This is a genomic window from Chitinivorax sp. PXF-14 (genome assembly GCF_040812015.1).
Classification (GTDB): Bacteria; Pseudomonadota; Gammaproteobacteria; order Burkholderiales; family SCOH01; genus JBFNXJ01.
This window is the reverse complement of the sequence record NZ_JBFNXJ010000001.1, coordinates 170,784-228,454: the sequence shown is the minus strand read 5'-3', so window position 1 is coordinate 228,454 and position 57,671 is coordinate 170,784. Positions and strand designations below refer to the sequence as shown.

At 63.4% G+C, this 57,671-nt stretch carries 43 protein-coding genes (2 of these 43 cut by a window edge); 13 read left to right on the top strand and 30 right to left on the bottom strand.

Features of this window, described 5'->3' with window-relative positions; translation table 11 throughout:
• Positions 1-243 carry the start of a YigZ family protein gene (locus ABWL39_RS00990; RefSeq protein WP_367786338.1) on the bottom strand. The gene continues 366 nt to the left of window position 1, outside the view, so only the first 243 of its 609 coding nucleotides appear in the window; it begins with the start codon at positions 241-243; its stop codon lies off the left edge, out of view.
• Positions 244-531: 288 nt separating this feature from the next.
• On the opposite strand from ABWL39_RS00990, the gene ABWL39_RS00985 reads away from it, so the two are divergent.
• Both ABWL39_RS00985 and ABWL39_RS00980 read left to right on the top strand, forming a co-directional pair.
• Positions 532-2,319 carry a diguanylate cyclase gene (locus ABWL39_RS00985; RefSeq protein WP_367786336.1) on the top strand — a complete coding sequence of 596 codons (1,788 nt, stop codon included), beginning with the start codon at positions 532-534 and terminating at the stop codon, positions 2,317-2,319.
• Between the two features lie 12 nt (positions 2,320-2,331).
• The gene (locus ABWL39_RS00980; RefSeq protein ID WP_367786334.1) at positions 2,332-2,937 is read left to right on the top strand and encodes an ACP phosphodiesterase; all 606 of its coding nucleotides are present in this window, start codon (positions 2,332-2,334) and stop codon (positions 2,935-2,937) included.
• Positions 2,938-2,939: 2 nt separating this feature from the next.
• Here ABWL39_RS00980 and rnk read toward each other — a convergent pair whose 3' ends face one another.
• The 4 genes from rnk to ABWL39_RS00960 form a co-directional block, all read right to left on the bottom strand.
• Positions 2,940-3,353 carry a nucleoside diphosphate kinase regulator gene (gene rnk, locus ABWL39_RS00975; RefSeq protein WP_367786332.1) on the bottom strand — a complete coding sequence of 138 codons (414 nt, stop codon included), beginning with the start codon at positions 3,351-3,353 and terminating at the stop codon, positions 2,940-2,942.
• 126 nt (positions 3,354-3,479) lie between these two features.
• A complete protein-coding gene (locus tag ABWL39_RS00970) occupies positions 3,480-4,430 on the bottom strand; it encodes a TerC family protein (protein ID WP_367786330.1) in 951 nt (316 codons plus the stop codon).
• Positions 4,431-4,790: 360 nt separating this feature from the next.
• The gene (locus tag ABWL39_RS00965; RefSeq protein WP_367786328.1) at positions 4,791-5,228 is read right to left on the bottom strand and encodes a PaaI family thioesterase; all 438 of its coding nucleotides are present in this window, start codon (positions 5,226-5,228) and stop codon (positions 4,791-4,793) included.
• 172 nt (positions 5,229-5,400) lie between these two features.
• Complete coding sequence (locus tag ABWL39_RS00960) at positions 5,401-7,269, bottom strand: M3 family metallopeptidase (RefSeq protein WP_367786327.1); 1,869 nt, start codon at positions 7,267-7,269, stop codon at positions 5,401-5,403.
• A 187-nt stretch (positions 7,270-7,456) separates the two neighbouring features.
• Between ABWL39_RS00960 and ABWL39_RS00955 the strand changes: the two genes are divergently transcribed.
• Entirely contained in the window at positions 7,457-8,626 is a 1,170-nt protein-coding gene (locus ABWL39_RS00955) for an HPP family protein (RefSeq protein WP_367786325.1), read from the top strand.
• On the opposite strand, the gene ABWL39_RS00950 is transcribed toward ABWL39_RS00955, so the two are convergent.
• Positions 8,614-9,372 carry a glutathione S-transferase N-terminal domain-containing protein gene (locus tag ABWL39_RS00950; RefSeq protein ID WP_367786324.1) on the bottom strand — a complete coding sequence of 253 codons (759 nt, stop codon included), beginning with the start codon at positions 9,370-9,372 and terminating at the stop codon, positions 8,614-8,616. The two genes, ABWL39_RS00955 and ABWL39_RS00950, sit on opposite strands and share 13 nt — an antisense overlap.
• A gap of 8 nt (positions 9,373-9,380) precedes the next feature.
• Complete coding sequence (locus ABWL39_RS00945) at positions 9,381-9,830, bottom strand: hypothetical protein (RefSeq protein ID WP_367786322.1); 450 nt, start codon at positions 9,828-9,830, stop codon at positions 9,381-9,383.
• Between the two features lie 546 nt (positions 9,831-10,376).
• Here ABWL39_RS00945 and ABWL39_RS00940 point away from each other — a divergent pair.
• Complete coding sequence (locus tag ABWL39_RS00940; RefSeq protein WP_367786321.1) at positions 10,377-10,715, top strand: hypothetical protein; 339 nt, start codon at positions 10,377-10,379, stop codon at positions 10,713-10,715.
• A 92-nt stretch (positions 10,716-10,807) separates the two neighbouring features.
• Here the strand turns inward: ABWL39_RS00940 and ABWL39_RS00935 are convergent, their stop codons facing one another.
• Positions 10,808-13,552, bottom strand: a complete 2,745-nt coding sequence (locus tag ABWL39_RS00935) for a valine--tRNA ligase (RefSeq protein WP_367786319.1) — start codon at positions 13,550-13,552, stop codon at positions 10,808-10,810.
• A gap of 292 nt (positions 13,553-13,844) precedes the next feature.
• Here ABWL39_RS00935 and ABWL39_RS00930 point away from each other — a divergent pair, with 292 nt between their 5' ends.
• Positions 13,845-16,361 carry a penicillin acylase family protein gene (locus ABWL39_RS00930; RefSeq protein ID WP_367786317.1) on the top strand — a complete coding sequence of 839 codons (2,517 nt, stop codon included), beginning with the start codon at positions 13,845-13,847 and terminating at the stop codon, positions 16,359-16,361.
• A gap of 34 nt (positions 16,362-16,395) precedes the next feature.
• On the opposite strand, the gene ABWL39_RS00925 is transcribed toward ABWL39_RS00930, so the two are convergent.
• The 11 genes from ABWL39_RS00925 to ABWL39_RS00875 form a co-directional block, all read right to left on the bottom strand.
• On the bottom strand, positions 16,396-17,319 hold the full coding sequence (locus tag ABWL39_RS00925; RefSeq protein ID WP_367786315.1) for a cation diffusion facilitator family transporter: 924 nt from the start codon (positions 17,317-17,319) through the stop codon (positions 16,396-16,398).
• Positions 17,320-17,659: 340 nt separating this feature from the next.
• Positions 17,660-19,300, bottom strand: a complete 1,641-nt coding sequence (gene groL / locus ABWL39_RS00920; protein WP_367786313.1) for a chaperonin GroEL — start codon at positions 19,298-19,300, stop codon at positions 17,660-17,662.
• A gap of 40 nt (positions 19,301-19,340) precedes the next feature.
• A complete protein-coding gene (groES, locus tag ABWL39_RS00915; protein WP_367786311.1) occupies positions 19,341-19,631 on the bottom strand; it encodes a co-chaperone GroES in 291 nt (96 codons plus the stop codon).
• A 742-nt stretch (positions 19,632-20,373) separates the two neighbouring features.
• A complete protein-coding gene (locus tag ABWL39_RS00910; protein WP_367786309.1) occupies positions 20,374-21,405 on the bottom strand; it encodes an AraC family transcriptional regulator ligand-binding domain-containing protein in 1,032 nt (343 codons plus the stop codon).
• Positions 21,405-22,187, bottom strand: a complete 783-nt coding sequence (locus ABWL39_RS00905; protein WP_367786307.1) for an SDR family NAD(P)-dependent oxidoreductase — start codon at positions 22,185-22,187, stop codon at positions 21,405-21,407. The genes ABWL39_RS00910 and ABWL39_RS00905 overlap by 1 nt, the downstream gene beginning before the upstream one ends.
• Positions 22,188-22,429: 242 nt before the next feature.
• Positions 22,430-24,538, bottom strand: a complete 2,109-nt coding sequence (locus ABWL39_RS00900; RefSeq protein WP_367786305.1) for an HlyD family efflux transporter periplasmic adaptor subunit — start codon at positions 24,536-24,538, stop codon at positions 22,430-22,432.
• A gap of 2 nt (positions 24,539-24,540) precedes the next feature.
• A complete protein-coding gene (locus ABWL39_RS00895; RefSeq protein WP_367786303.1) occupies positions 24,541-25,863 on the bottom strand; it encodes an efflux RND transporter periplasmic adaptor subunit in 1,323 nt (440 codons plus the stop codon).
• 7 nt (positions 25,864-25,870) lie between these two features.
• Positions 25,871-26,614: an efflux RND transporter periplasmic adaptor subunit gene (locus ABWL39_RS00890; protein ID WP_367786301.1), complete on the bottom strand. Its 744-nt coding sequence runs from the start codon at positions 26,612-26,614 to the stop codon at positions 25,871-25,873.
• Positions 26,611-28,128 carry a TolC family protein gene (locus tag ABWL39_RS00885; RefSeq protein ID WP_367786300.1) on the bottom strand — a complete coding sequence of 506 codons (1,518 nt, stop codon included), beginning with the start codon at positions 28,126-28,128 and terminating at the stop codon, positions 26,611-26,613. Before ABWL39_RS00885 ends, ABWL39_RS00890 begins: the two co-directional genes overlap by 4 nt.
• A 65-nt stretch (positions 28,129-28,193) precedes the next feature.
• The gene (locus ABWL39_RS00880; protein WP_367786298.1) at positions 28,194-35,027 is read right to left on the bottom strand and encodes an Ig-like domain-containing protein; all 6,834 of its coding nucleotides are present in this window, start codon (positions 35,025-35,027) and stop codon (positions 28,194-28,196) included.
• A gap of 555 nt (positions 35,028-35,582) precedes the next feature.
• Positions 35,583-36,134, bottom strand: coding sequence for a TetR/AcrR family transcriptional regulator (locus ABWL39_RS00875; protein ID WP_367786296.1), 552 nt, complete (start codon positions 36,132-36,134; stop codon positions 35,583-35,585).
• Between the two features lie 137 nt (positions 36,135-36,271).
• Between ABWL39_RS00875 and ABWL39_RS00870 the strand changes: the two genes are divergently transcribed.
• From ABWL39_RS00870 to fdxA, 3 genes are read left to right on the top strand one after another with little or no spacing between them, the layout of a single operon-like run.
• The gene (locus ABWL39_RS00870; RefSeq protein WP_367786294.1) at positions 36,272-38,551 is read left to right on the top strand and encodes a molybdopterin-dependent oxidoreductase; all 2,280 of its coding nucleotides are present in this window, start codon (positions 36,272-36,274) and stop codon (positions 38,549-38,551) included.
• A gap of 50 nt (positions 38,552-38,601) precedes the next feature.
• Positions 38,602-39,378, top strand: coding sequence for a ferredoxin--NADP reductase (locus tag ABWL39_RS00865; protein ID WP_367786292.1), 777 nt, complete (start codon positions 38,602-38,604; stop codon positions 39,376-39,378).
• 11 nt (positions 39,379-39,389) lie between these two features.
• Entirely contained in the window at positions 39,390-39,728 is a 339-nt protein-coding gene (fdxA, locus tag ABWL39_RS00860; RefSeq protein ID WP_367786290.1) for a ferredoxin FdxA, read from the top strand.
• Between the two features lie 72 nt (positions 39,729-39,800).
• Here fdxA and ABWL39_RS00855 read toward each other — a convergent pair whose 3' ends face one another.
• Complete coding sequence (locus tag ABWL39_RS00855; RefSeq protein ID WP_367786289.1) at positions 39,801-40,772, bottom strand: GlxA family transcriptional regulator; 972 nt, start codon at positions 40,770-40,772, stop codon at positions 39,801-39,803.
• Positions 40,773-40,868: 96 nt separating this feature from the next.
• Here ABWL39_RS00855 and ABWL39_RS00850 point away from each other — a divergent pair, with 96 nt between their 5' ends.
• Complete coding sequence (locus ABWL39_RS00850) at positions 40,869-41,258, top strand: PaaI family thioesterase (RefSeq protein WP_367786288.1); 390 nt, start codon at positions 40,869-40,871, stop codon at positions 41,256-41,258.
• Positions 41,259-41,321: 63 nt separating this feature from the next.
• Positions 41,322-42,155, top strand: a complete 834-nt coding sequence (locus ABWL39_RS00845) for an alpha/beta fold hydrolase (protein WP_367786286.1) — start codon at positions 41,322-41,324, stop codon at positions 42,153-42,155.
• A 298-nt stretch (positions 42,156-42,453) separates the two neighbouring features.
• On the opposite strand, the gene ABWL39_RS00840 is transcribed toward ABWL39_RS00845, so the two are convergent.
• From ABWL39_RS00840 to ABWL39_RS00830, 3 genes are all read right to left on the bottom strand, one after another.
• The gene (locus ABWL39_RS00840; protein WP_367786285.1) at positions 42,454-42,867 is read right to left on the bottom strand and encodes a VOC family protein; all 414 of its coding nucleotides are present in this window, start codon (positions 42,865-42,867) and stop codon (positions 42,454-42,456) included.
• A gap of 242 nt (positions 42,868-43,109) precedes the next feature.
• The gene (locus ABWL39_RS00835) at positions 43,110-44,843 is read right to left on the bottom strand and encodes a thiamine pyrophosphate-binding protein (RefSeq protein ID WP_367786283.1); all 1,734 of its coding nucleotides are present in this window, start codon (positions 44,841-44,843) and stop codon (positions 43,110-43,112) included.
• Between the two features lie 180 nt (positions 44,844-45,023).
• Positions 45,024-46,664: an FAD-binding dehydrogenase gene (locus ABWL39_RS00830; protein ID WP_367786281.1), complete on the bottom strand. Its 1,641-nt coding sequence runs from the start codon at positions 46,662-46,664 to the stop codon at positions 45,024-45,026.
• Positions 46,665-46,739: 75 nt separating this feature from the next.
• Between ABWL39_RS00830 and ABWL39_RS00825 the strand changes: the two genes are divergently transcribed.
• A complete protein-coding gene (locus tag ABWL39_RS00825; protein WP_367786279.1) occupies positions 46,740-47,768 on the top strand; it encodes an AraC family transcriptional regulator in 1,029 nt (342 codons plus the stop codon).
• 88 nt (positions 47,769-47,856) lie between these two features.
• Here the strand turns inward: ABWL39_RS00825 and aroB are convergent, their stop codons facing one another.
• The 7 genes from aroB to ABWL39_RS00790 are packed head-to-tail and all read right to left on the bottom strand — an operon-like array spanning position 47,857 to position 54,502.
• A complete protein-coding gene (aroB, locus tag ABWL39_RS00820; RefSeq protein WP_367786278.1) occupies positions 47,857-48,942 on the bottom strand; it encodes a 3-dehydroquinate synthase in 1,086 nt (361 codons plus the stop codon).
• Positions 48,923-49,492, bottom strand: a complete 570-nt coding sequence (aroK, locus tag ABWL39_RS00815) for a shikimate kinase AroK (RefSeq protein ID WP_367786276.1) — start codon at positions 49,490-49,492, stop codon at positions 48,923-48,925. Before aroK ends, aroB begins: the two co-directional genes overlap by 20 nt.
• 19 nt (positions 49,493-49,511) lie before the next feature.
• On the bottom strand, positions 49,512-51,635 hold the full coding sequence (gene pilQ / locus ABWL39_RS00810) for a type IV pilus secretin PilQ (protein ID WP_367786275.1): 2,124 nt from the start codon (positions 51,633-51,635) through the stop codon (positions 49,512-49,514).
• Positions 51,635-52,171 (bottom strand): pilus assembly protein PilP, encoded by a 537-nt coding sequence (locus ABWL39_RS00805; RefSeq protein ID WP_367786273.1) that lies wholly within the window; start codon positions 52,169-52,171, stop codon positions 51,635-51,637. The genes pilQ and ABWL39_RS00805 overlap by 1 nt, the downstream gene beginning before the upstream one ends.
• 17 nt (positions 52,172-52,188) lie before the next feature.
• On the bottom strand, positions 52,189-52,839 hold the full coding sequence (locus tag ABWL39_RS00800) for a type 4a pilus biogenesis protein PilO (protein ID WP_367786271.1): 651 nt from the start codon (positions 52,837-52,839) through the stop codon (positions 52,189-52,191).
• On the bottom strand, positions 52,836-53,432 hold the full coding sequence (locus ABWL39_RS00795) for a PilN domain-containing protein (RefSeq protein WP_367786270.1): 597 nt from the start codon (positions 53,430-53,432) through the stop codon (positions 52,836-52,838). Before ABWL39_RS00795 ends, ABWL39_RS00800 begins: the two co-directional genes overlap by 4 nt.
• Positions 53,429-54,502, bottom strand: a complete 1,074-nt coding sequence (locus tag ABWL39_RS00790; RefSeq protein WP_367786268.1) for a pilus assembly protein PilM — start codon at positions 54,500-54,502, stop codon at positions 53,429-53,431. The genes ABWL39_RS00795 and ABWL39_RS00790 overlap by 4 nt, the downstream gene beginning before the upstream one ends.
• Positions 54,503-54,681: 179 nt before the next feature.
• Between ABWL39_RS00790 and ABWL39_RS00785 the strand changes: the two genes are divergently transcribed.
• On the top strand, positions 54,682-56,982 hold the full coding sequence (locus ABWL39_RS00785; protein ID WP_367786266.1) for a penicillin-binding protein 1A: 2,301 nt from the start codon (positions 54,682-54,684) through the stop codon (positions 56,980-56,982).
• 119 nt (positions 56,983-57,101) lie between these two features.
• Positions 57,102-57,671, top strand: partial view of a hypothetical protein gene (locus tag ABWL39_RS00780; protein ID WP_367786264.1) — the 5' portion only. The gene runs 78 nt beyond the window's last position; only the first 570 of its 648 coding nucleotides appear in the window; the start codon lies at positions 57,102-57,104; its stop codon lies off the right edge, out of view.

Sequence of the window (57,671 nt, the reverse complement as noted above, 5' to 3'; positions counted from 1 at the left end):
CTGCAGCACGTTGAGCATCGGCTTGCCGGCCGTGCCCGATGGCTCGCCGTCGTCGTTCGCCCCGGCCTCGTTGCCCGCCAGCATCGCCCAGCAATGGTGTCCCGCGTCGGGGTAACGGTCGCGCAACTGCGACAGCAAGACCATGGCGGCCTGCCGTGACGCCACCGGCGCGACATGGGCAATGAAGCGGCTTTTCTTGATTTCTAGTTCGGCCTCGACGGCCTCGGCAAGGGTAAAGGTCATGGTGGCGTCAATTTTGTCGCAGCCGGCCTGCCAGGTGTTGCAAATTCACCCATTCCGCTTCGCCGCACGGCCGGCGGCCAAGCCGGAACAGGGCCCGACCGCCAATACGGCAAATCACTTATCCACAATACAAGATAATCAATATTTTCTAATTTAAACATGAAGATAAGGCGCAAATTCAAAATCAAAAAACACGCCATTTTATGCCAATAGCAAGCAAACGATGACCCAGAGGAGTTGCCAATGGTGTAATATCAGCGAAACGAAAATTGTCTGGAGACACATGCGGTGAACGGCACGTCGGATCTTCATTTCGCCATCGACGAGCTCAATCAGCAGGCTTGGGAATGGCTGCAGAGCGAGCCTGATCGTGCCCTCCGCGCGGCAGAAGAAGCATTGCGCAAGTCGATCGAGCAGAACTATCTGCACGGCCAATCGCATGCCCGCTTGGCCTTGGCTTTGCACGAAACACGGCAGGGCGATGTGCGTGCCGGCATCGCCAGGCTGGGTCAGATTGCTGACGACTGCGCACGCCACGGCGACCATGTCGGCTATCTGCGTGCCAACCTGGGTGTGGCGCAAGCCGAGCTCGGCCACGGCGAGGCGGAGCGGGCGCGCACCCGGCTGCACACGCTGCTGCAACAAGCCGAAGCCAATCTGCAGGTGCCGGACTACGCCGCCCTGCTCAACACGCTCAGCATCGCCGAGCACAATGTCGGCAACGCGACCGAAGGCCTGCGCCTGGCCTACCAGGCGCTCGCGGCGCTGGGCCCCTATCCGTACAACGCGATCACCGCCTTTCTGAGCCACAATATCGGCGTCTACCAGCTCAACGTCGGCAACGACGACCTTGCCCACAAGCTGCTCAGCGACGCGCTGATCGCCATTCACGCGGCCGGCAGCCGCACGCAGATCGCGCTGTTCACCGCCAACCTGGCCCTGTGCCAGCTCAACCGCAACGAGTCGGCACAGGCACTCGATCTGGTCGTGGCCCGCATCCACCTCGGCAGCGATGACGTGACCCCGCGCGATTACGGCTTCCTGCTTGCCGTCGCGGCCCATGCCTGCACCCGCCTGCAGCGCTGGGACGAGGCCGTCGAATACCACAGCCAGGCCAGGCATTACCTGAAGGATGAAGACGACCCCTTCTTTGCCGGCTATCTCGCCTATCTGGCCGCTCTGCTGGCCCAGCACGCCGGGGTACTGCCGGAGGCACTGCGCCAGACCAGCGTGGCGCACGAGGCCGCCCGGTTGTCGCACGACGACCAGCTACTGCTCAACACGCTGTCGCTGCAAGCCGAATTGCAGGCGCAGGCCGGCGAGCACCAGCGCGCCTACGAGCTGCACCGCGAGTTCCACACGCACTATCACCGCCTGACCGATACCGCCAACGAAACGCGCTACCTGACGCTGCAGGTGCAGTACGAGCTGCAGGAGGCGAAAGCCGCGCGCGACATCGCCCAGCACGACCACGCCGAGACCGAGGCTGCGCGCCAAGCGCTGGCGGCGCTGAACCAGGAGCTGGCCGACCGCCTGGCCGACATCGAGGCGCTGCAGGCCGCGCTGCGCGAACAGGCCATCCGCGACCCGCTGACCGGGCTCTACAACCGCCGCCACCTGAGTGAGGCACTGCCGCAGGTGCTACAGCTGGCCATCCGCGAAAACTGGTCGGTATGCGTGGCGCTGATCGACCTCGACAACTTCAAACGCCTCAACGACTCCCACGGCCACGGCATGGGTGACGCGGCGCTCGTCCACCTGGCGCAGGTGTTGCGCGACGGCATTCGTGGCTCTGATTTCTGCTGCCGTTACGGCGGCGAGGAGTTCTGCATCGTCTTCGCGCCGATCTCGATCGACGCCGCCCACACGCGCCTGCACCAGCTGCTGCAGGCCTTCGCGGGCGCCACCATCGTCGACGGCGAACAGAACGTGAGCGGCCTGACCTTCTCCGCCGGCATCGCCAGCAGCCTGCACCACGGGCTCGACTCGCAAAGCCTGCTGCGCGCCGCCGATATCGCGCTCTACCGCGCCAAGGACAGCGGCCGCAACCAGGTGCTGGTGGCCGTGCAGGAGTAGCAGGCCCGCGCCTTGAACTATCTGGCCCACCTGCTACTCTCGGCCGACACGCCACAGTCGCGTGTCGGCAACCTGCTCGGCGACTTCATCAAACCGCACCAGGCCCAGCATCTGCCCGCTACCCTGCGCGCCGGCATGGCACTGCATCACGCGATCGACCGCTACACCGACAGCCACCCGATCGTGCGCCAGAGCAAGGCCCGCGTGGCCGCCGAGCGGCGCCGCTTCGCCGGCATTCTCGTCGACATCTTCTACGATCATTACCTGGCGCGGCACTGGGCGCGGTTTCACCCGCTGCCGCTGGAAGCCTTCACCGCGCGCTGCTATCACGAGCTGCATCAGCAGCACCAGTGGCTGCCGCCACGGCTGCAGGCGATCCTGCCGATCATGGAAAGGGAAGACTGGCTGCTGCGCTACCGCGACATCGACGGCATCGCCGAGGTGCTGCGGGCCTTCTCGCAACACCGGCTGAGCCGCCCCAACCCGATCGGCGAGGGCATCCGCGACCTGCGTGAGCGCCACGCCGAGTTCGAGCAAGATTTTCTGGCCTTCTTCCCCGAGCTGGCCGCCCATATGGCGGGGGCGATCCGCCTCGCGGCAGCGACACCCCCTGGCTGAACCTACAGATGCAGGTCGCCCGCCGCTTCTGGCTGATAGAGCACCGCGTCCACCCGCAGGCGGCGCACGCCGGCAGGCACCAGCCAGTCGAAGCGGTCTCCCACCGCATAGCCGAGCATGGCGGTACCGATTGGCGCCAGGATCGACACCTTGCCGCGTGACAGGTCCGCATCCTGCGGGTAAACCAGTTGGTAGGTGCTGGCTTCGCCGGTATCGAGGTCGCGCAGGCTCACGGTCGAATTCATCGTGATGATGTCGCCGGGGAGGTTTTCCGGCGTCACCACCGACGCCCGATCCAGCTCTGTTTCGAGATCCTCCAGATACGCCTCTTCGGCGCCTTGTTGGCGCGCGTGCGACAGCAGCCCCTGCAAACGCTGCATGTCCTGACTGGTAATGACGATGGAACGTGGGTTCATGGATTCACTCCGTTTAACACTTGCCTGGTTCTGATCAAAAGAGAAACGGGAGCGGCCAAGCCGCCCCCGTTTCACCTGCTCATCTTAGCCTGTGCCCCGAGAAAGGGCCACCCTGCCGCAGTACGGTCAGGCTTCCTGCGCGCCGCGGCGCAGGCTCAACCATATCGACCCGGCCAGAATCGCGGCCACGACGCCGAGCGACCAGCCCACCGGGATGTGGAAGAAATCGACGATCAGCATCTTCACCCCGACGAACATCAGGATCGCCGCAAGGCCATACTTCAGCATCGAGAAGCGGTCGGCAAAGTCGGCCAGCAGGAAATACATCGCGCGCAGGCCGAGAATCGCGAAGATGTTGGAAGTCAGCACGATGAACGGGTCGGTGGTGACGGCGAACACGGCCGGGATGCTGTCCACGGCGAAGATCACGTCGGTGATCTCGACCAGCACCAACACCAGGAGCAGCGGCGTGATGTAGCGCACGCCGTCGCGCATCGTGAAGAAGCGCTCACCTTCGAGCTTCTCCGTCACCGGGTAGTGGTTGCGTATCCAGCGCACGATCGGGTTCTTGCTCAGATCACCCTCATGCTCGGCAAACCACATCATCTTGGCGCCGGTGACGACGAGGAACAGGCCAAACAGGTACAGAATCCAGCTGAATTCGGCAATCAGCCAGCTGCCGGCCAGAATCATCAAGGTACGCAGCACCAGTGCGCCGAGCACGCCGAACAGCAGCACGCGGCGCTGCAGCTCGGCCGGCACCGCGAAGTAGCCGAAGATCATCAGCCAGACGAAGACGTTATCGACCGCGAGCGACTTCTCCAGCAGATAGCCGGTGAAGAACTCCACCGCCTTCGCGTTCGCCACCTCGGCGCCCAGCGTGCCCTTCAGGTACCACCACAGCGCGCCGTTGAACAGCATCGCGATCGACACCCACACCAGCGACCAGATGCCCGCCTCCTTCAGCGACACCTTGTGGCCCTTGCCACCCTTGAGCGCGAACAGATCGACCGCGATCATCCCCAGCACCAGGGCGAAAAAGCCCGCCCACATCCACCATGTTCCGATTGTTTGCATTGTGTACCCCATCGTTCCGGGCACTGCCAGCAACCCCATTTCCGCCGCGATACGTCGTTGCGCTCGAACATGCTTTCCGACAGATCAGCCCCATGCTGTGTCGGAATTTTTCGCTCGCACCTAGCCTCGCGTGGAAACAGGGGCGCTGGAAGCCCCTTCAGGCAATAAAAAAACGGCCAGTCCGAAAGACATTGGCCGTTGTTTTGGACGCACGCACCTTGCCTTTCGGCAAGGTCTTGCTTGCAACGTGCGTTGCCCGGACACCGGGTGAATTCCGTTCAATTCAACCGTATTGACGATGTGCCGGCGAGAAGCTACTCCCCTTGAGCCTTCTACGATACCGAATCCCGAGCGTTTTCGTCAACCATCGGACGGCTCGGGCACCACCGGCGCCACCACCGCAAACGTCGCGCTGGCGCGCAGGATCAGCCGTTCACCGACCTTGAGCCGGCACTCGGCAAAGCCAAGCCGCCGCCCCTGCTTGAGTATCTCGACATGGGCCTCGACCCAGTCCCCCTCTTTCGCCGGCGCGAGGAACTCAGCGTTCAGGTTGGCGGTGACCATCGGGATCGGCGGCTCCTGCACGCCCGACAGATTGATGCCGAGCGCAGTGTCGGCCAGCGTCAGCAACATGCCGCCGTGGGCATTGTGATGGAGGTTGAGGTGCTGCGGCCGGACATGCAGGCCGAGCACCTTAAGCCGGCCCTCGGCGCGATAATGGAGCGGTCCGAGCTCCTTGACATAGTTGCTGATGGTGACGAGCGGCTCGAAGCCGGCGGGGATGGCAAGGTCGGTCATGGGTGGCGGTCAGGCTGGGACAAGCCGCAAGCCTAACCAAACTGGCCGCACCAGGCCAGCGCGGCTGGCGGCAGAAACGCACGCCGCTCGCCATGCGGGACAGCGCCGCCGCACCCAGATGCGGATACGGCGACCAGCCTCAATGCGACCACCTGGCGCGGCCTGCCTGGCCTCAATGTACGCTGGCCGGGTAGTGCTGCCCCACCCAGTGCTCGAACTGCTCGCACATCGCGGCTTCCGACACGCCGTTGTCGGCGATCAGCTCGGCGCCGTGGATGATGCGGATGCGCGCATCGAGCGTGATGGGGTAAGCCTCGGGATACTGGCGCCCGGCCGCCGCCGCGATGCTGCGCTGCGCCTGTTGCCAGGCCTCGTCCACCGACTGGTTGCAATAGTCGGCCAGATAGCGTGCCGAGAAGCCTTCGCCGGTCAGGCTCAACAGCGTGTCGTTGTGGCTCGCGCCGTTGCCGCCGGCCCAGTAGTGCTTGGCCAGCAGCGGGCCGATGGCCGGGTTGTCGGTCAGGTAGCCGTATTCGCGCAGGAAATAGGCGCGCGTCTGGTAGACCGCCATATTGGCGAGCACGTAACCATGGTAGGACGCCGCCGACTCCTGATTGAGCAGGTGCGGCACCGACAGCAAGGGCCGTGGGCCGACATCGACGCCGAGTATGCGTTGCTCGCAACGGCGTGCCAGCGCCAGCACCGCCTCCGGCGTGCGCTCGGCATCGCTCATCTGGTACAGCGCCCACTCGAAATAGGGCATGACCAGAATGGAGCGCTCGGCATAGGCCGCGAACGGCTGCGCGGTCTCGATGCGGGCGCGGATCAGCGCATCGGGCACCGGCTCGCCGGCGCCATTGGTGGCGTAGCGCTTGAGCCAGTCGGCGTCGCCGAGCAAGCTGTCGCAGAACATCGACTGGGTCTCGGCATAGGCCATCGAGGTCGGCGGGAACTCCTGCGAGAAGCACGGCGAGTTCTGCGTGACATTGGCGAAATGCGCGGCGTGGCCGCCCTCGTGGAACAGCGTGTGGATCGCGCGCGCGCCGCTGCCGATCTGGTCCGGCTTGGCCTCGGCGGTGAAATTGATCTGCCCCGCCACCCACTGTCCCTGGCCGTCGAAGAAGCTCGGGATCGGGCCGTGGCAGAAGCCGTTCTGGTACTTGCCCTTGCGTTCGAGCAGATCGAGCTGCATCAGCGCATCGCGGTAGGTGATGCCGAGCCGGCGGAAGCTCCTGATCCAGCGCTCCAGCCCTTTGGCGAACGGCAGATAGGGGTCGAGCTGGCGCGTGACGTCGCCGCTCATGTGATAGCGCAGGTTGTAGGGCTTCAGCGCATCGCCCCCCTTGTCGGCACGCAGCCTGTCGAGCGTGCGCCGGTTGGCGTCGCGCGTGCGCGCCTCGAAGTCATCGAGAATGCCGAACAGCTGCTCGGGACTCATCTGCTCGTTCTTGTGCACCTTGTAGTCGAAGTAGTTGCGGTAGCCGAGCGCCTGCGCCAGCGCGTTGCGCTTCTTCACGATGTCGAGAAAGCCATTGTCGAGCACCCAGCGCTCCAGCCCCAGCAGCGCGTCGTGCGAGCTCTTGCGCGCCGCCTCGTGCGGGTTGGTGCCCATATTGGTGGACAGCATGCTCAGCGAGGCCTCTTCCCGCTCGCCCTGCTCGTTGAGGTGGTGCATCAGGTAGTCGCGGCGTTTGGCGAACAGCGCGGCCTCCATCTCGATCAGCGCGCGCATGTGCTGGCGTGCCGCATCGTTGTCGATGATGTTGCACTCGAACAGCGCCAACCAGCCCTGCAGGCCGTGCTGCAAGGCGCGCCGGTCTTCGCTGTCCGGCTCGCCTTCGAGGCGGGCCAGGTGCTCGCGCACGGCGGCGAGCCTGGCCGGGTCGGCGATGAAATCCTTGTAGGCCTGCTCGGCCCGGGCAAAGCCGTCGTGGTCGTCGCTGGTGGCCATGTAGGTGGCCCAGAACAGGTCTTCCTTGGCCTTGTGGACCTTGAGGTAATCCTGGTTGAGCTGGTCGAAGAAGGCGCGCGCTTGTTCCATGGTGAGGAAGTCTCCATTGCGGGGGTCTGTCTTGCCCGGATAGGGCCGAGGGACGGGTTTGATTGTCACCGCCGAGTCTCTGCCCGGCGGCCAGGAGCGTCAAGTGACAGCACGGCGGCGAGCCGATAGATACAGGCCGCAGCCGTCCGTCCCCTGACTTGGTGCAAATCGGGGATAATCCTGCGCCATGCAAACCGTCACCGAATTCATCCAGCGCTTCGTCCCCGAGGCGCCCACCATCAGCGCCGGCGAGAAGCTTCGCTCCGGCCTCGTTGCCATCGTCGCCATCGCGCTGACCGCGCTGGTCAGCCATCACTACATCAGCGGGCCCGGCGTGCCGATCCTGATCGCCTCGATGGGCGCCTCGGCCGTGCTGCTGTTCGCCGTGCCACACAGCCCGCTGGCCCAGCCTTGGTCCTTCGTCGGCGGGCACCTGGTCTCGGCGCTGATCGGCGTGAGCTGCGCCAAATTCCTGCCGGCCGGCTATGCCGCGCAAGGCATCGCCGTCGGCACCGCCATCCTGGCCATGCTGTGGCTGCGCTGCACCCACCCGCCGGGCGGCGCCACCGCGCTGACGGCCGCCATGGGCGGGGCCAGCATCGATGCACTGGGCTACGGCTACCTGGTGTGGCCGATCGGTATCAATCTGGTGGTCATGCTTGCGTTTGCGCTGCTCGTCAACAACCTGTTGCCGGGGCGGCACTATCCGCAGCGCCGCCACGCGGTCAACCCGCACAAGGTGAACGACCCATCACCGCTCGAACGCGTGGGCTTCCGTCACGAGGACATCGACCACGCGGTGCGGCAGTACAACCAGCTGCTCGACATCAGCAGCGATGATCTCGAACAGGTACTGCAACTGGCCGAGATGCACGCCTACCGGCGCCGCTTCGGCGAGATCACCTGCGCCGACATCATGTCGCGCGACCTGATCATGGCGGAGTTCGGCACCGAGCTGGAGGAAATCTGGGCGCAACTCAGGCTGCACAAGATCGCCGCGATCCCGGTCGTCGACCGTGCCCAGCGCGTCATCGGCATCATCACGCTGATCGACATCCTCAAGCGCGCCGACCTGCGCACCTACCACAGCTTCGAGGACAAGCTGCGGATGTTCATCCGCCGCACCGTCGGCACCCATTCGAACAAACCCGAAGTCGTGGGCCAGGTGATGACGAGCCCGGTCGTCACGGTGCGGGATGACCAGCATATCGTGGAGCTGGTGTCTCTATTGTCCGATCGCGGCCTGCATCACATCCCGGTGGTCAATGCAGACAACCGCCTGGTCGGCATGGTGACGCAATCCGACCTGATCGCCGCGCTGTATCGCGGCCAGGCCGCCGCCGATCAGGCGGCGTAGCGGCGATCGAGATAGGCCACGATATCGGCCGATTCGAACATCTCGGTATCGGTATTGGGGTCGATCAGAAACGGCACCTGAACCCTGCCGTGGCGCTGGAGAAACGCGTCGCGCTTGGTATCCGGCAGCGGCGTGTACTGGCCCAAGGAGAAGCGGAAGCGCGCAGGCCCCATGTCCGCCCATTGCTGCTTGCCGAGGTTGACCAGATGGTAGGGCAGCTCTAGCTCACACAGGCGCTCGCGCACCAGCCGCGAGAACGGGCTCGATTCGAAGCTGTACAGCGTCAGGGCTTGCCCGGCGGGCCGAGAGGGCTTGGCGTGCAGCCTGCCGCGCAGCCGGGCTGCCGTGGCGAGCCCGGACAGCGCCATATTGGCCAGCGACGGGCGCAGCGCGCGCGGTACGCGGCCCCCGTCATAGCGGCGGAACAGATAACCGACGATGGCATCGGCGCCGACATGCTGCTCGCCATTGTTCGGGTCCAGCAGAAACGGGATCCTGACGCCGCCCGATGCCTGCTGCAGCGCAGGCAGAAAACGCTCGCCATCGAGCGGGCACGGGAAGATATCGGCGTCGAGATTCAGCTCGGTCAAGGCCTCGCGCACCAGCCGGCTCTCCAGCCCATCCTCGCGCTCGAACAGCACCAGAGGCTGGGCCGGCGGCTCGACTACCGTGCTGCCACGCAGCCCGCGCCAACCCCGCAGCGTCGAGGCGGCAGTGGACAGCAGCACATCCAGGGAGTGATTCATCGCCATCGTCAGTGGCGGCGCAACAGGCGCGCGGCGGCGACCGTCGCGAAGAACAGGCCGAACAGCAGGTCGTTCGGGCCGTAGATGACGAAAAACGCCGCCGTCAGCGGCGACTCGCCGAACAAGGCCGGCAGCTGCTCAGCGTGCTGGCGCATCCAATCGGCCCAGGTATAGACATAGGCGAATTTCTCCAGCGCGAACACGGCCACCAGCCACGGCACATGGCGATAGCCGCCCGCCACCGCGAGGTAAGCGAGCCCCCACAGCATGATGCAGAGCAGGCCAAACGGCGAGAACACCAAGGGGCTCAATTCACCCAGCCGGGTGTTGCTGAAGCCCAGCGAGAACAGCAGCACGCCGCCGATATTGGCCGCACCAGCCAGCACGAAACCGGCAGGAATCCACCGCGACGGCCGGTTTCGCAGCGGCATCGGCGTCATCGAAATCGTCGTAAACATCGTCTCTCCATTTGTTGTTGTACCGTCGCCGGGGCAACAGGTGCCGGCGCCAGCCTGAGATTGCCGCCCGCTTGCCGTCCAAGCGTGCCGTCAGCACGGGCAGGTGTAATCAAGGTGCTGTACAGCATATCAACCGTTGCGGCAAAGCCGACGTCGGCCATGTTGGGCGCGCCGATTGCATCCTGCGCAGGATTGCGGGCTGCAGCCTTGCAGCGATCAGTTTGGGAACAGGCTCCTGCCATGAAAAATTAATTACCATTTTTTTCTGAAACATTCTCGCCATCAATATCCATTAATGCTCAAACCACGCCATATACGCATAAAAGAAAATTCAATACACACAAAATAACTACTCACCTTCATTAAGAAGGCTAAAAAGGAGCAACATCCTGAAATAGAAAAATTAGAGATAAATCGATCTTGACTCTTCAAATTTACTCTCTATAAAAAAATCACCCCTCAACTCTGCAACGGAAAGAAGATCATGCAGACATCTCTCGCGATGAACCAGATTACGGTCTATTACCAGTAGACGGCAAGAACATCTTGACCATTTCACCTATTGCTCGCGCCACCCCAACCCCTCTCAACCTGAGACCAAGTGCCAGAAACCAAGACATCGACTTCGAAAAAACACTAACAGAAAAAGACAAAAAAATAATTCAAATGATATCCCCATCATCAGGAGATGCCGGAAAAAAGAAGATCGACAACCTGAAAGTAATTATTGCATTAGACAGAACAATGGGAAATCTTCAGGGGGAAATCGATTTGAACTATGTAAACAACTTAAAGGATCGACTTGTCACCGGCCAATCCAATGCAATTCCATCAAGCGTCCTCGACAAATTGATTTCCGTTGTCAGCGACGGCAGGTATGCGTAGCCGTTGCCGCCACAGCAGCGCGAAACACGGCTGATCTACATCCAAGCTACCCACCACAAAAACAGGCCGCTAACGCGGCCTGTTTTTCTTGCTTACTGCAACTTCGCCAACTGCTCGCGGAAGCGCGCCAGTTTTTCGCTCAGCTCGGCGACCTGGGCTCGGTCCTTCTCGACCAGATGAGCCGGCGCCTTGTCGGTATAGCCGGGTTTTTCCAGCTTGGCGGTGACCTTGGCCAGGTCGGCCTCGGCCTTGCCGATTTCCTTGTTCAGGCGCGCGGTTTCGGCCGCCTTGTCGATCTCGACCTTGAGCATCAGGCGCAGGCCGCCGACCACGGCGACCGGTGCGTCGTCCGCCGGCAGCGCGGCAACCAGGTTGACCTCGGACAGCTTGGCCAGCAGCTGGACGTAGGGCACGAAAGTCTGTAGCTCGTCCGTCTGGCCCTCGATGAATAGCGGCACCTTCTGCGCCGGGCTCAGGCCCATCTCGCCACGCAGGTTGCGCGCGGCGTGCAGCAGCTCCTGCAGGCGGCCCATCTGGGCCAGCGCGGCCTCGTCGACGCGGCTCAGGTCCGGCTGCGGGTAGGCGGCCAGCATCAGCGAGTCGGCGTCCTTGCGGCCGGCCATCGGCGCGACAATCTGCCACAGCTCTTCGGTGATGAAGGGGATGATCGGGTGCGCCATGCGCAGGATAGTTTCCAGCACGCGAGCCAGGGTGCGGCGGGTAGCGCGCTGCTGCGCCTCGTTGCCGCCCTGCAACTGCACCTTGGCCATTTCGACATACCAGTCGCAGTACTCGTCCCAGGCGAACTCGTAGATCGCTTGGGCGGCGAGGTCGAGGCGGTAGGTCTGGAAGGCATGATTGACGCTCTGCTCGACCTGCTGCGTGCGGCTGATGATCCACTTGTCGGCGAAACCGAGTTCCACCGGCAGACTGGCGTCGAGGCCGCAATCCTTGCCTTCGAGGTTCATCAGCACGAAGCGGGTGGCGTTCCACAGCTTGTTGCAGAAGTTGCGATAGCCTTCGCAGCGCTTCTGGTTGAAGTTGACGTTGCGGCCCAGCGAAGCGAGCGAGGCGAAGGTGAAACGCAGCGCGTCGGTGCCATAGGCCGGGATGCCGTCCGGGAATTCCTGCGCGGTCTTCTTGGCCACTTGCGGCGCCTTTTCCGGGCGGCGCAGACCGGTGGTGCGCTTCTCCAGCAGCGGTTCGAGCGCGATGCCGTCAATCAGGTCGACCGGGTCGAGCACATTGCCTTCGGACTTCGACATCTTCTTGCCTTCGGCGTCCAACACGAGGCCGTGCACGTAGACGTCCTTGAACGGCACGGTGTCGGTGAACTGGGTCGTCATCATGATCATCCGGGCGACCCAGAAGAAGATGATGTCGTAACCGGTGACCAGCACGCTCGACGGCAGGAACAGTTCGAGCTCCGGCGTCTTGTCCGGCCAGCCCAGCGTCGAGAATGGCACCAGCGCCGAGCTGAACCAAGTGTCCAGCACGTCGGCGTCGCGGCTCAGCGAGCGGTCGTCGCCGGCCTGCTGGCGTGCGTCTTGCTCGTTGCGGGCGACGAAGATGTTGCCCTGCTCGTCGTACCAAGCCGGGATCTGGTGGCCCCACCACAGCTGACGCGAGATGCACCAGTCCTGGATGTTGCCGAGCCAGGCGTTGTAGGTGTTGACCCACTGCTCGGGCACGAAGCCAACTTCGCCATCGGCCACCACCTTCAACGAGCGGGCGGCGATGTCGTTCATGTCGACGAACCACTGGTCCGTCAGCATCGGCTCGATCACCACGCCGGTACGGTCCCCGCGCGGCACCATCAGCTTGTGTTTCTTGATCTCGACCAGCAGGCCCTGCTCTTCGAGGTCGGCGACGATGCGCTTGCGCGCCTCGAAGCGGTCCATACCCTGATAGCGATCCGGCGCCAGATCGTTGATCTTGGCATCCAGTGTCAGAATGCTGATCGGCTCCAGATTGTGGCGTTTACCGATCTGGTAGTCGTTGAAATCGTGCGCCGGGGTGATCTTCACGCAGCCGGTACCGAAAGCCGGGTCGACGTAATCGTCGGCGATCACCGGGATCGAGCGCTCGACCAGCGGCAGGCGCAGCTTCTTGCCGACCAGGTGCTGGTAGCGCTCGTCCTCCGGATGCACGGCCACGGCCACGTCGCCGAGCATGGTCTCGGGACGGGTGGTGGCGACGACGATCTTTTCATCCGAGCCTTCGACCGGGTAGGCGATCGACCACATCGAGCCATCCTCTTCCTCGCTCACCACTTCGAGGTCGGAGACGGCGGTGCCGAGCACCGGGTCCCAGTTCACCAGGCGCTTGCCGCGGTAGATCAGGCCTTGCTCGAACAGGCGCACAAAGACTTCGGTGACGGCACGCGACATCTTGTCGTCCATCGTGAAGTATTCGCGCGACCAATCCACCGAGGCGCCCATGCGGCGCATCTGGCTGGTGATGGTCGAGCCCGACTCCTGCTTCCATTCCCACACTTTTTCGAGGAACTTGTCGCGGCCCAGGTCATGACGCGACACGCCGGCCGCATCGAGCTTGCGCTCCACCACGATCTGCGTCGCGATCCCCGCATGGTCGGTGCCCGGCACCCACAGCGTGTTGTAGCCGCGCATGCGGTAGTAGCGCGTCAGGCTGTCCATGATGGTCTGGTTGAAGGCGTGGCCCATGTGCAGCGTGCCGGTGACGTTCGGCGGCGGCAACTGGATGGAGAAGGACGGCGCGGCCGGGTCCATCTTGGGTTTGAAATAGCCTTGCGATTCCCAGAACGGGTACCAGCGGGACTCAATGGCAGCGGGTTCGAAGCTTTTGGCGAGTTCCATGTTGTTTGTGCGGCGCAAAAATCGTTATCAAACCGCCGATTATAAACGATGCCGGCGCCATTTCACGCGCTCGGGTACTCGCTTCTGCAACACGCTCGTGCTTACAATCGCGGGACAACACCAACAGGCGGGTATATCGCGCAACCGCCGCGAGCAGGCAAAGGCCCGGCAAGGCCCACAGCGGAGGCCCAAGCCCATCTGGCGGATGGCTGGGGCACAAGCGGGCAGCCGAGGCAGGAGTTGCGCGCGGCAGGATTTCCGGCGTGCCCGATACGGAGAAAGAGGAGAAACCATGTATCGCCCAGCCTTAGCGCTACGGGCGAGTGCGCTTGCGCTCGCCGTCACCCTTGCCCTGCCTGGCTGCAGCGGCCTCTTGCGTTCACAATTCGCAGAGACCCCGCCACCGGCCACGATCGAGCTTGCCGGGCTCGATGCCGCCGTGTCGGTGCGGCGCGACACGTTGGGCATCCCGCTGATCGACGCGGCGTCGCTCGACGACCTCGTCTACGCCCAGGGTTTCGTCGCGGCGGAGGATCGCTTCGCGCAGATGATCGGCTTCAAGCTGATCGCGCAGGGGCGGCTGGCCGAGATGGTGGGCGAGCCGGTACTCGACATCGACCGCTACATGCGCACCCTCAACCTCAGGCGCTCGGCCGAGATCCTGCTCGCCAACGCCTCGCCCGAGGGGCGCCGCCTGCTCGAGCGCTACGCCGCCGGCGTCAACGCCTGGCTCAAGGCCCGTCCGCTGCCACCCGACCTCAAGCTCGCCGGCTACCAGCCCGAGCCGTGGACACCGCTCGATTCGATGAGCGTGTTCGCGCTGATCAATTTCGGCCTGGCGCAGAACCTGCAGGAAGAAGTCGGCTTCCTGCGCCTGGCGCAGCAGGTCGGCTGGGAAAAAGCCGCCTGGCTGGCGCCGAGCTATCGCGACGAGCCGCTGCCGTTCGACGAGGCGGCCAAGCTCAAGGGGCTCGATCTGGCCACGCTCAACCCGGCCATCGACAAGCTGTTGCTGGCGCAGGCCGCACTCGACAAGGTGACCAACCAAGGCATCGCCGCCTCGAACAACTGGGCGATCGCCCCCGTCCGCACCGCCCGCGGCGCCAGCATCGTCGCCAACGACACCCATCTGCCGCTGTCGCAGCCGGCCATGTGGCATTACGTGCATGCCCGCGCGCCAGGCTTCGATGTCGCGGGTGTCGCGGCGGCCGGCCTGCCCGGCGTGGTTGCGGGCTTCAACGGCAAGCTCGCCTGGGGCATGACCATGGTGATGGCCGACAATCAGGATGTCTTCCTCGAACAGATCAAGCAGATCGACGGCAAGCCGCACTACCTGTACCAAGGGCAGTGGCTGCCGTGCACCGCGCGCACCGAGCGCTACCGGATGAAGGGCGGCAAGGCGGTCGACGAGACGGTGTACGAGACGCGCCACGGCCCGCTGCTCAATGGTGTGCTGTCCCGGCCGCCGATGCACGACCTGCTCGCGCGCGAAGTCAGGAGCGGCTACGGCATCGCCATCCAGAGCGCGGCGTTCGAGGCGGACAAGAGCCTCGATGCCTTCTTCGCGCTGAACCGCGCGCAGAGCGTGGCCGAGGCGCAGCCCATCCTGCGCCAGGTGCGCGCGATCGAGCTCAATATGGTCTTCGGCGACCGCGAGCATATCGGCTGGCAGGTCACCGGCCGCTATCCCTTGCGGGCCAAGGGCCGCGGCCAGTTGCCGAGCCCGGGCTGGAATGGCGAATACGAATGGCAGGGCTATCTGGACGCGGACAAGCACCCGGCCAGCCTCGACCCGGCAGCGGGCTTCATCGCCACGGCCAACCACCGCACCGTCGGCGCGGACTACCCCTATCACCTGACCTCGAGCTGGTATTACCCGGAGCGCTCGGAACGCGCCACCGAGCTGCTCGCGGCGAGCCGCCAGCATAGCGCGGCCAGCAGCGAGCGCATGCAGCTCGACCGCCACTCGCGGCTTGCCGACAAATTCCGCGACTGGCTCGGCGCCCACCGCGCCACGGTGGATGCCGCCATCGCCAAGCTGGACGCGGCCGCCAGGCCCGCCGCAGAGCAAGCACTGGCGCGGCTTCTGGCCTTCGATGGCGAGATGTCGCCGCAGTCGGCCGATGCGGCCATCTATGGCGCCTTCCTGCACAGCCTGGCGCTCGATACCTTCGGCGACGAGCTGGGCGGCCCCGACAGCGGCGCCTGGGCCGCTTTCGTGCGACTCAACGACGCGAGCTACGGCGCCATCGACGACCACCTGCTGGGCCGCGAGGACAGCCCGTTCTGGGACGATATCCGCACGCCGGCGCGCGAGACCAAGGCCGACATCATCGCACGCGCGCTCGCCGATGCGATCGGGCTGCTCAAGGCGCGGCTCGGGCACGATGCGGGCCAGTGGGCCTGGGGCAAGCTGCATACCTACGAATGGGAGACCGACGGCAAGAAGCTCGCGCCCTACCTCGGCGCCTTCGACCGCTTCGGCCTGTGGCTGGTGGACGACATCCTGAACCGCGGCCCCTATCCCGCCGGTGGCGACCATTCGACGCTCAATGTGGCGGCCTACCCGGTCGGCGTGGACTTCCACACCTGGCTGGTGCCGGCCATGCGCATCATCGTCGATTTCGGCCGCGACGAGCCGATGCAGGTGATCAATGCGGGCGGGCAATCGAGCCACCCGGGCAGCCCGCATTACGCGGACGGCATCGACTGGTGGCTGGACGGGCGTTATCAGCCGATGCCGTTCAAACAGGTGAACATCGATGCGCAATACCGCGAGCGCATCGAGCTGAAACCGGCCGGCAAATAACGGAAACAGGCTGGCCCGGGCGGGCCGGCCAAAGTCAGGCGGCTCGAACGGCCAGGTCGACCGGGTCGACGTGGGTCATCACGTTGAGCACGCGATGCGCCGTCATCACGCGGCGGCGCGCTTCCACCGCGATGTCGTGGCCTTGGGCGACGGTCATGTTGGCGTCGATCTCGAGATGGACGTCGATCACAGCCAGGTCGCCCATCTTGCGCGTGCGCAGCTCGTGCAGGCCCAGTACGCCGGGGGTGTCGAGCAGAGTCTGGCGGATCGCGGCGACCTCTTCCTCCGAGATCGCGCGGTCCATCAGGTCGTGCAGCGCGTCCCAGGCGAATTCGCAGCCCATCTTGCTGACCATCACGCCCACCACCAGCGCCGCGAGCGGGTCGAGCAACGGGAAACCCAGCAGGTTGCCGCCGATGCCGATCGCCACCACCAGCGACGATGCGGCATCCGAGCGCGCGTGCCAGGCGTTGGCGATCAGCATGCTGGAGCGCACGCGTTCGGCGATTCGCAGCATGTAGCGGAACAGCAGCTCTTTCGACAGCAGCGCGCCCAGCGCCACCCACAGCGCGATCAGGTGCACGCGGGGGATCGATTCCGGCGCCTGGATCTTCTGCACCGCGGCCCACAGCATGCCAATGCCGACCGCCAGCAACAGCCCGCCCAGCACCAGCGAGGCCGCGTTCTCGTAACGATGGTGGCCGTAGTGGTGATCCTCGTCCGCGCCCTTCTGGCTATGATGGTTGGCGAACAGCACCACGCCGTCGGCGATCAGGTCGGACAGCGAGTGGATACCGTCGGCGATCAGGCCCTGCGAGCCGGAAAAGATACCGGCCGCCACCTGCAGCGTCGTCAGCACGAGATTGACCACCACGCTGACCAGCGTGCTGCGTTGCGCCGCCGCGTGCTTGCCGGCGCTGTTCTCGTGCTCGTCGTCTTCGATGTCGGAAGGTCTCATGGCGGATTCGCTACGCTGGATAGGGGTGGCATTGTAAACCGGCAGCCGTGTCACGGCGTGCCGGCAGATCAAGGGCGCAGCTTAAGGCTGCTCGCTTAAGGTGTGATTAACGTCGGTAGCAAAGCCGGTGCGCCTGCTGCCGCTCTGCGCCGGGGCATCCGGCCGATCGCCTTGTCGTGGGGATGGCAACGGGCAGCGTGGCCGTCATCCCCCACGGCGGCCAGCCCCGTACGGCCCGCGCCACGGCTATCACAGCGAACCCGCCTAACGCGGCCAGGCACAAAAAAACCCCGCTTGCGCGGGGTTTCTTCTGGAGCTGGGTGTAGCTGCCGCGAGGCAATTACATGTCCATGCCACCCATGCCGCCCATGCCGCCCATACCACCCGGCATGGCAGGCTTGTCTTCCGGCAGCTCGGCCACCATGGCGTCGGTAGTCAGCATCAGGCCAGCGATCGAGGCCGCGTGTTGCAGCGCCGAACGGGTCACCTTGGTCGGATCCAGCACGCCCATTTCAACCATGTCGCCGTAAACGCTGGTGCCAGCGTTGTAGCCGAAGTTGCCGGTACCTTCCAGCACCTTGTTGATCACGACCGACGGCTCGTCGCCTGCGTTCTGAACGATCTGGCGCAGCGGCGCTTCGATTGCGCGCAGCACGATCTTGACGCCTGCGTCCTGGTCGTGGTTGTCGCCCTTCAGCGAAGCCAGTGCGGAACGTGCACGCAGCAGCGCAACGCCACCGCCAGGAACGATACCCTCTTCAACGGCAGCACGGGTAGCGTGCAGCGCGTCTTCCACGCGGGCCTTCTTTTCCTTCATTTCGACTTCGGTCGCAGCGCCAACCTTGATCACGGCAACACCACCGGCCAGCTTGGCCACGCGCTCTTGCAGCTTTTCACGATCGTAGTCGCTGGTCGCTTCTTCGATCTGCTTGCGGATTTGGCCGACGCGAGCCTGGATGGTTTCAGCAGCGCCAACGCCGTCGATGATGATGGTGTTTTCCTTGCCGACTTCGATGCGCTTGGCTTGGCCGAGGTCTTGCAGGGTAGCCTTTTCCAGGGTCAGGCCGACTTCTTCGGCAATCACGGTGCCGCCGGTCAGGATCGCGATGTCTTCCAGCATGGCCTTGCGGCGGTCGCCGAAGCCAGGAGCCTTGACGGCAACGGTCTTCAGGATGCCACGGATGTTGTTGACCACCAGGGTAGCCAGCGCTTCGCCATCGACATCTTCAGCGATGATCAGCAGCGGACGGCCAGCCTTGGCAACCTGTTCCAGCACCGGCAGCAGGTCGCGGATGTTGCTGATCTTCTTGTCGAACAGCAGCACGAACGGGTTTTCCAGCGCAGCGATCTGCTTTTCCGGATTGTTGATGAAGTACGGGCTCAGGTAGCCGCGGTCGAACTGCATGCCTTCCACGACATTCAGTTCGTTGTTCAGGCTGGTGCCGTCTTCAACGGTGATCACGCCTTCCTTGCCGACCTTGTCCATCGCGTCAGCGATGATCTGGCCGATGTCGGCATCGCTGTTGGCCGAGATCGAGCCAACCTGAGCGATTTCCTTGGTCGTGGTGCAAGGCTTGGAGATGTTCTTCAGCTCGCCGACCAGCGCGATGACAGCCTTGTCGATGCCGCGCTTCAGGTCCATCGGGTTCATGCCGGCGGCAACGAACTTCATGCCTTCCAGCACGATCGCCTGTGCCAGCACGGTAGCGGTGGTGGTGCCGTCACCAGCGATGTCGGAGGTCTTGGAAGCCACTTCCTTGACCATCTGCGCGCCCATGTTCTCGAACTTGTCCTTCAGTTCGATTTCCTTGGCGACCGATACACCGTCCTTGGTGATGGTCGGCGAACCGAACGAGCGGTCCAGCACCACATTGCGGCCCTTGGGGCCCAGCGTTACCTTGACGGCATCAGCCAGAATATTGACACCCACGACCATCTTGGCACGGGCGGAATCACCAAACTTAACGTCTTTAGCAGCCATTATTTAATCTCCAGAATTCAGTTGAACGATGGGCGGGAGCTTAGCGCTCAACCACACCCATGATGTCTTCTTCGCGCATCACCAGCAGCTCTTCGCCGTCAACCTTGACGGTCTGGCCGGCGTACTTGCCGAAGATCACCTTGTCGCCAACCTTCAGCTCAAGTGCGCGTACGGAGCCATTCTCCAGTACCTTGCCATTGCCCACGGCAAGGATTTCGCCCATGTCCGGCTTCTCGGCAGCATTGCCCGGCAGAACGATGCCGGACGAAGTCTTTTCTTCAGCTTCGAGGCGCTTCACGATCACGCGATCGTGCAGAGGACGAATTTTCATAGATATCTCCTGATCAAAGATTAAGGTTGCATCACCAGCACAGGCGGGCCTGCACGGCTTGTCAGCCTTGGGAAGTCTGTTGTTAGCACTCGTCTAACAGGAGTGCTAATAATAGTGACGAGTGCGGGGGATTTCAAGTCCGGGGGCTGGTGGGGTCGGGATAAAAAAGTGTTGGGGGGTTGATATAGCTTTTCATTCAATGCTGGGCTTTTGCCACTTAACTCTGGATCAAGGATTAAACTCCGGCGCGACTTTCAGGTTAGCCTCACCGACAAAGCTGCCCTGTGCCTATTTGGCGATGTGGTGAACAGCATCCACCTACGCTTGGTCGTACCGTGGCATCCATGCTGGCCCATAAATGCCATTGGATCGAGTATGTACACGCTGTCGGCCCTCACCCCGCTGACACGAACCGCTGACGCCATTTGGCTAGCTGGAGAACCCCAACCGTTCGCGGTAAGCGTGATGAATTGGAGGCGCAAGCGGTGTCGGTAGATCTGAGCAAGATGAAGGCGAAGGGCAGCCTTGCCAATTGACTGAAAGGCAACGTTGGCCGGCCTCGGGTGGATGGCGGTGCGGAAGTCCACGAGTGCCCCGGGTCGATCCGAAACGGCGGTTGGGTTCTCGCCGGTTCGATGGCAAGCACCTGAGCTGAGCAGTCGTACGGAGCCTACATCTATGCCGACCGACTCGATCATTGAGGTCGGGGCGGCCGACGGTCTATTCGGGATTTGCTGGTCGGTCAGTGATTTGGACTGACCACCGCGGTGTGGCCGGATGAGCGCTGCAGGCTGCGGTATTCGCCTGGCGTAACGCCCGTCCAGCCCTTGAAGGCACGCAGGAATGAGTTAGTGTCCCGAAAGCCGACCAGGAAGGAAATCTCGCCCGGCGAGATAGCCGAACGGGTCAGGTAATAGCTGGCCAGTTCCTGCCGCGTGTCGTTGAGCACGTCCTGATAGCTCACGGCCTCGTCGGCAAGATGGCGCTGCAGCGATCGCTTGCTCATCGCCAGGCGGCTCGAAATCTCCTCGATGGTGCTCTGGCCGCTTGGCAGCATGTCGAGCAGTGCGCTGCGCACACGTTCGCGCGTGCTGGCCTCGGCGTCGAGCTTGGATAGGCGCGCCTGTAGTTCGGGCTCGAAGAATTGCCACATGGCGATGTTCTCGGTCAGGAATGGCTGCGCAGCATCTTCTGCGGAGAAGCGAATGCGGTTGCCGTTACCCTGCCGCATGCCGCAACCAAGGAAATCTTCGCAAGGAGTGGGCGGGTTCGGCAGGATCGCCAATTCCATCTCGATCGGGCTGACCGGGTGCCGCGTGGCCAAGCGTGCCAGTTGCGTGAAGAAAACCACTTCCATCGCGGCTAAGCTGCGTGGCAGCGGTCGGTCATAGCCATAGCATTCGAAGGACACCTCGGTGTAGCCTTTACCAATGAAGACCTCCAGTGCCAAGGGCCCGCAAAGGCGCTTGTACTCCGCAAGCCGGGTGAGCGCGACATTGAAGTTCGGGCTGCACAGGCAGGCGAAGAGTGACGGATCGAAGGCTTCAACCAAGATGGCCCTGCCCAGTTGCAGTGGCAATCCGGCTTCGCCGACCATATTTTCGAGGCTGTGAAAGATACGAAAGTATTCGGCTGGCGTCAGCGAGGCATCCCTGCGGCTGAACAGGTCGGCGGGCAGTTCGGCCAGTGCCAACACATCACCGGGAGCAACCCCCATGTCGGTGAGGATCAGTTTCCAGCCGGGATGCACGGTGAAGCGCGTGGCTTGTTTCATCAGGCAGTCTTTTCCATCGCCTGGCGCGACATCTTCAGCACTGCCTTGCGCGGCAGCAGCGGAACAATCCAGTCAAGCATGACCCGCAGCTTTCCCTCGTTGAAGGCCACCAGTTTACCGCGCTCCATGGCCTCGTAGCCGCAGAGCGCCACGGACTCGGCCGACTTGGCGTTCTTCCAGACGGCCACGCCTTGCAGATTGCCGGCGGCGACGAAGCCGGTTGCCACCGCGCCCGGACACAACGCCGTGGCCGTCACGCCATATTCGCGGGCCTCTTCGGCAATAGCCTGGGTGAAGGAGGTGACGTAGGCCTTGGTCGCGTAGTACACCGCCTGCAACGGGCCGGGCATGAACGACGCGGTCGACGAGACATTCAGGATGCGCCCGCGGCGGCGTGCCACCATGCCTTTCAGGTAATGATGCGTCAGCTTGGTCAGCGTCACCATATTCACCTGCATCATGGCCTGCTCGGCAGCGAGGTCACGTTCGGCAAACTTGCCATGGCCGCCGAAGCCGGCATTGTTGATCAGCACGTCGATAGCGAGCCCCAGCGCCTCGGTGGCGGAGAAGATGCGATCGGCCGATGCGGGGTCGGCGAGATCCTCGGCAATCACATGCACTGTCACACCGTACTGTGCCTGGAGTTCCTGCTTGATGGATTCGAGCTTGTCCCGCGAGCGCGCCACCAGGACGACGTCGCCCCCCTTCTTTGCATGGATGCGAGCCAGCTCCAGACCTATGCCGCTCGAAGCGCCGGTGATCAATGCCGTCGCGAATTTCATGGTTTCTCCTTGGTTCGGGTAGCTCGATTCGATAAGGAGATGGTAGGCGTCTGATATCCATGCAGCACTAGCGCAACGTGCCATGATTAATGCCGATCGCGCCAATCGTGAGGCGAACGCTGCGATGCCATGTCGGCATGGCCGGCATCAGATCGAAGCAGTCGCTTGAATGCCACGTCGGCGGATACGGCGACTGGCATCTCCTTTGGAAAGGCATCCATGCCTTGAAAACGGGCTCTACACTACATGCCCGATTCGCGCTGGATTTCGCCCAGCAGCCGAGTGACCATGCGGCCAAGGAAGCTGTAGCGCGTTCCTTGAATACGCGCGGTGCCTGCCATCTCCATGGCTGGCGCGGCAACCGCATCGCATTTTTCCAGGCGGACCCGGAACCAGGCGGCGAGTGGCTTCGGGCCATGATCCCGCAGCTCAGTGGCGATCGGCCCGCCATAGCTGGATGCCAGCAATGGCTGATCCAGCACGCTCAGGTTGAGCCGGTCGACTTTCCCGACGCGGCAGTTGATGGCTGCCCGCCCGCCGTTGTCCGCGACGAAGCTCGCGGTGTTGCCGGTCTGGATGCTGGAGATGGACGCCTCGTCGACCAAGGCTTCGACCTTGGCCCCGGTCAATCCGGCGATATCCAGCAGGTGCTCGCCTTCCGCCATGGTGGCGCCTGCGTGCAGCGCCTCGTTGATATCAACCACCCGGCCGGCAAACGGTGCGCGCATGACCAGCCGGGCCTGTTGCTGGCGCAAACCGTTGAGTTGTTCCCGGGCAGCCTGCCATTGCTTGTGCAAGGCCGTTCCCTGTTGCTGCAGCTCGGTACTGAATGCCTGCTGGGCCAGCTGCCACTTCATTGCCTGCTCCCGCACATCGGCCAGCACCAGTTGCGCGTCCAGTGCGGGCGAGCGCAATTGCGCCAGCACCTGCCCCGGTTGAACGACCTGGCCATCGCGCACCATCACGTCCTCAACCGTCGCCGCCACGGGTGCGTATAGGCCCTGCGATTGCGCGGCGCCCAGCACCGCCGGGCTGGACACCCCGGACGACCAGGGGATGGCCAGCAGCAACAATAGTGCGCCCAGCATGGCTGCGCTGCGTCGGGTTTCCGTCTGCCAGCGCAATTCGGCGCGCCGTCCCCACCACACCCGCAGTTCGCCGACAATCGGGCGGACAATGAACCAGCCGAGCTCGACGCACAGCAGCAACAGGCCCAGCAACTTGAAAAAGAAGTGATACACCAGGAACGCGATCGACAGGAACACCACCAGCCGGTATAGCCAGGTGGCCCAGGCGAACAGGATCAGCCCGTTGCGGCGCACGGTGGGAAAATGTTCCGGCGGCGGGTCGTCCAGGCCCAACAGGAAGCGGCGCAGCTGCCACAGCGCAAGCGCAAAGGTGCGGGAATGCAGATTGGGCAGGCCGAGATAATCCGCCAGCAGAAAGTAGCCATCGAAGCGCATGAACGGGCTGGCGTTCACCAGCACGGTGGCCACCCAGGTTGTCGATGCCAGCAGGAACACACCCGCGCGTAACGGGCCATCGGGCAGAAAACACCACAGCAGCGTGGCCCATACCGCCAGTGTCAGTTCGGCCAGCATGCCGGCCGCGCCGATCAGCAGTCGGGCACGCCTTGATTGCAGCTTCCAGGCATCGTTGGTGTCGGTATACAGCACCGGCACCATCACCAGGAAAGCCACCCCTATCGCCGGCACCCGGCAGCCGAAATGGCGCGCCGTCAGTGCGTGGCCCATTTCGTGCAGCACCTTGGCCAGCGCCAGCGACAGGCCGATACCGATCGCCGCCCACCATCCGCCGTAGGCCGAAAAGGTGTGCGTGAATGCATCCCAGCGCTGCGATACCAGCACCAGCGCCGTCAGCAGCATGGCCCCCATGCCCCACCAGAAACGCGGTACGAACAGCCAGCGACACCAGGGCAGCAGCCGGCTGAGCATGGCTTCCGGTCGCAACAGCGGCACGCGGAAAAACAGGTAATTTTTTAGCAGCCACATCGCGCGGCCGGGCCGGCTCGCCTGCTGCATGCGCCACAGCGCCTGGCTCTGTTCGGCACAGGCGACCTGCAGCAACTGATGGCGGGACAGAAAACCGATGAGGGCGTCGACATCGTCAGCGGTCAACTGCAAGGCTGTTTCGGCGTTGACCGCGGCCAGCAGCGCGGTGACCGAGCCTGCCGACCAGCGCGACAGCATCTCGAAGCTGGCCCAGCCGAGCTGGTAGAAGCGGTTGATGCTTGGGTCGTGCAAGGTCCAGCTGGGCGAGCCATCGGCCTGCACCGGGCCCTGGTGCAGCGACAGCTCTTCACGCAGCAGCGGCAGATCACGGCGCTGCATGCTTACCATCCCAGCCACTGCCGGGCGGCGGTCAGCGGGCGGCGCAATACGTGGTAGATGAGCGGAGCCCGGCTGCCATAGATCCGCGCCGTACCCATCTGCCCCAGCCGTGGCTTGGCCGTGCCGACAAAGCGCGCCTGTATGCGATACGCGAGCAGACCACCGTCAACCACCTCGGCCTTGTAGGCAACGCGGATGATTTCGGCATCGTAGGCGTCGGTTGGGCTCGCATTGGGGTGCAACGAGACCGGCGCTCCCGGCGCCACATCGATGGCATCGGCGGCGGGCAGCCAGGCGGTCAGTTCCACCTGTGCCGGGTCGGCCAGTGTCATCACCTTTTCCCCCACCGCCACGGCCTTGCCCAACCAGTCGTTACGGTCGGAAAACACCACCACGCCAGCGGCAGGGGCGGTGACGTGCAGACGCTGCAGCTCGCGATGCGAGTAATCGGCGGCGATGCTTTTTTCCTCCAGCCTTGCCCGCTCCTGCGCCATTGCCAACTTGCCCTTGTCGTCGGTGACGGCCAGTTGGGCGCTGACACGAAAGCTTTCCTGTGCCGCGTCGCGCTCGCGTGCCGCGATGGCGGCCTGGCCCGAGAGCGCCGTGGCATCGAGGTCGAACAGCGGCTCGCCCTTTGCCACGCGCTGGTTCGGCTCCACCGCGATACGGTCGATCACCCCGGCCATCGGCGCCCGCAGCAACAGTGGCCGCTGCGGCACCACCTCTGCGCGCGTCAGCACGCTCAGGCGCAGCGGGAGGCAGCTGATCAGCAGTGCCGCCAATAGCAGCCAGCGCTGGCGCGGCCCCGGCCTGATCCAGCGGGCAACCCGCTCGCGTACGCTCTGGCGCGGGGCAAAATGTGCCAGCGCGTGGGCGTACCCATGCGCCAGCTCTTCCGCCAGCTTCAGCTCAAATGCCCCCCAGGGCGATTCACGCGCCAGCAACAGCGCACCGTGTTCACCCAGGTGCAGCCACAATGCATGGGGAGGCAACCAGGCAGCCCAATCGGCGCCCAGCTGGGCGGGCAAGCTATCGGCCGTCAGCTCAAGCGCGCCACCTGCATCGTGGCCGGCGGCGAGATGGCGAAACACCCCGGCCAGCCATTGCACGTATGGCGCGGTGGCATCCAGCTCCGCCAGGCCGGACAGCGCCGCGACGTGCCGGTGCAGGTCCTCTCGCCACAAGGCGGCCTGGCGATAGGGCAATAGTTGCCTGGTTTCGTTGACGGCAATGAACCCCAGCTGCGCGGAATCGACTGAATCGCGTGCACGGTGCAACAGCTGGACCAGACCGGCCAGCTCCCGGGCTCTATCGGCTTGCTCCATGCGATCCCTACTTAAAGCTGGCCCAGCCGCTCATGCCCGGCAACAGACTGCTGGCGTTCCCGTCGATGACGCCCACCGCCAGTATCGACTGGCTGACCGGATCGATCTGCGCGCCCAGGCGTTCGATCCGCGCCGGGAAACTGGCGCCCAGCTCATCCACCGCGACGGAAAACCGGCTGCCGAGCTTGAGCGTGCTCAACCATTTGGAGGGCACCAGCATGCGCACTTCCAGCGCGCCGGAATCGACGATATCCAGAATCGGGCTGCCCTGGTTGACATACTGGTGTGCGGCCGCGATCCGGCGGGCCACGCGGCCATTGAACGGCGCGCTGATGACGCACTTGTCGACGATGGTCTGCACATAACTGGCTTCGGCTGCGGCCTCCTTGGCCTTGCCCTGGGCCTGCGCGACTTCCAGCGCACCGGTCGAGTTGAGCTGCGCCAGCTGAGCATTGACCTTGGCCAGCTGAGTGGCCGCCTCCAGTGCGGCCTGCGCCTTGCGCAATTGGGCGCGATAACTGCTGCAATCGAATTCGACCAGCGCCTGGCCACGCTTGAAACTGCTGCCTTCCTGCATCGACAGGCTGGCAATCCGCGCGGCCACTTCGCTGGACAAGGTGACGGCGTTGCGGGCCATCAGTTGCACCCGGATGCGGCCGTCAGAAGCGTTGGCCACTGCCGTCGGTGCGGCCGTGGCGGCACCCGCGGCGGTAACCAGCAGAACCCACCCGAACAGTGGGCGAAACCTCACTGCTTCTCTCCGGCAACCTTGCCCTGCCACTGCTTTTCAACACCCTTGAATGCCTCGCTCAAGGTCCGCAGGTCATGGCTGGCCACGCTTTCCGGCAATGGGTCGAGCCCCAGGCTTGCGCCCAGCTGGCCATAGGCGTTCTGCAAATCGCCGTAGCTCTTGTAGTAACGCAGCGAGGCATACACCGCGCTGGCATCCGCCATGATGGCGGGCAAGCGGCCCTGGGCACCGCTCAGCGTCGCGTTGCGGTTCTGCTCGTAAATGCCCTGCTCAACATCGTTGAGCTCCGTTTCCAGCGAGAATTGCTGCGAGCGGCCCTGCAGATCGAGATACGCGACATGCACCTGGCTCAACACCGCCATATTGAGCGCCATGCGCTGCGCCTTGGCGACTTCCAGTTGCGCGTCCGCCGAGCGGGTAATGGTGCGTGCGTTGAACAGGTTCAGCAGATTCCAGCTTACCCGCAGCCCGGCATCGCTCCAGCTATTGTTGACCAGGAACTTGTTGCGGTCGTAGTGCTCGCCAACGCTGAACTCGATCCCCGGCAACAGCTTGGCAATTGCCTTACGGGTTTCCATGACGCCGATGCGCTCGTTATAGCGGGCCTCGGCCAGTTCCGGCCGGTTCAGCAACGCCATCTCTTCCATTTTATCCACGCTCAGGTTCAGCGCTGGCAGCGGCATGTCGGCCGGTACCGCCACCTGGAAATCCTTGCTCGGCGGCAGGTTGGTAATGGCTGCCAGCCTGGGTTTCGCCTGTGCCAGCGCGTTGCGGACCACGCCCATCTGGCGCACGACGTCAAGCAGCTGGCGGCGGTAATTCAGCGCCTCCAGCGGCGCGCGCAACTTCTGCTGCTCCGCCTTGCGCGAGTCGTCCAGCGCCGCATTGGCCTGCTTCAACAGTGCATCGATGCGATTTTCGAGCTGTTGTGCGGCAACCGCCTGCCACCAGGCTTCGCGCACCTGCTGCATCAGCTGCTGCTCTACCTTGCGCTTGCGCTGCTGCAGGATAAGCAGTCGATCCGACTGTTGTTGCGCCGAATAGTAGCTGACGCCGAAGTCCAGTACGTTCCAGCTCAGGCTCAGGTCGGCATTGAGGTTATGCCGTTCCGACGAAATCGACGGCACGAGCGACTGTTCGCCCGTTGCAACGTTTTGCGACGACGAGGCGTTGTCCTTGCTGCGGGCGGTGTAACCCGCCGCGGCCGCCAGCCTGGGCAACATGTCGAGGCTGGATAAATCCAGCTGGCGCTGCGCCATGGCCTCTTCCATCAGCTTGACGCGATAATCCTGGTTGTATTTCAGCGCGCGCGCCATTGCTTCCTGCAGGCCCATCGGCCCGACCAGCGGCTCCTGGTTGCCGAACATGGTCTGCTGGTCTGCCGCCAGCGTCGCCTGGCGTTCGCTCAGGCTCAGGGGGGCCGGTGCTACCGCGCACCCAGCCAGGGCCAATGCAGTCAACGCAGCCAGCAATGGCAAGCGGCGATCTACGCCTGTTTTATCTGTATGTGTCATGTGTTCCCTAGTGGTTTATTGTTGTTGATCCGGGTGTCGATTCTGGCGCCGAGACACGACTCATTTTAGGCCGTGTTTTCAGCCTGCAGCCAGGCCGCAATTTGCTCGTCGAAAGCCGCCTTGCCGTGCTGGCGGAATTGCGCCTGCAAGGCAGGCTTGCCGGCGGCAGCCAGCTTTTCTGCCGTATCGGCGGCGGATCGCTGCTCGCCTGCGGCTTTCAGCTGTATATGGGTCACGCCGCGATGGCCGCCTTGGTCGCTGAAGATGACCTCCAGTGACAGCGACCTGTTCCACCCCGGCGGCGGCGTGCCACTGAAACGGCCGTTCTGCGGGTCGAATTTCAACCAGGCCGGCAACGGCTGGCCATTGCTCTGCCGCGCCTGGACACTCAAGACCGAGTTTGCATCGAGCACCATGACAGTGCCCGCGGGCAGGCTGAAGTTAAAGGTTTGCCCGACCGCCAGCGCTTGTGCGCCCAGGTCAGGCATCACCTGCAAGGCCGCGCCTGACGTGCCGCTCAGCGAGGAAACAAACGGCATGCCGGCGCCGCTGTGGCCCGCCACATTGGTCGATGAGGGCAGAGTGCCGCCCAAGCCACTATCCCGCACGCTCGTATCGCCAACTCCCAGACCCGCGCCCAGGCTGCCGGTTTGGCCGCTTCCCGCGCCAAAGCCGCCCACGGGGCCGACACTCAGAGCACGGCCCTGGCCGGTCGTCGTCAGGCCCTCACCGCCCAAGCCGGTGGTCGTACCCAGGCTCGCGGTGCCACCCGTCGCGGCCAGCACGATATTGGGCGTAATCGGTGGCAGCGCGATGGTGGTCGTTACCGTCGCCGGTGGCGTCGTCACAGGCGGTGTTACCACCAGCGGTGGCAACACCACGGGCGGGGGCGTTATCACCGGGGTGGAGAGCTGGTAGGCATTCGCCGCGAGCTGCCGGGCATTGACGTTGCCAGCAGCGTCGCTGACACCGCCCCCATTGAGCGCCAGCGCCAGCGAGCCGTCGCCGCCGGTGTCGCCGATCGTCACCACATAATGGCTGTCGCTCAGTCGGGTAAGCGATGTAATGGCGCCGCGCGCGCTGCCGGTCGTCACCAGGCTCAGTGCGTCGGCACTCAATCCGGACACGGCCTCGTTGAATACCAGGTCGTACCGAACCGGGCCGGCGCTCGTAGCCGCCGCATCCAGTTGCGTAAATGACTGCAGCTGCGGTACGGCCGTATCCACGGTGATACGGTGCGCGGAAGACTGAGCGCTGACATTGCCGGCGGCATCGGTAGCCGTGGCCTGGATGTCGTGGCTGCCGTCCGCCAGCGGGCTGTTCAGGCCCAGGCTCCACGCGCCGCTACCATCCGCCGTCGCCGTGCCAGCCAGCAATCCGTCAACGTACACCGTGACGGTACTGCCGGCCTCTGCTGTGCCGGTGATGGTGGGCTGAGCGTTGTTGGTCACCCCATCGCTGTGGCTGTTGCCGCTATCGCTAGCTTGGCTCAAGCCGACGCCGCTCGGCGCCGCCGGCGCAGCCGTGTCAACGGTGATGTCGCGTGCGGTGGACTGGCCACTGACGTTACCCGCCGCATCGGTCGCCGTCGCCCGAATGCTGTGGGTACCATCCACAAGCGGACTGCCCAGGGAGTGGCTCCAGGCACCGGTGCCGTCAGCTGTAGCCGTGCCGACTGCCACGCCGTCAACGTACACCGTGACGGTGCTGCCGGCCTCTGCCGTGCCGGTGATGGTGGGCTGGTTGACGTTGATGCCGGTCGGGGCATTTGGTGCAGTCGTGTCAATGGTGATTCCGTAGGCGGACGACTGCCCGCTGACATTGCCCGCCGCATCGGTCGCCGTCGCCCGAATGCTGTGGGCACCGTCCGCCAGCGGGCTGCTCAGGGTGTGGCCCCAGGCACCGCTGCCGTCTGTCGTTGCCGTGCCGACCGCCACGCCGTCAACGTACACAGTCACCGTGCTATTGGCTTCCGCCGTGCCGGTGATGGTCGGCTGAGCGTTGTTGGTCACCCCATCGCTGTGGCTGTTGCCGCTATCGCTAGCCTGGCTCAAGCCAATGCCGCTCGGTGCCGCCGGCGCAGCCGTGTCAACGGTGATGTCGCGTGCAGCGGACTGGCCGCTGACGTTACCCGCCGCATCGGTGGCCGTCGCCCGAATGCTGTGGGCACCGTCCGTCAGCGGGCTGCCCAGGGCATGGCTCCAGGCACCGCTACCGTTTGCCGTTACCGTGCCGACTGCCACACCGTCCACATACACCGTGACGGTGCTGCCGGCTTCCGCCGTGCCGGTGATGGCGGGCTGGCTGGTGCTGCTCGCACTGATGCCGGTCGGGGCATTCGGTGCAGTCGTGTCGATGTCGAGCGTGTAGGCGGAAGACAAGGCGCTGTTTACCCCGCCGCTGGATGCCATCACGGTGATAGCATGAGATGCATCGCCCAGTGGTGAGCCAAACGAGAAACTCCAAGCCCCAGAGCCGTTCGCAGTGGTTGTCCCCGCTGACACACTATCGACATAAACCGTCACCAGGCTGCCGGCCACCACACTGCCAGTCAGTGTCGGCATGTTATTGCCGGTGATGCCGTCGGTGTTGCTGCTGCCGGTATCCGTGGCGGTCGTCAAGCCGGCGATGCTTGGCGCTGGCAACTGGATGGCGATGCTTCGGTGAACGGCGGCACTGCTGTTGGTGCCGTCGTTCACCGCGATACTGATGGTACGGGTGGCGGTGTTGGGAGAGCCAGCGGTATCGTTGTAAGTGATCGCGCGCAAGGCCGCCTGCCATTGCGCCAGCGTGGCCGTCGCGCCGCTGGAGGTCAGCGTCAGCACGCCGGTGCCGGCATTGTAGCTGGCGACGATATTGCCCATGGTGCTGCCGTTGTTGGTGAAGGCCAGCACATCCTCGCCGCTGTGGAAGTTGCCGGTAATTGCCACGGTCGCGCTGGCCAGCGTGGTGTTGTCCAGATCGGATACGGTCAAACCGTCATCCACCTGCGTGGCTCCACCGCCAACGATATAAGTGCCGGCGCTGCCCGTGGTGCTTGCAATCGGTGTCTGGTCTGTCGCCGCCACCGTCACCGTTCGTGTTACCGCTGTGCTGTCCTTGCTGCCGTCGTTGACGCTGAAACTGATGGTGCGGGTGGCGGTATTGGGCGTCACGGCGCTATCGGTGTAGGTGACTGCGCGCAGCGCGGCCTGCCATTGCGCCAACGTAGCCGTGCCGCCGCTGGAGGTCAGCGTCAGCACCCCGGTGCCGCTATTGTAGCTGGCCACGATGTTGCCATAGGTACTGCTATTGGTATTGCTGAAGGCCAGCACATCCTGGCCACTCTGGAAATTGCCGCTGATGGACACCCGGGCGCTGGCCAGCGTGGTGTTGTCCAGATCGCTGACGGTGAGGCCGCTGTCCACCACCACCGGCATCGAGGTGGCGTTGTCACCGGCGGTGAAGGCTGCGCTGCCGCCGCTGGTGGTGGCAATCGGGGACTGGTCGGTAGCCGCCACCGTCACCGACCTGGTTGTCGCCACACTGTTCTTGGTGCCGTCGTTGATGCTGAAACTGATGGTACGGGTGGCAATATTTGGCGTCGCGGCGCTATCGGTGTAGGTGACCGCGCGCAGCGCGGCCTGCCATTGCGCCAGCGTCGCCGTCGCGCCGCTGGACGTCAGCGTCAGCACGCCGGTGCCGCTGTTGTAGCTGGCGACGATATTGCCATAGGTACTGCTATTGGTATTGCTGAAGGCCAGTACATCCTCGCCGCTGTGGAAGTTGCCGGTAATCGATACCGTGGCCGATGCCAACGTGGTGTTATCGAGGTCGGACACGGTGATACCGCTGTCCACCGCCACCGGAGTGGACGCGGTGTTGTCACCGGCGGTGAAGGCTGCGCTGCCACCGCTAGCGGTGGCAATCGGGGTCTGGTCGGTGGCCGTCACCGTCACCGTGCGTGTGGCCACGCTGCTGCTGGCGCTGCCGTCGTTGACCTGGAAGCTGACGGTGCGGGTGGCGGTGTTGGGCATTACCGCGCTATCGGTGTAGGTGACCGCTCGCAACGCCGCCTGCCACTGCGCCAAGGTGGCGCTGCCGCCGCTGGACGTCAGCGTCAGCACGCCGGTACCGCTGTTGTAGCTGGCGACGATATTGCCCATGGTGCTGCCGTTATTGGTGAAGGCCAACACGTCTTCGCCGCTCTGGAAGTTGCCGGTGATGGACACGGTGGCGCTGACCAGGGTGGGGCTGGCGCTATCGGTGACGGTGAGGCCGCCATCTACCGCCACCGGGGTGGAGGCGGTATTGTCACCGGAAGTGAAGGCGGCGCTGCCGCCGCTGGGGGTCACCACCGGCACCACCGCCACATTGACGGTGGAAGCCAAGGCCAGCGTGGTGGTATCCACCCCACCGTTGCTGGTGCCGCCGCTGTCCTTGACGCTGGTCAGCGTTACCACCCGATTGCCTGCGGAGGGGCTGCCGCTGCTGTCGCGATAGCTGATGCCGTTGACCACGCTGGCCGCCGTGCTGCCAGAAATACCGCTGCTGCTGATGGATACGGTGGCGGTGCCACCGCTGAGCGACACGGTGGCGCTCAGGCCATTGCCGCTGGTGGTGACGGAGTTGCCGTTGGTCAGCGCCACGTTGCTGCCGTCTATGGCCAGGATTTCATTGCTGCCGTCTTGCAAGCCGGACACGGTCAGCGTCAGCAGGATCACACTCTGGCTGGGCTCGACGGTGTTGACACTGGCGCCGCTGAACACCGCCACCGCAGAGCCGCCCATCGCGAAGGTAGGGTTGCTGGCGGTAGCGCTGGCGGTGGGCGCGTCATTGACCGCCGCCACCGCCACCGTCACATTGCTGGAGCCGGTGCCGCCGCGGCCGTCGGCGACGCTGACGTTGATGGTGCGCGTGGCGGCATTGGGATCGTTGCTGGTGTTGTTGTAAGTCAGCGCCGCCACCAGGGTGCTCACCCGGGCCGCAGTGGCGTTGCTGTTGAGAGTGACGACCAGATCGTGGCCGCTGACGCCGTCGCCGTTGCTGGCGATCACGCCGATAGACACGCCGCCCACCGTCACCACGCTGCCCACGTTGGTGCCGCTGGACAACGTCACCGTACCGCTGGCATCGACGCCCAGCACATCCTGGCCGCCCTGGCCGTTGGCGGAAATGTGCACGGTCAGATTGCCGCCGTTGAAATTGGCGGTATCGCTATCCGTCACCGTGGCCGCGGTACCGGTATCCAGCTTCACCGCGCCGCCCGCCTCGGTGAAGGTGGGGTTGTCGCCGTTGAGGTTGCCGATCACCGGCGCGGCATCCGCCGCCACCGTCACCGTCTTGGTCACCGCGCTGCTGTTGATCGCGCCGTCGTTGATGGCGAAGCTGATGGTACGGTTGCTGGTAATGGGCAACAGCGAGCTATCGGAATAAGTCACCGCGCGCAAGGCCGCCTGCCATTGCGCCAGCGTCGCCGTGGCGCCGCTGGAGGTCAGCGTCAGCACCCCGGTGCTGCTGTTGTAGCTGGCGACGATATTGCCCATGGTGCTGCCGTTGTTGGTGAAGGCCAGTACGTCTTCGCCGCTGTGAAAGTTGCCGGTGACGGACACGGTGGCGCTGGCCTGGGTGGCGCTATCGGAGTCGGACAGCGTGATGCCGCTGTCCACCACCACCGCGCTGCCGTTGCCGCTGCTATAGGCGCTGGAGCCGCCGCTGGCGCTCAGCGCCGGCGCGAAGCCGAAATTGATGGCGTTGATGGCGCCGATGCCGATCATGCCGGTCACATTGTGGCCGTTGGCCGCCAGCATCCGGAACGAATCTATGCCCTGGAAGGCGCTGTTGCTGGACACATTGAAAGTCACCAAGCCGCCGCTGCCTTGCAGCACATCGCCCACGTTCAGCGTCAGCGTCGCGCCGCTGACCGCGGAACCGTTGATATAGCCGACCAGTTGCAGATTGCCGCCGGAGGTGCCGGAATCGTAACCGTTCAGCACCACGCCGATGGAGTTCAAGGTGAAGTGGCTGTTGTCGTTGGACTTGACGCTGAAATAGGAGATGGGGATGTTGCCGTCGCTATAGCCGTCCACCGTTTCCGTGGTCACCGAGCCGGCTTTTTCGACAATGATCGTCTGGCCGCCGTTATTGGTGAAACCCAATTGCAACGAGAAATCCCAACCCTGGAGGTTACCAGCGTTCACCACGCTGCCGGATGGGTTATAGGTGTTGCTGTCCGATGTGGTGAAATCGGTGGTGCCGGTTACCGGCCGCGCCAGCAGGGCGTCGTAACTGAAATGCAGCGCATCCACGTCGATATGGCCGCTGCTGCGCTCCAGCGCCCAGTCGCCGCCCAGCCGTGCTGCCCCCGTGGCATCGGTAGACGCTGCCACGTCGGCCTGGGTATAGCGCCCCAGCTCGCTGACGAAGGCCGCGCCGCTGCTGCCGGCGCCGATGTCGCAGCCATAGAGCAGGATGTCGCCGCCCGCGCGCAACGATTGGCCGATCGCCTGCAAGTCCGTCTGGCGGCTATCCAGCTTGGTCGTGGTCAGCTCGTTGCTGCCCAGCATCAGGTCGCCGCTCTGGCCGTGGGAAATGATGTGGATGGCGGCATAGCCATGATGGGTCTTGGCCCAGTCGGCAATCTGACTCAGGCCGTCCCGGCTGGCGTCGAGCACCACCACCTCCATTCCGGCAGGCATCTGCGCCAGCAGGCTCTGGTAGTGGGTAACGTTCGACTCCAGGAACACCACCTGTTTTTGCGTGATGTCTGATGCACCCGTTGCAACCGCCTTGTCGGCCAGCAGCTCCGCTGCGGCACTGCGTGCTGCAGGCGCCGCCTCGGCCGGGCGCTGGTCGATCAGGTGCGACGCGTCGGCGTGCAATGCCGTCGCCGCCGTGGTCGCCACCGCTCCGTCGAACATCAGTCGTGGTTCCAACGCCTGCAGCAGCAAGCGGGAACGCTTTACAGGAGGCAGGACTTTGTCACTCGCCGATCCAGCCGGTTTCCACCATTTCATCATCGTATATCTCGTGAGCCCGGCTTCGGGGCCACAGGTTCGTAGCCCGTGGTTTTTGACCGTAATGCTCTGGAGAATAGTTGCTACTTGCTGATACGTAAACCTGTCATATTTTTACGGGAATTGGCGTCTGCCCTGCCTGCAGGCCCGACAGGCAGCCGCGTCATACCCTCGAACCGGCAAGGCGGCATATTCACGAAATGACATTCTCAAGTAAGGCTGAAGGCAATGCATTGCCGTGTGGATCGCCACTTGCCCACGACTGCTTGCGCCGTGTCGACGCGACGATAGTGAAGCGTCAATGCTGCCAGTTGTGGCGACGGCATCCTGCGGCTCCCCGCATCATGCCGGGCACGTTGCCGGACACGCCCGAGTGCTTAAGCGTAGCGGGCGAGGCGCCCATTCGCGCGGCGTGACCGCGAGGCCGGCCTTGGCCCCGGCGGTGGCACGTCACCATGTTCAATCCGCGGTGATAATCGCCTCGATATGCTTGGCCACGGCGTCGAGCGCCTCGCGCTGCGTTTCCGGCGTTTCCATGGCGCGTGCGATGACGAGCGCGCCGACCGCCATCGAAATGACGGCCCAAGCGTCGCCGTCGTGCGGCATTTTCTGCTGCAGCGTGCTTTGCATGCGCGTGATGCCCTGCTCGAAGAGGGCTCGCGTTGCGGCATCGGCCCGCGCGACCTCCGGGCCCAGCGTGGGGATCAGGCAGCCTGTCTCCGGCGAGGCGACATGCTCGGCGCTGAGGTAACCGCGAATCGCCTTGAGTATGGATTTCGTGTCCGGGCGGTCGAACATGGCCGAGGTTCGCGCCAACTCGTTTTCGATGATGGCGCTGAGCAGCTCGTTTTTCGATTTGAAGTGCGAGTAAAAGGCGCCCGAGGTCAGGCCGGCCTCGGCCATCAGCGCGTCCACACCGGTCACCCCGAACCCCTTCTTCTTGGCCAGCGCGCCCGATGTTTCCAGCAGTTTGGCGCGGGCGGTCGCTTTGTATTCGGGGGCATAACGCATGGTTGGATTCCTGCTTTGAGCAAGCAAACGCTTGTTGACACAGGGAAAACTATAGCATAGCCTGCGTTATAGTAACGATCGTTATTTAATCGACAACACTACCCACCACGATACGCATACCCTGCATTGGAGCATTCATGAGAACAGAGAAAACGGCTTGCATCCTGTGTTCCCGCAATTGCGGGCTGCAGGTGGAGATCGACGGCGGCAAATTCGTGCGCATCCGCGGCGACGAGGCACACCCGGTGTCGAAGGGCTACATCTGCCAGAAGGCGGCCCGCCTCGAACACTACCAGAACCACGACGACCGCCTGCGTCATCCGCTACGCCGCCAGCCCGACGGAAGCTTCGTGCGCGTCAGCTGGGACGAGGCGCTGGGCGACATCGCGCAACGGTTGGTCAAGATCTGCGATGCCCATGGCGGCGATGCCTTCGCCACCGCCGGCGGCGGCGGGCAGGGCAATCACCTGGGTGGGGCTTACCTGGGCCAGCTGCGTTCGGCGATGAAAAGCATCAACACCTACAACTCGCTGGCGCAGGAAAAGACCGGCGACTTCTGGCTCAACGGCCGCCTGTTCGGGCGCCAGACCTGCCACACGACTGAGGACATCGAGCATGCGGACTACGTGATCTTTCTCGGCTGCAACCCGTTCCAGGCCCATGGCATTCCGAACGCACGCGATACGCTCAAGGAGATCAAGAAGGACCCGAACCGAACGATGGTGGTGATCGACCCGCGCCGCACCGAAACAGCAAAGCAGGCGGACATCCACCTGCAGCTGAAACCGGGCACCGATGCCTATCTGCTGTCCGCCATCCTCGCCATCATCGTCCGCGAAGGGCTGCACGATCAGGCCTTCCTGGCACAGCACTGCCTCGGCTTCGAGGCGATCGAGCCCATCCTGCTGGCGATACCGGTGGCGGACTATGTGCGCCGCGCCGACGTGCCGCTGCCGGAGGTCGAGCGCGTGGCCCGCGGCTTCGCGACGGCCGCGACCGCCTGCGTGCGCGCCGACCTCGGCATCCAGCATACGCTGCACACCACGCTCAACGGCTATTTCGAAAAGCTCCTGTACCTGATCACCGGCAACTTCGGCATCAAGGGCGGGAACAATTTGCACGATTACCTGGTGCCCATCCTCGGCAACACCGACGAGCGCAACCCGCGCTTCAAGCGCACGGCCTATCACCAGATGTTCTCGGTGTCGGGCTTCCTGCCGCCGAGCATCCTGCCCGATGAAATCCTCAAGGCAGGCGAGCGGCGCATCCGCGCCATGGTGGTGGACAGCTCGAACCCGCTGGTGACCTGGCCCGACACGCCGGCCTTCGAGCAGGCCTTCAAGTCGCTGGAGCTGCTCGTCGTCGTCGACGTGGCGATGACCGAGACCGCACGGCTCGCCCACTATGTGCTGCCGGCCGCATCGCAGTTCGAGAAATGGGAATTCTCCGGCTTCAATCTGGAGTTCCCGGTCAATGCCTTCCACCTGCGGCATCCGCTGTTCGAGCCGCTGGGCGAATCGCTGCCGGAGCCCGAGATCTACACCCGGCTGCTGGAGAAGATGGGCGAGATTCCGACGCGCTTCCCGCTCTTGTCGGCCATCGCCCGGCACGAGCCGAAACAGACCGGGCACGCGGGCTTCATGGCCGCGCTGGCGCTCAAGCTCTCGCGCAACAAGCGGATGGTGCGGTACGCGCCGTCCATCCTCTACCGCACCCTGGGCCAGGCCCTGCCCGGCAACGCCGCACCCGCCGCCTTCCTCCTGCCGCTGGCGCTGCAGTTTGCCGGCAAGTACCCGCAGGCAGCCCGCCGGGCGGGCTTTGGCGGATCGAAACTGGCACAGGGCAACCAACTGTTCGATGCCATCCTGGCGCAGCGCTCCGGCGTGGTTTTCAGCAAGCGCGAGTACGACGAGGTGTGGTCGCTGCTGGGGCACGCCGACAAGCGAATCCGCCTGGCGGTGCCCGAGATGCTCGACGAGTGGCGCGCGCTGAAGGACGAGACGCCACCCGGCGCGGACTACCCGTTTGTCCTGTTCGCCGGCGAGCGCCGTTCGTACAACGCCAACCAGATCTACCGCGACCCGGCCTGGCGCAAGGTCGACCCGCATGGCGCGATGCGCATGCACTCGTCCGATGCGGCCCAGCTGGGCGTCGGTGACGGCGACTGGGTGGTCTGTGAGAACCAGCATGGCGCGCTCGAGGCCATTGTGGAAATCGATGATGCGATGCGCAGCGGCGTCGTCGCGCTGCCGCACGGCTACGGCATGCGTTACCGCGACAGCGCACCGATCGGCCCGGCACTCAACCGCCTGACCTCGATCACACACTGCGAGCCGCTGACACGCACGCCGTATCACAAATACGTGCCGGTGCGCATCCGCCGCAAAACGCATGAACCTGCCGCAGCCGCCGTATAAGCACGCGCGGCCGGCAACGACGAAATGCTGCAATCCAAGGAAAACGTGATATGTCGAACTACAGCAACGAAACCGTACTGAGCGTCCATCACTGGAACGACACCCTGTTCAGCTTCAAGACCACCCGCGACACGGGCCTGCGCTTCCACAACGGCCACTTCGTCATGATCGGCCTGGAGGTCGAGGGGCGGCCGCTGATGCGCGCCTACAGCATCGCCAGCCCGAACTACGCCGAGCATCTCGAATTCCTCAGCATCAAGGTGCAGAACGGCCCGTTGACATCGCGCCTGCAGCATCTGAAGGAAGGTGACCAGATCCTCGTCAGCCGCAAGCCGGTCGGCACGCTGGTGCTCGACGACCTGCGGCCCGGCAAGCATCTCTACCTGTTCGGCACGGGCACCGGGCTGGCGCCGTTCATGAGCGTGATCCAGGACCCCGACACCTACTCGCGTTTCGACAAGGTGGTGCTGGTGCATGGTGTCCGCGTGGTCAGCGAATTCGCTTACGCCGACTTCATCAACCAGGCCTTGCCCGAAGACGAATTCATCGGCGAGCTGGTGCAGGACAAGCTGATCTACTACCCCACCGCGACCCGCGAGCCGTTCAAGTACCAGGGGCGGCTGACCGACTTGCTCACGAGTGGCAAGCTGTGCGCCGACATCGGCCTGCCCGAGCTCGACCCAGCCGTCGACCGCGCGATGATCTGCGGCAGCCCCGCCATGCTGAAGGACACCTGCGACATCCTCGATGCCAAGGGTTTCCAGATTTCGCCGTCGCAGGGCGTGCCGGGCGACTACGTGATCGAACGCGCGTTCGTCGAGAAATAAGGAGGCCCGACATGACTTTTGTCGTTACCGAGGCCTGTATCCAGTGCAAATTCACCGATTGCGTGGCGGTGTGCCCGGTCGATTGCTTCAAGGAGGGGCCGAATTTCCTCGTCATCGACCCCGATGGCTGCATCGACTGCTCGCTCTGCGTGCCGGAATGCCCGGAGGAGGCAATCTTCGCGGAATCCGACGTGCCGGCTGGGCAGGAGGCATTCATCGAGCTGAACCGGGTGCTGGCGCAGCATCCAGGCTGGATGATGCTCAATGTGCGCAAGGACCCGCTGCCGGATCACGAAGCATGGATCGGTGTCGCCGACAAGCTGGCGCACCTCGACCGCGGCGGTGCCTGACAGGCTGTCATCTCGGCGGCTGCCCGCACGGCTGAGCGGCACGGGTGGCGCCGCTTGCCGGCAGGGCAAGTGCTAGCCGAGCTCGCAACGCTGGCGGTAGGCCTTGGGGCTGAGCCCGGTCATCTCGACAAACAGCCGGCGGGCAAACCTGGGATCGGCATAGCCGATGTCGAAGCAGAGGTTGTCGACCGACGCATCGGAATTGAGCAGCAGGTATTTCATGCGAGCCACCCGTACCAGCTGGTGATAGCGCGTCACCGGGATGCCCGCCGCCGCCTTGAAACGCCGCTTCAGGCTGCTCTCGCTCGCGCCGATCATGGCGGCCAGCTCGGCGATCGAAAACCGGTCAGCGTAGTGCGTGTCGATGAAGTGCTGCACGGTGACGATGCCATCATCGCTGTGCCGCTTGTGCTCGAATGTATCCGCCAGCCACAGCTCGGCCGCCAGCGATGAATCCTGCTGCGTGAGCACGAGGCAGCGGCTGACCGCCTCGTGGTTGCCCCTCGCCTGCAGCTGCCGGGCGAGCCAATAGATCGCCCCAGTCAGACTCGCGGCGGTGCATACCGCGCCATGGTCAACGAACTCGATACCGCTTTTCAACCGCACCGCCGGGTAGCGCTTACGGAACGGCGCCTCGAAGCGTCGGTGCGTCACCGCCTCCCTGCCATCGAGCAGGCCCGACTCGGCCAGCACAAACGCCCCGGTGGACACGCTCAGCATCGAGCTACCCGCCGCGACAACCGCCCTCAGCGTTGCACGGTCGATCGATGTATCGTTCAGCACCCGCCTGAGCTGGCCGTACTCGATACCCGGCACCACCACCAGCTGATTGCTGCCCGCAGCGGCCGGCCACGCCTCGACGGGCATCGGCAGCCCGTTGCCGAGCACGACCTGGCCGCCGGCCCTGCCGCAAAGCCTGACGTCGATCTCGGTTGCATCGGGGTATTCCGCTGCCACCAACCGGTAGATGGCGACAAAGTCGAGGATGGCCATCAATTGCGACCCCCAGCAGCCATCCAGCAAAAATATCGACAATGTCAGCACTGATCCGATCCGCCCGAAATTTGACCTGTTGCGCCAGTTGAAGAGGGCTGCCGAGCCATTACCATCGAGCCATCACCTAATCCGGAGAGACTCGACATGCTGTCGCAACCCTCGGCAGAATATTTCGCCCACGACTGCTTTGCCAAGCTGCTTGGCGTTGAACTGGTCGCCGCCAACGACGGCGGCTCGAAAGTGAGGCTCGACGCCAGCGGTACGCACCTGAACGGCCTCGGCGGCGTGCACGGCGGCGTCATCTTCGCGCTGGCCGACATCGCCTTTGCCGTGGCCTGCAACACGCGCGGGCAGAAGGCCGTCGGCATCAACGCACACATTCATTACATCAACAGCGCCAGCGCGGGCGAACTGTTTGCGGAAGCCCGGGAGGTATCCTGCAAATCCAGGCTGGCGCACTACCTCGTCGACGTGACGAACCGCGAGGGGACGCTGCTGGCGCAGTTCAGCGGCATGTCCTACCGGCTGAACTGATACACAGGCCCGGCAGTCAATGCCGGAGGAGCCGCCGCCTCGCAGCAGGCATGGCGGCGTTACATGGAGAACACGATAATGCACACGGTCGAAGCACCCACGCCCGTTACCACCGACAGCTGGCTCGACAGCCCGCGAGGCCGGGTCTTCGTCCGGCGCTGGCACCCACCCGGCAAGGACGCCACGACGCCCGGCCCGCGCTCGCCTATCGTGCTATTCCATGACTCGCTCGGTTGCGTCGAGCTGTGGCGGGACTTCCCCGCCATGCTGTGCAGCGCCACCGGGCGCGAGGTGATTGCCTACGACCGGCTGGGCTTCGGCCGCTCCGACGCGCTGAGCAGCCCGCCGGCCCTGGACTTCATCGCCGACGAGGCCAGGCGCGTGTTTCCGCTGATCCGGCAACAGCTGGGCCTGCAGCGCTTCGTCGTGCTGGGCCACAGCGTCGGCGGCGGCATGGCGGTCAACTGCGCGGCGGCGTTTGCGGCCGACTGCGACGCGCTGATCACGATCGCGGCGCAGACCTTCCCCGAAGACAAGACGCTGCATGGCATCCGCGTCGCCAAGGCGCAACTCGAGGACAAAAAGCAGATCGAGCGTCTGCAGAAATACCACGGCGACAAGGCAGGATGGGTGCTCGACGCCTGGACCGAGACCTGGCTCCATCCCGAGTTCGCCTCTTGGTCGCTCGACGCCACGCTGCCGCAGGTGAGCTGCCCCACGCTGGCGATCCATGGGCTGCACGACGAATATGGCTCGCTCATCCACCCCGAAACCATAGGCCGGCTGGGCCGGGGCAAATCGCGGGTGGAGATCGTGCAGGATGCCGCCCATATGCCGCACCGCGAGCAGCCCGAGGCCATCGCCGGCCTGATCGCCGAATTCCTGCGCGAGCACTGATGCGCCCAGGCCCGGGGCCGGCTTGGCTGGCCGGGCACCCTGGCCGGCGCGACGGACGAGGGGCAGCCGTCGGTTCGATGCCATGCCGGCTTGGGCACGCGGCAACAGCGGTGGCAGCTGGCGCGGGTTCTGGGCCAGCGCAGCGGCGTGCGCGAAGCCCTGGCGGGCGGCGTCGGATCGGCCCAGCCTGAGGAGCAGCTCACCACGTACGCTCTGCCGCAGGTGGGAGGGCTTGCGCCGGGGCTCATCGTGCAGCATGAATCGCATGGCGTACCCTCCGTCTTCGCGCCGGGAGGTGTTACTGCCCGGTGATCACCATCCAGCCCACACCGAAGCGGTCGGCCACCATGCCGAAGCTCGATGCGAAGAAGGTCTTGCCGAGCGGCAGCTGCACCTGCCCGCCATCGGCCAGCGCATTGAACAGGCGCGCGGCTTCGGCGTCATCCGCAGCCGTCACCGACAGCGAGAAACCGTGGAAGCTGGCATTGCCGTCGCAACGGCCATCGGAGGCCATCACCGTCGTCTCGCCGATGCGGAAGCTCGCGTGCATGATCTTGTTCTCGGCACCGGGCGGGATCATGCCCGGCTGCGTGGGCTCGGGGCTGTCGCTGTAGCGCATCAGCATGATCGTTTCGGCGCCCAGCGCCTTGCGGTAGAACTCGATGGCCTCTTCGCAACGGCCCTCGTAAAACAGATAGGCTTGCACCAGCATGATGTTTCCTTTCCGTATCCAGATGGTTAGGGGGTCGAGCCGTCTCGCGGGGCTGTCGTCCATGCAAGGCGTCGGCTCATGGCCACGACGGACGCGCAACACAAAAATCGACAGCGGCGGCTTCTTTTTCTGAAGTATTTGATACTCGATCGCATTGTGCCGAGTTTTTGCGACAAAAAGACGACGCCCGCGTGCTTGCCGCCAAGGCGGAAAGCAGCACGGGCGTCTGACGGTGGGAGACCCTAGCCGGTGACGCGGCGCAGCGCGGCGCGGCCTAGCATGCGCAGCTTCTGCGGCATGGGGAAACGCTGGAAATTGGTCTTGAGGATACCCTGGGTGAAGGCCGTCTTCTTCGAATAGTCGATCTCCACCTCGACAATCACCGGGCGCCCCTTGGCCGCCAGTTCCTGCGCATCACGCATGGTGGCCTGCAGATCGCTGGTGGCGGTGAGCTTGCGGTAATCGGCACCGACACCTTGCGCGATCGCGCCGATATCGACCGGTGTCAGCACCGTGCAGGGCTTGCGGTTATAGGGCAGTTGCTGGGCCTGGGCAATCTGCGAAAGCTCGCCGTCGTTGAACACATAGTAGACCACGCCGAGGCCATGGCTGACGGCGGTGACGATCTCCATGCAGGTCATGCGGAAGCAGCCGTCGCCGACGATGCAGTTGACCGCCCGCCCAGGCCAGGCCAGCTTGGCGCCGATAGCCGCGGGGATGGAGTAGCCCATGGCGTTGAAATCGGTCGGCACGATGCCCGATTCGGCCGCCAGCACGGGGAACAGCTCGGCCACCAGATAGGTGTGGTTGCCGTCGTCGACGACGGTGAGGGCGTCGTCCGGCGCGACAGTGCGCAAGGCATCGAAGAAATGCACCGGATTGACCCGCCCGCCCGAGGCATGGCGGCGCCATTCCTCGCGATAGCCTTGCTTGTCGCGCGCGATCTGCAGCAACAGGCGGTCATTGCGCGGTAGCGCCGGCCCGGCCTGGCGCAGCGCCGACAGCAGCGCCGGCACGGCCACGCGCGCATCGCAGGCGATGCCGACCATGGCCGGATAATTGGCGCCGATGGTATCGGGGTTGATGTCGATGTGAATCAGCTTGTCCGGCACGGTGACGCCGAAGCTGCCGGTAGCGATCTCGGCAAAGCGCGTACCGATGGCGAGCAGCGCATCGCATTCGGCAAACGCCTCGCGCGCGGCGGGCACGGCGGCCGGCCCGAAACCGAAGCCGGCATGCAGCGGGTGGCTCGCCGGAAAGGCAGCGAAGCCCTGCAAGGTCGTCGCCACGGGAGCCTGCAGGTAGTCGGCCAGGGCGGCCACCTCCGCACTGACCTGGCGTGCGCCCCAGCCAACGAAGATGCCGGGGCGCCTGGCACCTCGCAGCAGGCTCACGGCCCGGCTCAGCAATGCCGCCTCGGGCTGGGCCGGCGGCGCGGGCGGCGCCCAGGCCGGCAGCTCGCCTATCGTCGTGGTCTGCAGCTGCAGGTTGACCGGCAACTCGATGAACACCGGCCCCGGCTCGCCGCCAGTCGCGGTGCGATAGGCCTCGAACAGGATCGGCACGATGTCCTCGTGCCGGGTGATGTGGTAGGTCGCCTTGGTCAGCCCGCGCATGAACTGGTGCAGGTCCATCTGATGCAGCTGGAAGCGGAACGGCAGATCGGTACGCACCCCGCCGCAGATCACCAGCATCGGGATGCCGTCGAGGAAGGCCTCGCCGATGCCGCTGGCGGCATGGGTCAGGCCGGCGCCCGGCACCACCACCAGCGCGCCGACGCTATCGGACAGCCGGCTCATCGCATCAGCCATGAAGGCGCCACCCCCCTCGTGACTGACCAGGATGGGCGTAATCGATTCGGAGTTGTTGAGTTCGTCGTAAAGCTCGGTGTTCTGCACCCCGGGAATGCCGAAGGTGTAGCGGATACCGAGTTGCTCAAGGGCATAGCGGGCAAGCCAGGCGCCGGATTTCTGCATATTACTGTCTCCTCTTGATCTGTTTTTTCTACACGGTGTCTCGACCCGCCGTCACGAGCGACGAGGTTCAGTCCGGGCCCGTGGGCCGGGCCATTGCCGAGCGGCAGCCGAGGCCGGTTTTGGCATGCAGTGCCGGATACAGCCCGTGTAGCTGGCTTCTGGATGGACCATAAAGTGCGCTCAACACATCGGGCCGCCCGATGGGTCGCTCAACATCGGCTTGCCGGCCAGACTCGCGGCGGCCACGCGCGCGGTCAGCACGCAGCCACCGAGAAAGGTGCCTTCGAGCGCGCGCAGGCCGTGCATGCCGCCACCGCCAAAACCGGCGGCCTCACCGACGGCATACAGCCCGCCGATCGGCTGGCCGCCGTCATCCAGCACGCGGCATTGCAGGTCGGTCTGCAAGCCACCCAAGCTCTTGCGGCTGATGATGGATTCGCGGATCGCGATCAGCGGCCCGGCGGCCGGGTCGACGATCTTCTGGCGATGGCAGGTGCGCACCCGGTCCCCGCGATAACGGCGCAGATAGTCGAGCCGGCGCAACTGCTCGTCGTTCATCAGCGATGGCGGGCGGTCCAGCTGGGCATCGTAGCCGGCCACGGCCTGCTCCACCGCGGCCCGGCTGACCGAGCCATCGCCCTGCAGGGTATTCATGCGCACCACCAGTTCCGGCAGGGTGTCGGCCACGACGAAGTCGGGGCAATGCTGGGTCAGCGTGTCCACCAGCCAGCGGTTGCCAAACAGGATGTCGCACAGAAAGGCCAGCCATTTCTTCTGCCGGATGGAGGGATTGAACTCGGCCCCGGAGACAGCCAGCTCCTTCAGGGCGATACGGCGGTTCAGCAGCTGCCACGAATAGGGCCGCTCGGTCGCGCAGATGCGCCGGATCAGTTCGCGGGTATCGAAACCGGTAATCAATGGCTCGGGGCCAAAGCGCCGCCCCTGCCAGTCCAGCCACAGTGCCGATCGCGGTGGCACGAGACTCAGCCCGTGGTCGGGCTTGCGTGGTGCGAAATGGCGCACGCCCGCCGCGTAGTTCCACATGCGGTCGAGATGCGTGACCTGTGCACCGTACGCCTGCGCCGCATCATGCAGCGTGCCGTCGGCGAAACGGTGGGAGCCGTTGAGCAGCATATCGGGTGCACGGCCCCAGTCACCGTGCCAATGCTCACGCACACGCGCCAGATTGCCGTTGATGCCGCCCGCGGCAATCACCACGGCATCGCTCCTGAACTCGAACGCCCGCCCATCCTGCTCGGTCTGCCCATGGCAGCCACAGATATGCCCGGCTTCCCGCAGCAAGCCCGTCACCCGGTGGCCGAACCGGAGCTGCAGCCGCTGGCGCTGCGGGTGACGCTCAAGCGCCGCGATCAACACATCCATCAACGCTTGGCCCGTCCCCCACACCATGTGAAAGCGCGGCACGGAATTGCCGGGACGGTATTGGCCACGCTCGACCCAATTCGGCACCGGGAAGTAGCGCACCCCCCTATCCTTGAGCCAGGCATATACATCGGACGTGCAGCGTTCGACATAGGCTTGCGCCCATCGCTTCGGCCACAGCTCGTTTTCGCCGAACTCGGCAAAAGCACACCAGTCCTGGTAGGCAAGCTCGGGGGTATCGCGGATCCCCACGCGCCGTTGCTCGGCGCTGTCCACCACGAACATCCCACCAAACGCTTCACGCGCCAGGCCACCGAAATTGGCCTGCTCGTCGCGATCCAGCAAGGTGACGCGATAGCCGCTGTCGAGCAGGGCCAACGCCGTGGTGACGCCGGCGATGCCACCGCCAATGACCAGCACATCTGCAATCTGTTCCACCGCCACCTCCCGCACTTGTTGCGATCACTATACGCCGCTATGCTGAAGCAGAAATTGACCCGTGAGGCCACAAAATTGACAGCAAAGGCCAGCGCATCCAAGAGTTGGGTAGATACCGTGCTGGCATCGGCACAGCGTTTGGGCATCGCGCGTGCGGCCCTGTTGGCCCAGGCCGGCCTGACCGAATCCGATGTGGCGCAGCCGCGCCTGCCCATCGACGGCATTACGCGCCTGTGGCGCGCGGGTGGCAGCATGAGCGGCATGCCGGGCTTCGGCTTGCGCACCGGCATGCTGATCGGCCCGGCCAGCCTCAATATCGTCAGCTATCTGCTGATGTCGAGCGCCAGTCTGCGCAGCGCACTTGCACTGCTGCAGTCGTTTCAGCGGCTGATCAGCGACGGCGGCCGTTTTCAACTACTGGCGGGGGGGCAGGAAAGCTGGCTGATCTATCACCCGCAACAGGGCGACCTGGCATTCAGCCATCATCAGATCGAAGCGGTGCTTGTCACGGTGGTGCATATTGCGCACTGGGCCGTTGGCGAGCGGATTGCGCCCCAGGCAGTCCAGTTTGCCCATGCCCCCCATGCGGCGATGGACGAGTATCAGGCGGCGCTAGGTGCACCGATTACCTTTGAGGGCGCATTCAACGGCCTGCTGCTCACCAATGATTTGCTCGACCGGCCGCTGCCCCAGGCCGATGCAACGCTCGCCAGCCTGCACAGCGAATATGCGGCGGCCCAGCTCGAAGCGCTTGCCCAGCATGGCGACCTGCTGGACAGCCTCGATGGCTGGCTGCGCCAACACTTGGCGCAGCCGGATATCAACCGGGCTGCTGCAGCGCGCTACCTGGGCCTGTCCGAACGCACGCTGGCGCGCCGCCTGGCGCAGGCGCACGGGACCAGCTTTCTGCGCTTGCTAGACCAGGTCCGGCAGGCACAATGCCTGCTACTCATGAAGACGACCACGCTGGCGCTGCCGGAGATCGCCAGCCGTATCGGGCTGTCTGAGCCCAGCGCGCTTTGCCGGGCATTCCGCCGCTGGACCGGGGATAGTCCGCAACGCTGGCGTACCGCATCAATGGCCGAGGGCCTGCATCGAGAATAGTTGCAACCCAAAAACAAAGAGCCCGCACAGCGGGCTCTTCCAATCATTTGGCCGGTATCGGGGAGATATCACCCCGACCGCCAGCCCCTCACGCGAGGCAGGCAGTAATGGCGTCGCCCAAGACCGATTCCGGCACGTCACCACGGATCACCGCCTGGCCGATGGCAGAGACCAGCACGAAACGAATCTTGCCGGACTCGACCTTCTTGTCGTGCCCCATGAGCTCAAGGTAACGGTCGATCCCCAGATCAGGCGACTGGGTCGGCAACCGCGCGCGACGGATCAGCTCGACGATACGTGTCTGCTCGGCGGCACCCAGTATGCCCAAACGCCGGGAAACATCAGCCGCAATCACCATGCCGGCGGCAACGGCCTCGCCGTGCAGCCATGCGCCGTAACCGAGGCCGGTTTCGATGGCGTGGCCAAAGGTGTGCCCAAGATTCAGCAGCGCACGCACCCCGCCCTCTTTCTCATCCGCCTCGACGATGCGGGCCTTGTCTTCGCAAGAGCGCTTGATCGCATATTGCAGTGCATCCGTATCGCGAGCGATCAGCGCATCGATGTTCTGTTCCAGCCACTCGAAGAATGGCAGGTCGCCCAGAATACCGTACTTGATGACCTCCGCCAGGCCCGCGCGCAGCTCGCGATCAGACAGCGTCGCCAGCACCGAGGTGTCGGCAAGCACGAGGTTCGGCTGGTAGAACGCACCGATCATGTTCTTGCCCAGCTCATGGTTGATCGCCGTCTTACCGCCAACCGACGAGTCGACCTGGGACAGCAAGGTCGTCGGTACCTGAATGAAAGGCACACCGCGCTGATAGGTCGCGGCGGCAAAGCCCGCCATGTCGCCCACCACGCCACCACCCAGCGCGATCACAGGTGTCTTGCGCTCGCAGTTGGCGCGCAGCATGCCTTCATAGATCAGGTTCAGCGTCTGCCAGTTCTTGTGGTGCTCACCGTCGGGCAACACGATCGGGACGATACTGCAGTCCAGGCTGGCCAGGGTTGCCTGCAATTGGGCGAGATACAGGGGTGCCACCGTCTCATTGGTGACGACGACAGCCCGCTTTTGCCCCTTGAGTGCCGGCTTGATCAGGTCGGCATTGGCCAGCAGCCCCTCGCCAATATGGATCGGATAGGCGTGGTTATCGAGTTCAAGCTGAAGGGTTTGCATTGCCGGCATGGGTATTCGCTTCTTTCAGGCTGCAGATTTTGCGTTCGACCAAGGCAGTGAGGCTGTGGACGTTCTGATGGGCGGTATCGATCACGATGTCGGCGACATCGCGATACAGTGCATCGCGCTGCTCAAGCAAGGCCATCAGCTTGGCGCGTGGATTCTCGGTTTGCAGCAGCGGGCGGCTCTTGTCGTGCTTGGTGCGCTCGAGAATCGCATCGATGCTGGCGCACAGGTAGATGACCGTGCCATGGGCACGCAAGGCGGTACGATTGTCCTCGCGCAACACGGCACCGCCGCCGGTCGCCAACACAATGTTGGGGCGCTTGACCAGATCGACGATGGTTTCATGCTCGCGTTCGCGAAACCCCGCCTCGCCCTCGATCTCGAATATCACCGGAATCCGGACGCCGGTGCGATGCTCGATTTCATGATCGGAATCGATAAATTCGAGATGGAGCTTCTTCGCCAGCAGACGCCCAACAGTGGTTTTGCCGGCCCCCATCATGCCGACCAAAAAAATATTGCCTGCCATTTTCATGGCAGGCATTGTAACCAAACCGTCAGGCTTAGCGAAGCGAGAGATTCTCGTCGAGCACCTTGGGCGTGATGAAAATCAGCAGTTCGGTCTTCTTGTCACTCTTGGAGTTCGACTTGAACAGATGACCGAGAATCGGCACATCACCGAGGAACGGAACCTTGCTTTCGATGCTCTGCAGATCCTGCTCATAGATGCCACCGATAATCGCCGTGTCGCCATTGCCAACCAGCACGGTCGTATTCACCCGCTTGTTGTTGATGACGAAATCGTCGAAGCCAGCCACCTTGTCGACCTGATCCTTGGTCACCGCCAAGTCCATCGAGATCTTACCGTCCGGTGTGATGCGCGGGGTCACTTCGAGCGACAGTGCAGCATTCTTGAACTGCACGGTCTGCGTACACGTCCCGCCGTTACACGTCGTCACGCGGTAGGGCACCTCCGTACCTTGCTCGATCTTGGCCTTTTGACGATCGCCGGTCACGACGCGCGGGCTCGACACCACCTTGCCTCGTCCGTCGGTTTCCATCGCCTGCAGCTCAAGGTTCAACAGCACGCCACGCGCGGCGTTCAAGACGGCCACACCGAGCGATCCATTGGTCGTTGCGGCAGATGGCAGATTCACGTTGAAATCCGACGAGCCAAGGCTACCTACCGCCGTGCCGCTCGCCAGCGACGTAGCGCCGCTAGCCGAGCCGGAGAAGCCGGTCTTGGTCGAGTTCTTGATGTTCTGCCCTTGCAGGCCAAGCTTCACACCCAAGTCACGCGAGAAAGCGTCAGATGCGATCACGATGCGTGCCTCGATCACCACCTGCTTGGCAGCGACGTCAACCTTGTTGACCAGGGTACGGATCTCCTCCAGACGGGTCGGAATATCCGAGATGAACAGGGTATTCGTGCGCGTATCGATCACGGCGCTGCCGCGAGCCGACAGCAGCTTCTGCTTATCGTCGGACAGAATCTTCTGGAAGGCTTCCGCATTGTGATACTTGAGCTGGAAGGTCTCAGTACGCAACGGCTCCAGTTCGTTGACCTTCTGCTTGGCTTCGAGCTCGGCCTTTTCCTTGGCTGCCAGCTCGTCACGCGGCGCGATCCAAACGACATTGCCGTTCTTGCGCTGATCGAGGCCACGGCTCTGCAGAATGATGTCGAGCGCCTGGTCCCACGGCACATCCTTCAAACGCAGCGTCAGATTGCCGGTGACGGTGTCGCTGGTGATGATGTTCAAACCGGTAAACTCGGCGATCACCTGCAGCACGGTACGAACTTCAACGTTCTGGAAGTTCAACGACAGCTTGTCGCCCTTGTAACCTTGCTTGCCGCCCTGCACCAGCTTCGTCGGATCTTCGACGACAGTCTTCACATCCACGACAAACTGCGTGTCGGTCTGGTAGGCCGAGTATTCCCACAGCCCCTTGGGTTCAATCACCAGCTTGACGTTGGAGCCCTGGGCAAATGCGTCCACGCGCTGAACCGGCGTACCGAAGTCCGTGACGTCGAGACGACGCTCGAGCTCACGTGGCAGCTTGATGTTCACCAGTTCGACAATGAGGTTCTTGCCCTGCTGGCGAATATCGATACCGGCATTGGCGTTGCGCATGTCGACAACGATCTTGCCCTCGCCATCCTTGCCGCGGCGGAAATCAATACCGCGCACGCTGTTGGCGGTGATGACCGGTGTGGTGGGCTTCTGGGCCGGCGCGAATTGCGTCGTCACATTGGCGGACTGGTTGCCAGCGACCGTGTTCGACAGGGTCAGATAGAGCTGATTGCCGTCTACGCGCGTTTCATAGTTGGCGGACTTGTCCAGATTCAACACCACGCGGGTACGCCCGGTCACTTCGACCACGTTCACGCTGCGGAGCAGACCCGAATTGATGTTCAAGGTGCTCTTGCCCATCTCGTTGGTCGTGCCAGGGAAATCAAGTGCAATCCTCGGTGGAGTATTGACGGCAAAGCTGGCAGGTGCCGCAGCCGGATTCTGCATGGTGAACTTGAGCACCAGCTTGTCCCCTACCTGCGAAGACACATCAATGGCTCGAATGCTGTTGGTCACCGCATCCGCAGCCAGCGCTGCAGCGACATGGAAAAGCAGCGCCAGGCCCAGTAGTACACGGGCACCGACAAATCCAAAGATCGGTTTGGCCTTTATCATTATTTTTTCTCCTGTTGTGTCTCATCGAGCACGATAGAACTGGTCCTCTCTACCCAATCCCCATTGCTGTCCTCGACGATCTCCTTGAGCTTGACTTCGGTCTCGGTGATCGAAGTGATGAGGCCGAAATTCTGCCCGATATAGTTGCCAACCTTGACCCGGTACATCGTTTTGTCCGGCTCCGGCGTCCTGATCAATGCATAAATTGCCTTGTCCCGCTCCAGCGTCCCAACCATCTTCAGTTTCTCGAGATCAAACGACTCGAGAGGTTCCTTAGGCCTGTTGGTGTCGGGAGCAAAGGCGCTTGCCTTGCCACGCTCCATCTTGAGCTTAATCGGACTGAACGGATCGGTCAGATTGAAGGCATTGTAGATGTAAGGCTCGTAGGGTTTGACTTCGGGAAGCGGTTCGACCTTCCCCACCAACGACTTGCTGCTGTCGTCCATCCACTGCTTGAGGTCGCCGAACTCTTCCCCGGCACAAGCGGTCAGCAGGCCACACAGCGCCAAGGTGCCGATACCCAGCCAAGTAGGCATGCGTGCTCGATCAGCCATCATTTCTTCTTGTCCTTGTTCTTCTCGGCTGCAGCCTTCTTCACTGCCAATGCCTCTTCAGGCTCCAGGTAGCGATAGGTCTTGGCGATCGCGCTGAGAACGAAGCCGTATTCCTTACGCTCCTTTTCGTCCTCGGGCACCTTCACCTCGATGTCGTTGAGCGTCACGATCCGCGAGAGCTGGGCGATATCGCTGGCGAACGCAGCAAAGTCATGATAGGACCCGCCCACTCTAACCTCCACGGGGAGTTCTGCCATTTCTGTCGTCTTGATTTCCGGCCCCGGCTTGAACAGGATGAACTGAAGGCCACGGCCAAGGCCGACCTGGTTAACCTCGGTCAGCAAGGCATCGATCTCGGACTTCTTGGGCAGCTGTTTCAGCATGGCACCGAAGCTCTGCTCGATTTCATACAGCTGCTGCTTGTATGCATCGAGGTTGACGGCCTTGCCCTTCTTGTCCAGAAAGGTCTCCTTGAGCTTGGCTTCGTCCGTCCGTCCGACCTCAAGGTCGTCGAGCTGACCGCTCCAGACCTGCCAATACCCCAGGCCAAGCACCAGGGAGATGATAATCACCAGTGAGCCCAACTGAACCGGCAACGGCCAGTTGCCGATATCCTTGGGGTCGAGTTGTCGCAGTTCGTCGAGCGTCATTTCTTAGCATCCTTTGCCGCTGGCTTGGCGCCACCCTTCTGGTCCTTCTCTTCCTGACGCTTCAGTTTGACGTTCATCTTGAACTCGTTGAGCCGCTGATTGTCCACCCTGACAGCTTGAATCTGCTCGAGGTTGGGCATTTCGAACGCAGGAGAATCATTCAGCGCACGCATCAGCGTGGAGACACGGGCGTTGGACAACGAATAGCCGTTGAGCGTCACCACGTCGTCCTTCTGTGTGATCTTCTTGTAGTAGATCCCGTCCGGCGTCTGGCGTGTAATCTGGTCAAGCATGCGAACGACTTCGCTGCGATTTGCCTGCAGCTTCTCGATCACACGCTTGCGATCGAGCAGATCCTTGCGCTTGGCCTTGAGCACGTCGATTTCGCTGATTTCCTTATCGAGCTTGGCAATTTCCTGCTTGAGGAATTCATTCCGGCTGCGCTGGGTATTGATGCGTTCCTCGAGCACGGTGTAACCCGCGAGGACGATCAAGATACCGAGCCCGGCGGCCATCCCGGCGACGATGTAGAAGCGGGCCGCGCGCGCCTTGCGTTTCTCTTCCCGGTGGGGAAGCAGGTTTATGCGGATCATGCGTCAAACCTCCGCAGGGCAAGGCCACAGGCGATCAACAGCGCCGGGGCATCGAGCAGCAACTGGCGCGGCTTGATGCGGCTGGATTGCGTCATATTGAGGAAGGGATTGGCAATCATGGTGCCCACTTGTGTACGGTTCGCCACCACTTCATCGAGGCCATGGATGCTGCCACAACCGCCGGCGAGAAGAATGTGGTCGACTTTATTGAACTGTGTGGACGTGTAGAAGAATTGCAAAGCGCGAGATACCTCCAGCGCCAGGCCGTCCATGAACGGCTGCAGGACCTCGGGTTCGTAGTTTTCTGGCAGGCCACCGCTGCGCTTGGCGGCTTCCGCCTCTTCCGACGACAGGTTGTAGCGGCGCTGGATATCCTGCGTCAGCTGGTTGCCGCCGAAAGCCTGTTCCCGGAAATAGATTTGCTGCCCGTTGCGGACGACGTTGATGTGCATCATCGTCGAGCCAATATCGACAATCGCCACCACCTGGTTCTCGCCATCACCAGGCAACTGGCGCTGGATCAGCTCATAGGCGGTCAAGGTTGCGAACGACTCGACATCCATGACGACAGCCTTGAGGCCGGCCGATTCAACGGCGGCAACACGGTCTTCGACCTTTTCCTTGCGCGATGCAGCCACCAGCACCTCGACTTCATCAGGTGTGGCGGGCGATGGCCCCAGTACCTGGAAATCAAGATTCACCTCGTCGAGCGCAAAAGGAATGTACTGATTTGCCTCAGTCTCGACCTGCAATTCCAGTTCGTTTTCGTTCTGGCTGGAGGCGACCGTGATTTTCTTGGTAATGACCGCAGCCGACGGCAAGGCCAGGGCCACGCTCTTGATACGTGTCCCCATCAGGCGCCAGGCACGCTTGACGGCCTCGCCCACTGCCTCCAGATTGACGATATTTCCGTCAGTCACGGCGTCCTTGGGCAGCGGCTCGACCACGTAGCGCTCGATGCTATACGCCTTGCCGTTGTGGCTCAGCTCGACCATTTTCACGGCAGAAGAGCTGATGTCCACTCCTATCAACGGCGGCGATTTCGGCTTCAGGAAATCGAGGATTTTCAAACCATTTATCCTTTTTATAGTTCAGGCTCGTAGCATAAGTTTATGCTAATCTTATTCAAATGTAGCAGTAAGAAAATGTCATGTAAAGTAGCGACTGGCTTCTTTAAACCCCTGTTCCCACCTATAATTTGCTACTACATCTTTAACGACAACTACATCTAGTAGAATTCTTTTTCCTCATGTCAAACCGTTGGATTGTGTATCCGCTCGCGGCGCTCTTCGGCATCCTGCTGCTGGCGGCTGGCGCGGTAGCTTTGCTGGTCATCCTGACCTACCCCAGACTCCCCTCTCTCGACACCATCACCGATTACAAGCCCAAGATTCCGCTGCGAGTCTACACCTCCGACGGCGCACAGATCGGGGAATTCGGCGAGGAGCGGCGTGCCTTCGCAAAAATCGAGCAAGTTCCGCAGCGCATGAAGCAGGCGATTCTCGCGGCGGAAGACGAACGATTCTACGAACATGGCGGCGTCGATTTCATCGCCGTGACGCGTGCTGCCCTCTCCAATCTGATTCCCAACCACACCCGCTCCGGTGCCGGCACCATCACCATGCAGGTTGCCCGCAACTTCTTCCTGACGCGGGAGCAGACCTACAGCCGTAAGTTCAACGAAGCGCTGCTAGCTTTCAAGATTGAACATAATTTGAGCAAAGACAAGATTCTGGAGCTCTACGTCAACCAGATATTTCTTGGCCAGCGTGCTTATGGCTTTGCTGCGGCGGCCCAAACCTATTTCGGCAAAAACCTCGATCGCTTGAGTACGGCCGAGATGGCAATGCTGGCCGGCCTGCCGAAAGCGCCGTCCACCTTCAATCCGGTGGCCAACCCCAAGCGTGCGAAACAGCGTCAGGAATATGTGCTGCACCGCATGCTTGAACTCAATTTCATCAACGATGAGCAATACCAGCAGGCCGTGCACGAAAAGCTTCACGTGCAGCGCGGCACGGCGATTTTCTCCGGCAATGCGCTCTATGTCGCCGAGATGGTGCGACAGTTGATGTTCGAACGTTACAAGGAAGAGGCCTACACCCAGGGCTTCAAGGTCTACACGACGATTGGCGCCGCGCACCAGCAGGCAGCCTACGAATCGGTGCGGCGCGGCCTGACCGAGTATGACCGTCGCCACGGCTATCGCGGGCCGGAGTCCTTCGTCGAGCTGGCCAGCGACGCCAGCGACGACGCCTTCGAAGACGAGCTGCAGAAGGTTACCGATGCCGATGATCTGCAGCCAGCGCTGGTGCTCGCAGCAGACAGCAAACAGATCAAGGCCTACCTGAAAGGCGGGGAAATTGCGACGGTCAGCGGGGCCGGCCTCAAATTCGCCCAGCGTAATCTGTCGGACAAGGTCAACCCGGCCAACCGTATCCGCCGCGGCGCGATCATTCGCTTGCAACACGACGACAAGGGGCAGTGGAATATTGTCCAGCTGCCGCAGATCGAGACCGCCTTCGTAGCGGTGGACCCCAATAGCGGTGCCGTCCGCGCGCTGGTGGGCGGGTTCGACTTCAACCGCAACAATTTCAATCACGTAACCCAGGCATGGCGCCAGCCAGGCTCGAGTTTCAAGCCTTTCATCTACTCGTCCGCACTCGAAAAGGGATTCACCCCGCAGACCATCATCAACGATGCGCCGCTGGTGATCGACCCGGCGACGATCGGCGGCCAGAGCTGGGAGCCGAAGAACTACGATGGCACCTTCTCCGGCCCGATCACCATGCGCAACGCGCTGACCAAGTCGAAGAATCTGGTATCGATCCGCATCCTGATGTCGATCACGCCGCAGTATGCGCAGAGCTACATCACCAAGTTCGGCTTTGACCCGAAGAACCACCCCCCCTATCTGACGATGGCGTTGGGCGCGGGCTCGGTGACTCCCCTGCAGATGGCGGGCGCCTATTCGGTATTTGCCAACGGCGGCTACCGTGTCACCCCGTATTTCATCGATCGAATCGAGGACAGCCGGGGCAATGTGCTGGCCAAGACACAGCCGGAACAGGCGGGCAGCAATGCGCCACAGGTGATCGACCCGCGCAACGCCTTCATCATGACCTCGATGATGGGCGACGTGGTGCGGCGCGGCACCGCGGCCAAGGCGATGACTCTGGGCCGCAAGGACCTCGCAGGCAAGACAGGCACCACCAACGACCAGTTCGACGCATGGTTCGCCGGCTACCAGCGCAATCTGGTTGCGATAGTCTGGATGGGCTATGATCAACCCAAGTCATTAGGCAGCGGCGAAACGGGCGGTATCGCGGCCTTGCCGATCTGGATCAACTACATGGGCAAGGCGCTCAAAGGCGTGCCCGAATACGAGCCGGTCGTGCCCGAGGGCGTGATTGCACGCACCTTCGAGACCGAGAACGGCGGCTTCTCCGACTACTTCTACCAGGAGTTCACCCAAACCAATCCTAATCTGGGTCTGGACAGCGGCACACCATCCAGCCAGGCGCAAGATGAGGTGAAAGACATGCTGTTCTGACACCGCTGACAGCGTTTCCGCCCGGCCTGCCGATGCAGGCTGGCGGCGGGATAGGGTGGCCCGGCGCCACCCCTGTTTGAAACCCAACAGGTAGGCGCAGCCCCCAGGATAGGTTCATCATGCCCAAGGCACGAGACAAGAGTGGACGGCACTTGGCCATCCGCGAGATGATCGCCCACAGCGCGGCTCGTCTTATCGCCATCGATGGCATCGAGGATTTTGCCCTCGCCAAGAAGAAGGCGGCGCGGCAGGCCGGTATCGACGACCCGCAGAATCTGCCGACCAACGGTGAGATCGAACAGGCACTCAAGGCCTATCGCGACATCTATTTCAAGGAAGGACATGCGGAGCTGCTGGCGTCACTGCGCCGCGAGGCGCTGCGCGTGATGAGCCAGTTCCGGGATTTCTCGCCCTACCTCGTCGGCTCGGTGCTGAGCGGCACGGCGGGCCGCTATTCGGACATCAATCTGCAGCTGTTTACCGACTCGGCCAAGGAGGTCGAGATCGACCTGCTCAACCGGCGCATCGACTTCCGTCACCAGCCGCTCCCAAACGATCGGGCGGAAATGAGCGTCAGCTTCTACTCCAACGATATTCCGGTCAGCCTCACCGTCTACCCCCATGACGACATGCGCCGCACCAGTTCGCGCCACGACATGCAGCAACTGGAACGGGCACGCATCGATCAG

Excerpts from the sequence above, each read along its gene's own strand:
- ABWL39_RS00955 (WP_367786325.1), top strand. The coding sequence starts at position 7,457 with ATGCAAACCGTCACCGAATTCATCCAGCGCTTCGTCCCCGAGGCGCCC.
- pilQ (WP_367786275.1), bottom strand. The coding sequence starts at position 51,635 with ATGATAAAGGCCAAACCGATCTTTGGATTTGTCGGTGCCCGTGTACTA.
- ABWL39_RS00865 (WP_367786292.1), top strand. The coding sequence starts at position 38,602 with ATGTCGAACTACAGCAACGAAACCGTACTGAGCGTCCATCACTGGAAC.
- groL (WP_367786313.1), bottom strand. The coding sequence starts at position 19,300 with ATGGCTGCTAAAGACGTTAAGTTTGGTGATTCCGCCCGTGCCAAGATG.
- ABWL39_RS00945 (WP_367786322.1), bottom strand. The coding sequence starts at position 9,830 with ATGTTTACGACGATTTCGATGACGCCGATGCCGCTGCGAAACCGGCCG.
- ABWL39_RS00835 (WP_367786283.1), bottom strand. The coding sequence starts at position 44,843 with ATGCAGAAATCCGGCGCCTGGCTTGCCCGCTATGCCCTTGAGCAACTC.
- ABWL39_RS00935 (WP_367786319.1), bottom strand. The coding sequence starts at position 13,552 with ATGGAACTCGCCAAAAGCTTCGAACCCGCTGCCATTGAGTCCCGCTGG.
- ABWL39_RS00805 (WP_367786273.1), bottom strand. The coding sequence starts at position 52,171 with ATGCCTACTTGGCTGGGTATCGGCACCTTGGCGCTGTGTGGCCTGCTG.
- aroK (WP_367786276.1), bottom strand. The coding sequence starts at position 49,492 with ATGCCTGCCATGAAAATGGCAGGCAATATTTTTTTGGTCGGCATGATG.
- ABWL39_RS00960 (WP_367786327.1), bottom strand. The coding sequence starts at position 7,269 with ATGGAACAAGCGCGCGCCTTCTTCGACCAGCTCAACCAGGATTACCTC.
- ABWL39_RS00785 (WP_367786266.1), top strand. The coding sequence starts at position 54,682 with ATGTCAAACCGTTGGATTGTGTATCCGCTCGCGGCGCTCTTCGGCATC.
- ABWL39_RS00930 (WP_367786317.1), top strand. The coding sequence starts at position 13,845 with ATGTATCGCCCAGCCTTAGCGCTACGGGCGAGTGCGCTTGCGCTCGCC.
- ABWL39_RS00965 (WP_367786328.1), bottom strand. The coding sequence starts at position 5,228 with ATGACCGACCTTGCCATCCCCGCCGGCTTCGAGCCGCTCGTCACCATC.
- ABWL39_RS00795 (WP_367786270.1), bottom strand. The coding sequence starts at position 53,432 with ATGATCCGCATAAACCTGCTTCCCCACCGGGAAGAGAAACGCAAGGCG.
- ABWL39_RS00970 (WP_367786330.1), bottom strand. The coding sequence starts at position 4,430 with ATGCAAACAATCGGAACATGGTGGATGTGGGCGGGCTTTTTCGCCCTG.
- ABWL39_RS00900 (WP_367786305.1), bottom strand. The coding sequence starts at position 24,538 with ATGCAGCGCCGTGATCTGCCGCTGCTGCGTGAAGAGCTGTCGCTGCAC.
- ABWL39_RS00905 (WP_367786307.1), bottom strand. The coding sequence starts at position 22,187 with ATGAAATTCGCGACGGCATTGATCACCGGCGCTTCGAGCGGCATAGGT.
- ABWL39_RS00870 (WP_367786294.1), top strand. The coding sequence starts at position 36,272 with ATGAGAACAGAGAAAACGGCTTGCATCCTGTGTTCCCGCAATTGCGGG.
- groES (WP_367786311.1), bottom strand. The coding sequence starts at position 19,631 with ATGAAAATTCGTCCTCTGCACGATCGCGTGATCGTGAAGCGCCTCGAA.
- fdxA (WP_367786290.1), top strand. The coding sequence starts at position 39,390 with ATGACTTTTGTCGTTACCGAGGCCTGTATCCAGTGCAAATTCACCGAT.
- ABWL39_RS00880 (WP_367786298.1), bottom strand. The coding sequence starts at position 35,027 with ATGTTCGACGGAGCGGTGGCGACCACGGCGGCGACGGCATTGCACGCC.
- ABWL39_RS00910 (WP_367786309.1), bottom strand. The coding sequence starts at position 21,405 with ATGAAACAAGCCACGCGCTTCACCGTGCATCCCGGCTGGAAACTGATC.
- ABWL39_RS00895 (WP_367786303.1), bottom strand. The coding sequence starts at position 25,863 with ATGGAGCAAGCCGATAGAGCCCGGGAGCTGGCCGGTCTGGTCCAGCTG.
- ABWL39_RS00840 (WP_367786285.1), bottom strand. The coding sequence starts at position 42,867 with ATGCTGGTGCAAGCCTATCTGTTTTACGAGGGCCGTTGCGAAGAGGCC.
- rnk (WP_367786332.1), bottom strand. The coding sequence starts at position 3,353 with ATGAACCCACGTTCCATCGTCATTACCAGTCAGGACATGCAGCGTTTG.
- ABWL39_RS00885 (WP_367786300.1), bottom strand. The coding sequence starts at position 28,128 with ATGACACATACAGATAAAACAGGCGTAGATCGCCGCTTGCCATTGCTG.
- ABWL39_RS00925 (WP_367786315.1), bottom strand. The coding sequence starts at position 17,319 with ATGAGACCTTCCGACATCGAAGACGACGAGCACGAGAACAGCGCCGGC.
- aroB (WP_367786278.1), bottom strand. The coding sequence starts at position 48,942 with ATGCAAACCCTTCAGCTTGAACTCGATAACCACGCCTATCCGATCCAT.
- ABWL39_RS00875 (WP_367786296.1), bottom strand. The coding sequence starts at position 36,134 with ATGCGTTATGCCCCCGAATACAAAGCGACCGCCCGCGCCAAACTGCTG.
- ABWL39_RS00950 (WP_367786324.1), bottom strand. The coding sequence starts at position 9,372 with ATGAATCACTCCCTGGATGTGCTGCTGTCCACTGCCGCCTCGACGCTG.
- ABWL39_RS00800 (WP_367786271.1), bottom strand. The coding sequence starts at position 52,839 with ATGACGCTCGACGAACTGCGACAACTCGACCCCAAGGATATCGGCAAC.
- ABWL39_RS00850 (WP_367786288.1), top strand. The coding sequence starts at position 40,869 with ATGCTGTCGCAACCCTCGGCAGAATATTTCGCCCACGACTGCTTTGCC.
- ABWL39_RS00845 (WP_367786286.1), top strand. The coding sequence starts at position 41,322 with ATGGAGAACACGATAATGCACACGGTCGAAGCACCCACGCCCGTTACC.